This is a genomic window from Intestinimonas sp. UBA1698 (genome assembly GCF_002320075.1).
GTDB classification, from domain to species: Bacteria; Bacillota; Clostridia; order Oscillospirales; family Oscillospiraceae; genus Intestinimonas; species Intestinimonas massiliensis.
The window spans coordinates 1-47901 of record NZ_DCJO01000017.1 but is presented as its reverse complement, the minus strand read 5'-3'; the positions used below and the strand labels follow the sequence as shown (position 1 = coordinate 47901).

At 64.0% G+C, this 47901-nt stretch carries 44 protein-coding genes and 2 tRNA genes; 32 read left to right on the top strand and 14 right to left on the bottom strand.

The features are described 5' to 3' along the window. Positions 1–117: 117 nt before the first annotated feature. Positions 118–1377 (bottom strand): diaminopimelate decarboxylase, encoded by a 1260-nt coding sequence (locus B3H64_RS03935; RefSeq protein ID WP_286733145.1) that lies wholly within the window; start codon positions 1375–1377, stop codon positions 118–120. A gap of 390 nt (positions 1378–1767) precedes the next feature. Here B3H64_RS03935 and B3H64_RS03930 point away from each other — a divergent pair, with 390 nt between their 5' ends. Continuing rightward, positions 1768–3153 (top strand): uracil-xanthine permease family protein, encoded by a 1386-nt coding sequence (locus tag B3H64_RS03930; protein ID WP_050619184.1) that lies wholly within the window; start codon positions 1768–1770, stop codon positions 3151–3153. 293 nt (positions 3154–3446) lie between these two features. Here the strand turns inward: B3H64_RS03930 and B3H64_RS03925 are convergent, their stop codons facing one another. Beyond that, the gene (locus B3H64_RS03925; RefSeq protein WP_238072863.1) at positions 3447–3824 is read right to left on the bottom strand and encodes a hypothetical protein; all 378 of its coding nucleotides are present in this window, start codon (positions 3822–3824) and stop codon (positions 3447–3449) included. A 229-nt stretch (positions 3825–4053) separates the two neighbouring features. On the opposite strand from B3H64_RS03925, the gene B3H64_RS03920 reads away from it, so the two are divergent. After that, positions 4054–4626: an ECF transporter S component gene (locus B3H64_RS03920; protein WP_238072864.1), complete on the top strand. Its 573-nt coding sequence runs from the start codon at positions 4054–4056 to the stop codon at positions 4624–4626. A gap of 51 nt (positions 4627–4677) precedes the next feature. Here the strand turns inward: B3H64_RS03920 and B3H64_RS03915 are convergent, their stop codons facing one another. Next, positions 4678–5874: a pyridoxal phosphate-dependent aminotransferase gene (locus tag B3H64_RS03915; RefSeq protein ID WP_238072865.1), complete on the bottom strand. Its 1197-nt coding sequence runs from the start codon at positions 5872–5874 to the stop codon at positions 4678–4680. Between the two features lie 307 nt (positions 5875–6181). On the opposite strand from B3H64_RS03915, the gene B3H64_RS03910 reads away from it, so the two are divergent. Further along, positions 6182–6610 (top strand): Hsp20/alpha crystallin family protein, encoded by a 429-nt coding sequence (locus B3H64_RS03910; RefSeq protein WP_050619180.1) that lies wholly within the window; start codon positions 6182–6184, stop codon positions 6608–6610. 108 nt (positions 6611–6718) lie between these two features. Then, complete coding sequence (gene clpB / locus B3H64_RS03905; protein WP_286733135.1) at positions 6719–9328, top strand: ATP-dependent chaperone ClpB; 2610 nt, start codon at positions 6719–6721, stop codon at positions 9326–9328. Between the two features lie 189 nt (positions 9329–9517). Here clpB and B3H64_RS03900 read toward each other — a convergent pair whose 3' ends face one another. Then, a complete protein-coding gene (locus B3H64_RS03900) occupies positions 9518–10381 on the bottom strand; it encodes a DegV family protein (protein WP_256303094.1) in 864 nt (287 codons plus the stop codon). 122 nt (positions 10382–10503) lie between these two features. Between B3H64_RS03900 and B3H64_RS03895 the strand changes: the two genes are divergently transcribed. After that, a complete protein-coding gene (locus B3H64_RS03895) occupies positions 10504–11115 on the top strand; it encodes a TetR/AcrR family transcriptional regulator (RefSeq protein WP_238072867.1) in 612 nt (203 codons plus the stop codon). Between the two features lie 6 nt (positions 11116–11121). On the opposite strand, the gene B3H64_RS03890 is transcribed toward B3H64_RS03895, so the two are convergent. Then, positions 11122–12117: a tRNA nucleotidyltransferase gene (locus B3H64_RS03890; protein WP_286733130.1), complete on the bottom strand. Its 996-nt coding sequence runs from the start codon at positions 12115–12117 to the stop codon at positions 11122–11124. Between the two features lie 111 nt (positions 12118–12228). On the opposite strand from B3H64_RS03890, the gene murC reads away from it, so the two are divergent. Then, the gene (gene murC, locus B3H64_RS03885; protein ID WP_050619176.1) at positions 12229–13602 is read left to right on the top strand and encodes a UDP-N-acetylmuramate--L-alanine ligase; all 1374 of its coding nucleotides are present in this window, start codon (positions 12229–12231) and stop codon (positions 13600–13602) included. Between the two features lie 49 nt (positions 13603–13651). Here murC and B3H64_RS03880 read toward each other — a convergent pair whose 3' ends face one another. Together B3H64_RS03880 and B3H64_RS03875 are read right to left on the bottom strand one after the other, a co-directional pair. After that, positions 13652–14554, bottom strand: coding sequence for an NAD(P)/FAD-dependent oxidoreductase (locus tag B3H64_RS03880; protein ID WP_286733125.1), 903 nt, complete (start codon positions 14552–14554; stop codon positions 13652–13654). 344 nt (positions 14555–14898) lie between these two features. Next, positions 14899–14983: transfer RNA gene (locus B3H64_RS03875), tRNA-Leu, on the bottom strand. 188 nt (positions 14984–15171) lie between these two features. Between B3H64_RS03875 and B3H64_RS03870 the strand changes: the two genes are divergently transcribed. Further along, positions 15172–15259 (top strand) — tRNA-Leu (locus B3H64_RS03870). Positions 15260–15450: 191 nt separating this feature from the next. Here B3H64_RS03870 and B3H64_RS03865 read toward each other — a convergent pair. Together B3H64_RS03865 and B3H64_RS03860 are read right to left on the bottom strand one after the other, a co-directional pair. Then, positions 15451–17559, bottom strand: a complete 2109-nt coding sequence (locus B3H64_RS03865) for a sensor histidine kinase (protein ID WP_050619174.1) — start codon at positions 17557–17559, stop codon at positions 15451–15453. 24 nt (positions 17560–17583) lie between these two features. After that, positions 17584–18279: a response regulator transcription factor gene (locus B3H64_RS03860; RefSeq protein WP_050619173.1), complete on the bottom strand. Its 696-nt coding sequence runs from the start codon at positions 18277–18279 to the stop codon at positions 17584–17586. A 284-nt stretch (positions 18280–18563) separates the two neighbouring features. Between B3H64_RS03860 and B3H64_RS03855 the strand changes: the two genes are divergently transcribed. The 5 genes from B3H64_RS03855 (at position 18564) to B3H64_RS03835 (ending at position 22842) form a co-directional block, all read left to right on the top strand. Further along, a complete protein-coding gene (locus B3H64_RS03855) occupies positions 18564–19088 on the top strand; it encodes a 4'-phosphopantetheinyl transferase family protein (protein WP_050619172.1) in 525 nt (174 codons plus the stop codon). A gap of 100 nt (positions 19089–19188) precedes the next feature. After that, on the top strand, positions 19189–20280 hold the full coding sequence (locus B3H64_RS03850; protein ID WP_050619171.1) for an MGDG synthase family glycosyltransferase: 1092 nt from the start codon (positions 19189–19191) through the stop codon (positions 20278–20280). Beyond that, entirely contained in the window at positions 20277–21380 is a 1104-nt protein-coding gene (locus B3H64_RS03845) for a lysylphosphatidylglycerol synthase transmembrane domain-containing protein (protein WP_286733120.1), read from the top strand. The genes B3H64_RS03850 and B3H64_RS03845 overlap by 4 nt, the downstream gene beginning before the upstream one ends. Positions 21381–21518: 138 nt before the next feature. Further along, entirely contained in the window at positions 21519–21974 is a 456-nt protein-coding gene (locus tag B3H64_RS03840) for a DUF6323 family protein (protein ID WP_286733118.1), read from the top strand. Further along, positions 21961–22842, top strand: a complete 882-nt coding sequence (locus B3H64_RS03835) for a DUF6179 domain-containing protein (RefSeq protein ID WP_050619168.1) — start codon at positions 21961–21963, stop codon at positions 22840–22842. The genes B3H64_RS03840 and B3H64_RS03835 overlap by 14 nt, the downstream gene beginning before the upstream one ends. Positions 22843–22895: 53 nt before the next feature. On the opposite strand, the gene B3H64_RS03830 is transcribed toward B3H64_RS03835, so the two are convergent. Beyond that, positions 22896–23453, bottom strand: coding sequence for an FUSC family protein (locus B3H64_RS03830; protein ID WP_238072878.1), 558 nt, complete (start codon positions 23451–23453; stop codon positions 22896–22898). A gap of 187 nt (positions 23454–23640) precedes the next feature. Here B3H64_RS03830 and thyA point away from each other — a divergent pair, with 187 nt between their 5' ends. Both thyA and B3H64_RS03820 read left to right on the top strand, forming a co-directional pair. Continuing rightward, on the top strand, positions 23641–24471 hold the full coding sequence (thyA, locus tag B3H64_RS03825; protein ID WP_286733113.1) for a thymidylate synthase: 831 nt from the start codon (positions 23641–23643) through the stop codon (positions 24469–24471). Positions 24472–24883: 412 nt separating this feature from the next. Then, positions 24884–25375 (top strand): dihydrofolate reductase, encoded by a 492-nt coding sequence (locus B3H64_RS03820; RefSeq protein WP_286733111.1) that lies wholly within the window; start codon positions 24884–24886, stop codon positions 25373–25375. Between the two features lie 45 nt (positions 25376–25420). Here the strand turns inward: B3H64_RS03820 and B3H64_RS03815 are convergent, their stop codons facing one another. Then, positions 25421–25750, bottom strand: coding sequence for a hypothetical protein (locus tag B3H64_RS03815; RefSeq protein WP_286733110.1), 330 nt, complete (start codon positions 25748–25750; stop codon positions 25421–25423). Positions 25751–25860: 110 nt separating this feature from the next. On the opposite strand from B3H64_RS03815, the gene B3H64_RS03810 reads away from it, so the two are divergent. The 14 genes from B3H64_RS03810 to B3H64_RS03745 all read left to right on the top strand — a co-directional run bounded on the left by B3H64_RS03810 (position 25861) and on the right by B3H64_RS03745 (position 39088). Beyond that, positions 25861–26529: a Crp/Fnr family transcriptional regulator gene (locus B3H64_RS03810; RefSeq protein WP_050619163.1), complete on the top strand. Its 669-nt coding sequence runs from the start codon at positions 25861–25863 to the stop codon at positions 26527–26529. 26 nt (positions 26530–26555) lie between these two features. Next, entirely contained in the window at positions 26556–27602 is a 1047-nt protein-coding gene (locus tag B3H64_RS03805; RefSeq protein WP_286733109.1) for an ABC transporter substrate-binding protein, read from the top strand. Between the two features lie 39 nt (positions 27603–27641). Then, positions 27642–28394: an ABC transporter permease gene (locus B3H64_RS03800; RefSeq protein ID WP_050619161.1), complete on the top strand. Its 753-nt coding sequence runs from the start codon at positions 27642–27644 to the stop codon at positions 28392–28394. After that, positions 28391–28996 (top strand): ATP-binding cassette domain-containing protein, encoded by a 606-nt coding sequence (locus B3H64_RS03795; RefSeq protein WP_286733106.1) that lies wholly within the window; start codon positions 28391–28393, stop codon positions 28994–28996. The genes B3H64_RS03800 and B3H64_RS03795 overlap by 4 nt, the downstream gene beginning before the upstream one ends. Positions 28997–29125: 129 nt before the next feature. Continuing rightward, positions 29126–29581 carry a ribosome maturation factor RimP gene (gene rimP, locus B3H64_RS03790; RefSeq protein ID WP_286733103.1) on the top strand — a complete coding sequence of 152 codons (456 nt, stop codon included), beginning with the start codon at positions 29126–29128 and terminating at the stop codon, positions 29579–29581. Between the two features lie 18 nt (positions 29582–29599). Next, on the top strand, positions 29600–30769 hold the full coding sequence (gene nusA / locus B3H64_RS03785; RefSeq protein WP_286733100.1) for a transcription termination factor NusA: 1170 nt from the start codon (positions 29600–29602) through the stop codon (positions 30767–30769). Between the two features lie 39 nt (positions 30770–30808). Continuing rightward, the gene (gene rnpM, locus B3H64_RS03780) at positions 30809–31084 is read left to right on the top strand and encodes an RNase P modulator RnpM (protein WP_050619157.1); all 276 of its coding nucleotides are present in this window, start codon (positions 30809–30811) and stop codon (positions 31082–31084) included. Beyond that, complete coding sequence (locus B3H64_RS03775; protein ID WP_278894776.1) at positions 31077–31634, top strand: L7Ae/L30e/S12e/Gadd45 family ribosomal protein; 558 nt, start codon at positions 31077–31079, stop codon at positions 31632–31634. The genes rnpM and B3H64_RS03775 overlap by 8 nt, the downstream gene beginning before the upstream one ends. A gap of 279 nt (positions 31635–31913) precedes the next feature. After that, a complete protein-coding gene (infB, locus tag B3H64_RS03770) occupies positions 31914–34319 on the top strand; it encodes a translation initiation factor IF-2 (protein ID WP_414653449.1) in 2406 nt (801 codons plus the stop codon). A 216-nt stretch (positions 34320–34535) separates the two neighbouring features. Beyond that, positions 34536–34874 carry a 30S ribosome-binding factor RbfA gene (rbfA, locus tag B3H64_RS03765; RefSeq protein ID WP_050619155.1) on the top strand — a complete coding sequence of 113 codons (339 nt, stop codon included), beginning with the start codon at positions 34536–34538 and terminating at the stop codon, positions 34872–34874. Positions 34875–34909: 35 nt separating this feature from the next. Next, positions 34910–35863 carry a DHH family phosphoesterase gene (locus B3H64_RS03760; protein WP_256303113.1) on the top strand — a complete coding sequence of 318 codons (954 nt, stop codon included), beginning with the start codon at positions 34910–34912 and terminating at the stop codon, positions 35861–35863. Beyond that, entirely contained in the window at positions 35853–36737 is an 885-nt protein-coding gene (gene truB, locus B3H64_RS03755; protein ID WP_238072897.1) for a tRNA pseudouridine(55) synthase TruB, read from the top strand. The genes B3H64_RS03760 and truB overlap by 11 nt, the downstream gene beginning before the upstream one ends. Positions 36738–36774: 37 nt before the next feature. Next, complete coding sequence (gene ribF, locus B3H64_RS03750; RefSeq protein WP_286733089.1) at positions 36775–37683, top strand: riboflavin biosynthesis protein RibF; 909 nt, start codon at positions 36775–36777, stop codon at positions 37681–37683. Positions 37684–37732: 49 nt separating this feature from the next. Further along, the gene (locus B3H64_RS03745; protein WP_286733085.1) at positions 37733–39088 is read left to right on the top strand and encodes a DUF1576 domain-containing protein; all 1356 of its coding nucleotides are present in this window, start codon (positions 37733–37735) and stop codon (positions 39086–39088) included. A gap of 45 nt (positions 39089–39133) precedes the next feature. Here B3H64_RS03745 and B3H64_RS03740 read toward each other — a convergent pair whose 3' ends face one another. Next, positions 39134–41491: a SpoIIE family protein phosphatase gene (locus B3H64_RS03740; protein ID WP_286733083.1), complete on the bottom strand. Its 2358-nt coding sequence runs from the start codon at positions 41489–41491 to the stop codon at positions 39134–39136. Positions 41492–42090: 599 nt separating this feature from the next. Between B3H64_RS03740 and B3H64_RS03735 the strand changes: the two genes are divergently transcribed. Then, complete coding sequence (locus B3H64_RS03735) at positions 42091–42543, top strand: hotdog fold domain-containing protein (RefSeq protein WP_050619148.1); 453 nt, start codon at positions 42091–42093, stop codon at positions 42541–42543. A 144-nt stretch (positions 42544–42687) separates the two neighbouring features. Then, a complete protein-coding gene (locus tag B3H64_RS03730) occupies positions 42688–43614 on the top strand; it encodes a MerR family transcriptional regulator (RefSeq protein ID WP_238072901.1) in 927 nt (308 codons plus the stop codon). Positions 43615–43722: 108 nt separating this feature from the next. On the opposite strand, the gene B3H64_RS03725 is transcribed toward B3H64_RS03730, so the two are convergent. Continuing rightward, positions 43723–44565, bottom strand: a complete 843-nt coding sequence (locus B3H64_RS03725; RefSeq protein WP_286733076.1) for a DMT family transporter — start codon at positions 44563–44565, stop codon at positions 43723–43725. A 247-nt stretch (positions 44566–44812) separates the two neighbouring features. Further along, on the bottom strand, positions 44813–45706 hold the full coding sequence (locus B3H64_RS03720) for a MerR family transcriptional regulator (RefSeq protein WP_238072905.1): 894 nt from the start codon (positions 45704–45706) through the stop codon (positions 44813–44815). Positions 45707–46008: 302 nt separating this feature from the next. On the opposite strand from B3H64_RS03720, the gene brnQ reads away from it, so the two are divergent. After that, positions 46009–47373 (top strand): branched-chain amino acid transport system II carrier protein, encoded by a 1365-nt coding sequence (gene brnQ, locus B3H64_RS03715; protein WP_286733072.1) that lies wholly within the window; start codon positions 46009–46011, stop codon positions 47371–47373. Positions 47374–47403: 30 nt separating this feature from the next. Continuing rightward, positions 47404–47880, top strand: a complete 477-nt coding sequence (locus B3H64_RS03710) for a beta-alanyl-CoA:ammonia lyase (protein WP_278893513.1) — start codon at positions 47404–47406, stop codon at positions 47878–47880. The last annotated feature ends 21 nt before the right edge of the window (positions 47881–47901 follow it).

Genomic DNA, 47901 nt, shown 5'->3' with positions numbered 1-47901 from the left:
GACTTCTAATAGTTAATCTTTCTTTTGAAAGGAGGCTTCATTTCTTATGGCGGCGGGCGGCGCTGCCCTTCGGGGGAAGAGGGCTCCGGAGCAGCGCAGCCGGAGGGCCTGCGGCGGTCAGTCAAAGACCATGGTGGCAAAGTAATCCTCCGGGGTCTCGGCCCGGCGGATGAGCCGGACGCCGCCGTCCGCCTGGAGGAGCAGCTCAGCGGAGCGCAGCTTGCCGTTGTAGTTGTAGCCCATGGAGAAGCCGTGGGCGCCAGTGTCGTGGAGGACCAGCAGGTCTCCCCGGTCGATCCGGGGCAGCAGCCGGTCAATGGCAAATTTGTCGTTGTTCTCGCACAGGGAGCCCACCACGTCGTACTTGTGGTCGCAGGGGGCGTCCTCCTTGCCCATGACGGTGATGTGGTGATAGGCGCCGTACATGGCGGGGCGCATCAGGTTGGCGGCGCAGGCGTCCACGCCGATATACTCCTTATAGGTGTGCTTTTCGCGGATGGCGGTGGTGACCAGACAGCCGTTGGGGCCCAGCAGATAGCGGCCCAGCTCGGTGAAAATGGCCACGTCTCCCATCCCGGCGGGGACCAGGATGGACTCGTACTGGTCCCGCACCCCCGCGCCGATGGCCATGATGTCGTTTTCCGGCTGGTCGGGGCGGTAGGGAATGCCTACGCCGCCGGACAGGTTGATGAAAGCCACGTCGGCTCCGGTCTCCCGCTCCAGGTCCACGGCGAGCTGAAAGAGAATGCCCGCCAGGGCGGGGTAGTAGTCGTTGGACAGGGTGTTGGAGGCCAAAAAGGCGTGGATGCCGAAGCGCTTGGCCCCCATGGCCTTCAGCTTCCGGAAGCCTTCGAAGAGCTGCTCCCGGGTGAAGCCGTACTTGGAGTCGCCGGGGGTGTCCATAACCTGGAAGCCCTCCTTGGAGGCGCCCAACTGGAATACGCCGCCGGGGTTGAACCGGCAGGAGATGGTTTCGGGGATATAGCCGATGGCGTCCTGGAGGCCGTCGATGAGAGTGAAGTCGTCCAGGTTGATGGTGGCCCCCAGCTTGGCGGCCAGTTGGAACTCCTCCGCCGGAGTCTCGTTGGAGGAGAACATGATCTCCCCGCCGGTGAACCCGCAGCGGTCGGAGAGCATCAGCTCGGTGAGGGAGGAGCAGTCGACGCCGCAGCCCTCCTCCCGGAGGAGCTTCAAAATGGCGGGGGTGGGGGTGGCCTTGACGGCAAAATACTCCCGGAAGCCGGGGTTCCAGGCAAAGGCCGCCTGCAGCTTCCGGGCGGTTTCCCGGATGCCCTTCTCGTCGTAGAGGTGGAAGGGGGTGGGGTAGCGGGCGGTGATGGCCCGGAGCTGATCCGGAGTGACAAAGGGCTGTTTCAAGGCAGATCCGTCCTTTCCTGCAAAACAGAGTGGATAAAAATGAATAAAAATTACCTATAGTCTACCCAGTCTCGGAAAAAAAGTCAATCAACACAACCGCCAAGCCGGAGGGAACTGGGGACGGCCCCTTTTGTGCGGCCTGGAGGGCCCGGAGCCAAAAGCACAAAAAAGAAAAATTCCCTCTTGCATTGGGCTGTGGGTTCTGGTATCATAAAACGAAATGTGGGGAAGGAGAGGATGCTTGTGTTCGGGCTGCTGACGAACGACCGACTGCTGCGGGAGGCGGATTCCTCCCTTTCTCCTTGTTTTTGTTGACAATCACGTGGTGATTGTCTTTTTTTTGCCCAAATGCGGGCCAGACGCAAGAGAGAAGAGAGAAGGAGAGACGACATGAACACCAATGAACCCATCCGCGACGCCCGGCAGCTCGGCCTGCCCAAGATGCTGATCCTGGGCCTGCAGCACATGTTCGCCATGTTCGGCGCCACCGTGCTGGTCCCCATCCTGGTCCAGAGCTACGGCCTGCCTCTGTCCATCCAGACCACCCTGTTTTTCGCCGGGATCGGCACCTTGTTCTTCCATGTCTGTACCAAGCTGAAGGTCCCCGCTTTCCTGGGGTCCTCCTTTGCCTACCTGGGCGGCTTCCAGGCCATGGCCAAGCTGGACGCCGGGCGGTACGCCGCTATGGAGGCGGGCGAGAAGCTCCAGTATGCCTGCGGCGGTATCGTGGTGGCCGGCCTGCTGTATGTGGTGCTGGCCGCCGTCATCAAGGCTGTGGGCGTCAAAAAGGTCATGCGCTTCCTGCCGCCGGTGGTCACCGGGCCCATGATCATCCTCATCGGCCTGTCCCTGGCCCCCTCTGCCGTCACCAACGCCTCCTCCTGCTGGTGGCTGGCCATTCTGTCCATCGCCGTCATCGTGGTCGCCAACATCTGGGGCAGGGGCATGATCAAGATCATCCCCATCCTGCTGGGCGTGGTGATCCCCTACCTGGTGGCCCTCGCCGCCAACGCCATGGGCGCCACCGCCGTCAACGCCGCCGGCGAGCTGGTCCCCCTCATGGACTTCTCCGCCGTGACCAAGGCCCAGCTCCTGGGCTTCCAGCCCTTTGTCACCGAATTCAGCGGCAGCGTGGCCAAATTTGACCTGACCGCCATCCTGGTCATGGCCCCCATCGCCATCGCCGCCATGATGGAGCATATCGGGGACATGTCCGCCATCTCCGCCACCGTGGGCGAAAATTTCATCGAGAATCCCGGCCTCCACCGCACCCTCATCGGCGACGGCATCGCCACCTCCCTGGCCGGCCTGTTCGGCGGCCCGGCCAACACCACCTACGGCGAGAACACCGGCGTGCTGGTCCTCTCCCGGGTCTACGACCCCAAGGTGGTCCGGCTGGCGGCGCTCTATGCCGTGGTGCTGTCCTTCTCCCCCGCCTTTGCCGCCCTGGTCAACTCCATCCCCACCGCCATCATCGGCGGCGTGTCCTTCATCCTGTACGGCATGATCTCCGCCATCGGCGTGCGCAATGTGGTGGAGAACCGGGTGGACTTTACCAACTCCCGCAACCTGATCATCGCTGCCGTCATCCTGGTATGCGGTCTGGGCTTCTCCGGCGGCATTACCTTTGCGGTGGGCGAGGCCCACATCACTCTGACCGCGCTGGCCATCGCCGCCATTGCGGGCATCGCCCTCAACGCCGTCCTCCCTGGAAAGGACTACGAGTTCGGGACCGATGTTACGGAGGGCCGTTCCGCCGACATGGGCCGGTACTGAGCGGATACAAAAAACGGGGGAGGACCATCGGCCCTCCCCCGTCTCAGCTTGTCGAAAAAGGCCTTTGGCCTTTTTCGACAGAGAGATGCATGACGGACAGGACTCGATTCTTGCAGAAAAGTCGCCCTGTCCGTCATGAGAGGTGTCATTTCCGACGCGCATGTCGCCGAAAATGACGGAGCTTCCTTTCCTTCCGCCGTCTGCGGACGACGGAACTCTGCGAGGCTCTTCTCCAGGAGGTTTTTTCGACAGCCTGAAACGGGGGAGGGCCATCGGCCCTCCCCCGTCTCTTTTTATTGAATGTATACCGTAATGGGCCGGGCGGAGAGCCTCCCGTCCCGGCTCTCCACCCACACATTCCCCAGGCCGGGGCGGCAGGCGTGCAGCGCCCCGGTGGCGTGAATCACGGCGACGCCGTCGTCGAAGTCGGCATGCCAGCACAGCTCTAGCTGCTCCAGAGCCTTGGCGGAGGCGGGACTGCCGTCGACGGTGGTCCCCTCCACCGGGAGATGCACCGTGTCTCCCACTTCCAAATAGAGGCTCTCGGCGGGGATGCGGAGGGTTTGGACCGCCGGAGTCCCCAGAGACCAAGCCGCTGACAGGCCTACGGCCAGAAAGGACCAGGTGATCAGCGCCGCCGTCACGATCTTTTTCAGCCTTTGCAGTTCCATTGCTCTCCGCGCCCCCTCCCGGTCAGCGATTCATATTGTTTTTATTGTAGCACACCCCGCCGGTCCTGTCCACTGTGGCCCAAACTGACCTTATCAAATTTTCTGAATCTGGCATTTGAACTATAGTCAGTTTCTGCTATAATGAGGTCCGATGAAGAAACCCAACCGGGTTTCTTTCCACGGAACATGCAGAGAGAAACGCAACCAAACGATCAAGGGAGTGTGCATTATGAAACAGCGTTTTACCACCCGGAAGCTGGCCTTCCTGGGGATGATGACCGCGTTGGTCTTTGCCAGCAACTATGCCCGCATCATCATGCCCATCGCCATCGGAGGCCGGACCTCCTTCACCCTGGCCAACATCGTCTGCTGCCTGTCGGGCCTGCTGCTGGGCCCCATCGGCGGCTTGGCCTCCGGCCTGGGCTCCGCCCTCTATGACCTGACCAACCCCCTCTACGCCGCCGAGTGCTGGATCACCTTTCTCACCAAGGGTCTAATGGGTACGGTGGCGGGCCTGGTGGTGGCCCGGTATGTCAACGACGAGAAGCTGGCCTACCCCAGATGCCTGCTGGGGGCCGTGCTGGGTTGCGTGGCCTACTACATCCTCTACTTCTTCAAGAGCGTGGCCTACGACGGCGTCCTGGTGGAGGGGCTCCAGCCCATGGTGGCCCTGGCCGCCCTGCCTCTGAAGTTCCCCGCCTCCATCTTCAACGCCGCGGTGGCCATCATCGCCGCCCCGCCCCTGTGCATCGCCCTGCGGGCGGCGCTGCGCCGCAGCGGACTGAGCCTGAAAACCGCCTGAGACGGAGGAACAGAGCCGGACAGCTTGCTGTCCGGCTCTGTTTTTCTTATTTTATGACAGTCCGTATTCCTTGGCCAGCCGTTCAAAGACGGGTAGGGCCCTTTGGACCGTTTCGGTGGAGGTGCAGAAGGCGATGCGGCACCAGCCGGGGCAGGCGAAGTCGTCGGTGGGGGGGAAGAGCAGGTCGTACTCCCGGGCCCGCTGGCAGAAGGCGGCGGCGTCGGGCTCGGGAGACTGGAGCAGCAGGTAGAAGGTGCCGCCGGGCTCCACGCAGGTGTAGCCCATGCCGGTCAGGCCGTGGTAGAGCAGGTCCCGGTTGGTCTGGTAGACGGTGAGGTCAGCGGTGAGCCCGTCGCAGGCGGCGGCCACCCGCTGGAACAGGCTGGGGGCGTTGACGTAGCCCAGCACCCGGCCGGCCCCGCAGACGGCGGCATAGAGCGCGTCGTGCTCCGCGGCGGCGGGGGGGACCAGGATATAGCCGATGCGCTCACCGGGCAGGGATAGGGACTTGGAATAGGAATAGCACACCAGAGTGTCGTCGTAGAAATCGGGCAGCCAGGGGGTGGAGAAGCCGGCAAAGACGATCTCACGGTAGGGCTCGTCGGAGATGAGGTAGATGGGGTGGCCGTAAGCGGCGGCCTTGCGCCGGAGGATGGCGGCGATGGCCCGGAGGGTGTCGGCGGAGTAGACCACGCCGGAGGGGTTGTTGGGGGAGTTGACCACCACGCCCTTGGTACGGGGGCCGACGGCGGACTCGAAGGCGGTCAGGTCGGGCTGGAAGGTGGCGTAGTCCGGGGGGACCACCACCGGCTTGCCGCCGTTGCCGGAGACGAAGTAGGTATATTCGGTGAAGAAGGGGGCGAAGAGGACGAACTCGTCGCCGGGGCAGGCCAGGGCCCGGAAGCAGCAGCACAGAGCCGCCGCCGCCCCCACCGTCAGGTACAGGTCGCCGGGCCCGTAGCTCCCGCCGAAGCGGCGGGACAGGGAGTCCGCCAGGGCCTGCCGGACGGACCAATCGCCCTGGGCGGTGGTATAGCCGTGGATGGAGGCCCCCTCGGGCGAGTCCAGGATGGCCCGGATGGTGTCGTTCACCTGGGCCGGAGGGGCCACGGAGGGATTGCCCAGAGAGAAATCCAGCACGTTCTCCGCCCCGACCTCCCGGGCGCGGAGCAGTCCATATTCCCGGATTTCCCGCATGATGTTTCGTTTGGTGCCCATCTGCACCAGGTCCTGCGGCAGATTGCTCATTGCTGTGACCTCCGTGTCCTGAAAAGATTGACCACATTGTAGCACGGCAAAGCAAAAAAGAAAAGAGGTAATCCGAACTTAGCACTCTTACGTATAGAGTGCTAAGTTTACAATCTGGACATAATTTATTGTATATTTGTTCACAGAATCACACTATACTAAGCTCAGAAATAAAGAGAAGGGAATGGCCCGGAGGCGGGTTTGATTCCCGGAAAGAGGATGGTCGCCATGAAAAACGTCAGGTTTTAGCACAAGAATCATTTGATTGCTAACATCGTCTTTTGTATTGTGAAAGGAGTTTTCCATTATGTTTGGTATGGTTCCGTTTGAGCGTCACGAGGACAATTTCTTTGATGTGTTCGACAACTTTGAGCGTAAGTTCTTCGGCAACAGCAGCGCCAATCTTCCCGCCTTCCGCACCGACATCAAGGATGCGGACGACAAGTTCGTTTTAGAAGCCGAGCTGCCCGGCTTTGACAAGGAGGACATCTCCCTGGATGTGAAGGACGGCATCCTGACCATCTCCGCCCAGCACAAGGAGGAGAAGGAGGACAAGGACGAGAAAGGCCAGTATATCCGCCGGGAGCGCCGGTACGGCTCTTTCCGCCGCAGCTTCGACGTCACGGGCATCGACGAAAACGGCATCACCGCCGCCTACAGCAACGGCATCCTGACCCTGAACCTGCCCAAGACCGTCCCCGCCGTGCCGGAGACCCGCAGGATCGCCATTGAGTAACCCCCCAGCGTTGACAGTCCGTTCCCCAGAGCGTGGGGCGCCGGCCCGCGGCCGGCGCCCCATTTTTTATCCCAAATTTTTCGCCCCACGAAAGGAGCGTACAGACCTATGAATCTGAATCAATTTACACAGAAATCCCTGGAGGCCGTCCAGTCCGCCCAGACCATCGCGCAGGAGTACGGCAACCAGCAGATCGAGCAGGCCCATCTGCTCTACGCCCTGCTGAAGCAGGAAAACGGCCTGATCCCCCAGCTTCTGGGTAATCTGGGCCTGACGGTGCCCAGCTTTGAGGCCGCCGTCCGGGCTGAGGTGGAGAAGCTCCCCCGGGTGAGCGTGGGCGGCCGGGAGGCGGGAAAAATCTACATTGCCCCGGATGTGGACAAGGCCCTCAGCACCGCTGAGTCCATCGCCGGGTCCATGAAGGACGAGTACGTGTCGGTAGAGCACCTGTTCCTGGCCCTGCTGGATACCGCCAACTCCTCCCTGAAGGACCTGTACCGCACCTACAACATCACCCGGGAGGGGGTGCTGAAGGCCCTCACCGCCGTCCGGGGCAACCAGAGGGTGACCTCCGACAACCCGGAGGAGACCTACGACGCCCTGAAGAAGTATGGCTCCGACCTGGTGGAGCGGGCCCGGCAGAACAAGCTGGACCCGGTCATCGGCCGGGACGACGAGATCCGAAACGTCATCCGCATCCTGAGCCGGAAGTCCAAGAACAACCCCGTGCTCATCGGCGAGCCCGGCGTGGGCAAGACCGCCATCGCCGAGGGCCTGGCCCAGCGGATCGTCAAGGGGGACGTGCCCGCAAGCCTGAAGGACAAGACCATCTTCGCCCTGGATATGGGCTCCCTCGTCGCCGGGGCCAAATACCGCGGCGAATTCGAGGAGCGGCTGAAGGCCGTGCTGAGTGAGGTCAGGAAGTCCGAGGGGCGGATTCTTCTCTTCATCGACGAGCTGCACACCATCGTGGGCGCCGGCAAGACCGAGGGCGCCATGGACGCGGGCAATCTCCTCAAGCCCATGCTGGCCCGGGGCGAGCTCCACTGCATCGGCGCCACCACCCTCAACGAGTACCGCCAGTATATCGAAAAGGACGCCGCTCTGGAGCGGCGGTTCCAGCCCGTCATGGTCAGCGAGCCCACGGTGGAGGACACCGTGGCCATCCTCCGGGGCTTAAAGGAGCGCTACGAGGTGTTCCACGGTGTGAAGATCACCGACGGGGCCATCATCGCCGCCGCCACCCTGTCCAACCGCTATATCACCGACCGCTTCCTGCCCGACAAGGCCATCGACCTGGTGGACGAGGCCTGCGCCATGATCCGCACCGAGATCGACTCCATGCCCACCGAGCTGGACGTCATCCAGCGGAAGATCATCCAGCTCCAGATCGAGGAGGCCGCCCTTAAGAAGGAGGACGACGCCCTGTCCCGGGAGCACCTGGCCGAGCTCCAGAAGGAGCTGGCCGAGCTGCGGGACGAGTTCAACGCCAAAAAGGCCCAGTGGGAGAACGAGAAAAACGCCATCGGCAAGGTCCAGAAGCTCCGGGAGGAGCTGGAGCAGGCCAACGCCGATCTGGAGAAGGCCCAGCGGGAGTACGACCTGAACAAGGCCGCCGAGCTGCAGTACGGCCGCATCCCGGAGCTGAAAAAGGAACTGGAGGCCGAGGAGCAGATCGCCCAGGCGGGCAAGGAGCGCTCCCTGCTGCGGGACAAGGTCACCGAGGAGGAGATCGCCCGCATCATCGAGCGGTGGACCGGCATCCCGGTGAGCCGACTTATGGAGGGCGAGCGGGAGAAGCTGCTCCACCTGGAGGATATCCTCCACCAGCGGGTGGTGGGTCAGGACGAGGCCGTGCGCCTGGTGGCCGAGTCCATCCTGCGCTCCCGGGCCGGCATCGCGGACCCTGACCGGCCCATCGGCTCCTTCCTGTTCCTGGGCCCCACCGGCGTGGGCAAGACCGAGCTGGCTAAGACCCTGGCCGAGGCCCTGTTCGACAGTGAGAAGAATCTGGTGCGCATCGACATGTCCGAGTACATGGAGAAATTCTCCGTGTCCCGTCTGATCGGCGCCCCTCCCGGATACGTGGGCTATGAGGAGGGCGGCCAGCTCACCGAGGCCGTGCGCCGCCATCCCTACTGCGTGGTCCTCTTCGACGAGGTGGAGAAGGCCCACCCCGACGTGTTCAACATCCTGCTCCAGGTCCTGGACGACGGCCGCATTACCGACAGCCAGGGCCGGACGGTGGACTTTAAAAACACCATCATCATCCTGACCTCCAACCTGGGCTCCCAGTTCCTGCTGGACGGCATCGGGCCCGACGGCGCGATCACCGAGGAGGCCCGGAACCAGGTCGGCGAGCTGCTCAAGCGGTCCTTCCGGCCAGAGTTCCTGAACCGGCTGGACGAGATCGTGTTCTACAAGCCCCTGACCAAGGACAACGTCACCCACATCATCGACCTGATGGCGGCCGAGCTGAACCGGCGTCTGAGCGACAAGCAGCTCACCGTGAACCTGACCGACCGGGCCAAGGAGCACATCATCGACAGCGCCTACGATCCCATCTACGGCGCCCGGCCCCTGCGCCGGTATCTCCAGCACACGGTGGAGACCCTCATCAGCCGGAAGATCATCGCCGGCGAGGTGGAGCAGGGCGACACCCTGGCCGTGGACTGCCGGGACGGCGCGCTCACGGTCAGCGCCGTCCGGGTAGAGTGAGTACGGCGGACGGACCTGAAAAACGAAGAAAACCCCGGAGCGGACCGCCGTCCGCTCCGGGGTTTTTGCGCCGGAAGGAAAATTTCCGGAACATCTCGCCCGCGGTCCGCGGGCGATGTGCAGCTTACCATGGCGGGTTCCCTGGTGCCAGCGATTGCGGGCGGAAGGCCGCACCGCGCTTTGGGCCATTCAGTCCAGTACCTGTACCGCGGCGCCCAGCACGCCGGAGCCGATGTAGACGCTGAGGGTGCCGTCGATCTCGCCCTCCCACACGTGGTCGTAGTGGGGCAGGGCGGCCTTCAGCTTCTCCTTGAGCTGGGCCATCTCCTCGGGGGCCCCGCCGTTGGCCACGGCCAGGTTGTACTTTTTGTGGCTGCCGCAGGATTTGACCACCAGGTCGATGAGCTTATCCTGAACCTGTCTGCGCCCTCGGACCTTGGCGATGGACTGGAGCTGCCCGTCGGGGGCGAAGGTGATGAGGGGCTTGATCTGGAGCATGGTGCCCGCCATGGCGGTGACCTTGCCGATGCGACCGCCCTTGAGCAGGTACTCCAGGGTGTCCACCGAGAAGAAGGGGAAGGTGCTCTGGATGAGATAGGGTACCCGCTTGTGGGTCAGCTCCCGCCAGGAGGCGCCGGAGCGCAGGTCCTCGGCAAGCTGGAGCAGGGTCATGCCCATACCCAGGGCCCCGCTCACCGAGTCGTAGACCTTAATTTCCAGATCGCGGCGCTCCTCGGCCAGCAGCCGGGTCATATTATAGGTGCCGGACAGGCCGCTGGAGAGCATGACGGCGATGACCCCGTCGTACCCCTCCGCGGCGATGCGGTCGAAGGCGCCGGTGATGTCCTCCCCGGCGGGGAGAGAGGTCTTGGGCAGCTCGCCGGAGCGGAGCCTGGCGTAGATGTCGGCGGGGTGGATGTCCACTCCGTCCCGGTATTCCCCATCGGCGCAGCGGATGTGCAGGGGCACCACATGGATGTGGTTTTCCTCCGCCAGTCGGGGGGAGAGATCGGCGCAGGAATCGGTCAGCAGCGCGATTTTGCGGGGAGCCATATGAGCATCACTTCTCCATCTCTTGACAGGGGAAAGCCCTTGTCTTATAATAGTCACATAACATCGTTATGTAATTATAGGGCATGGAGGGGCGAATGTCAACCGCCCGGAAAGGAAAAAACATGAGCTATGCACAACGGCGCCAGGCCCAGGCCCGCCAGACCGAGCGGAACATTCTCCAGGCGGCTCTGACCCTCATGCGGGAACGGGGCTTTGACAAGGTGTCCATCCGGGACATCTGCAAGCAGGCGGGTATCACCACCGGGGCCTTTTACCACCACTTCCCCTCCAAGGAATCCCTGCTCAACAAGGGCTTTGCCCCCCTGGATGACTATATGGAGGCGGCCCTCCGCGGCCATGAGGCGGACGAGCCGGCGGAGCGCCTGGGGCACATCCTGTCGGCCTATGCCCGGTTCATGGAGGAGGAGGGCGGCGAGCTGACGGGGCGCTACTATGTGCGCCGGATCACCGACCCCACTACGCAGTCCATGGATTCTTCCCGGTACACGCTGCGAGCCATGGTAGAGTGCTTCCGCCAGGCCCAGCGGGAGGGCATCCTGGCCTCGGGACGCAGCCCGGAGTGGGTGGCCGACTTCTGCTACCGGCACTTCCGGGGCGTAGTGATCGACTGGGTATTGCACAACTATTCTTATCCATTGTTGCCTAAAATGGAGGAGGACTATCAGCTTTTTACCGGGTTTTTTCAGAAAACGGCGGCAAAAGAACGGACCTGACCGACGTCAGGTCCGTTCTTTTGCCAAGGAGAGCAGGGACTCCCGCTGGTTGTCCCCCGGGTGGGCCCGCACGTGCTCCAGCAGGGCCCAGCGGGCCCGGCCGATGTCCCCGCCCCGCAGGCCCAGGTCGTACAGGTCCCGGCCGGTGACGGCCAGGGCGGCCAGCTCCCGGTCCTCCGGATGGAGTACCGCCCGGCGCAGAGCCCGCTCCACCGGCAGCCGGGTAATGTCCAGCCCCGTGGCGGCACAGAAGGCGCCCCAACGGTGGGCGGGCGTGGCGGGCAGGGCCGCCAGAGCCGACAGCTCCACCTGCCGGGCGGGGGCCCCGAAGCGCGCCAGCATCCCCAGCTCCACCGGCAGGGCGGCCAGACTAGGGTGGGGAGAGAGGAGGGTCTTCTCCAGCTCGGCGCGGATGCGTTCGCCGGAGACCCGCTCCAGCAGGGGGGCACAGGAGGCCAGGGCGGCGGCAGTCCGCGCCTCCAGGGAAAAACCGAGCTGGGCGGCGAAGCGCACCGCCCGCAGCATCCGCAGGGCGTCCTCGGTAAAGCGGCGCTCCGGCTCTCCCACACAGCGGATGAGGCGGCGGGCCAGGTCAGCCCGGCCGCCGAAGGGGTCGAGCACCGATCCGTCCGGGGCCAGGGCCATGGCGTTGATGGTGAAATCCCGGCGGGCCAGGTCCTCCCGGAGCCCCACGCCAAAGGTGACGCGGTCCGGGTGCCGCCCGTCGGAGTAGCCGCTTTCCCCGCGGAAGGTGGTGACCTCCAGGGCCATGCCGCCCAGCAGCACCGTGACGGTGCCGTGCTTCAGGCCGGTGGGCACGGTGCGTTCAAACAGGGCCGTCACGGCCTCGGGCCGGGCGGAGGTGGCGATGTCCCAGTCGCCGGGGGCGCGGCCCAGCAACAGGTCCCGGACGCACCCCCCCACCGGGCAGGCCTCATACCCCGCCCGGCGCAGCGTGCCGCAGCACGCCGCCACCGGGGCCGGCCAGTTGGGCAGGTCCATCCCGTTTTCCCCCTCTCGCTGGTATCTTTTACTTGCCTAACGTCTATAATGGAGATATAATATTTTGATTTCCCCCGCATTATAATCTCAAACAAAGGGTGTGTAAACCCCATGACGGTTTTGAACATTGACGATTACATCAAGCCCGGCCGCCGGGCCCACCTGGTGGGCGTCGGCGGCGTATCCATGTCCCCGCTGGCGGAAGTCCTCCACGGTGCGGGCATGGTCATCACCGGCTCCGATATGCACGACAGCGCCACAGTGGAGCATCTGCGCTCCCTGGGTATCCACGTCACCGTAGGCCACCGGGCGGAGAACGTGGCGGGGGCCGAGCTGGTCATCCGCACCGCCGCCGTCCACGACGTCAACCCCGAGATCGCCGCTGCCCGGGAGGCGGGCATCCCCGTCTTTGAGCGGGCCCAGGCCTGGGGCTCCATCATGAAGCACTATCGCAACGCCCTGTGCATCTCGGGCACCCACGGAAAGACTACCACCACCTCCATGTGCACCCACATCATCATGGCCGCCGGACTGGACCCCACGGTGATGATCGGAGGCACTCTGCCCCTGCTGGGGGCGGGACACCGGGTGGGTCGGGGGGAGACCATCATCCTGGAGTCCTGCGAGTACTGCAACTCCTTTTTGTCCTTCTTCCCCACGGTGGCGGTCATCCTGAACATCGAGGCGGACCACCTGGACTTTTTCAAGGATCTGGAGGATGTGGAGCACTCCTTCCGGCGCTTTGCCGACCGGGTGCCCGAGGGCGGGCGCATCATCGCCAACCGGGACGACGCCAACACCATGCGCACCCTGGAGGGGGAGAGCCGCCCCGTCACCACCTTTGGCCTGGAGGCGGGGGACGTCCACGCGGCAGGTCTGATCTGGGAAAGGGGCCTGCCCGCCTTCGACGTGGTGTACCGGGGGGAGACCTTTGCCCATGTATCCCTGCGGGTGCCGGGGGTTCACAATGTGAAAAACGCCCTGGCCGCCGCCGCCGCGTCCATCGCCCTGGGGGTCCCCGCCCGGGCGGTGGAGGAGGGGCTGAACGCCTTTCGGGGGGCGGGCCGCCGCCTGGAGCACAAGGGCAGCTTCCATGGGGCGGAGGTCTTTGACGACTACGCCCACCACCCCGGCGAGCTGAAGGCCCTGCTGGATACCGCCCGCACCCTGGGGTACGAGCGGGTGATCTGCGCCTTCCAGCCCCACACCTATACCCGCACCGCCGCCCTGTTCGACGACTTTGCGGAGGTGCTGAAAAAGCCGGACGTGACCCTCCTGGCGGAGATCTTTGCCGCCCGGGAGACCAACGACATCGGCATCTCCTCCCGGGACCTGGCGGAGCAGATCCCCGGCGCGGAATATTATGCCACGCTGCCCGAGGTGACCGCCCGGCTGCGGGAGCTGGCCCGGCCCGGAGACCTGATCCTCACCGTGGGGGCCGGAGACATCTACACCGCGGGAGAGGCTCTGGTCCGGGGCGAATGAAGGGAAAAATGCGGGGCCCTCAAGGTGTTGAGGGCCCCGCGTTTTTGGGTTACCGGAGGCCCAGGTACTGCCCCGCCCGGCTGGCGGCGGCGGCCCCGTCGGCGGCGGCGGTGACCAACTGCCGCAGGTCCTTGGTGCGGGTATCCCCGGCGGCGAACACGCCGGGCACGTTGGTGGCGCAGTCCTCGCCGGAACGGATATAGCCGCCCTGGTCCAGCTCCACCGGAGGGGAGAAGGGGGCGTTGTCGGGAATGAGGCCCACGGCCGCGAATACCCCCGCCACCGGCAGGGTGGTCTCACCCTCCGGCCCGGCCAGGCGCAGAGCCTCCACCTGGTGCTCGCCCCGAATCTCCAGCACCCGGTGCTCCATCAGAAACTTGATATTGTCCTTGCCCGCCAAAGCGTCGATGAGGTGCCGTTCCGCCCGGAACTGGTTCCGGCGGTGGATGAGCCATACCGTGGGACAGAGAGCGGAGAGATAGACGGCGTCCTCCAGCGCGGTGTTGCCGCCGCCGATCACGGCTACATCCCGGCCCCGGAAAAAGCCGCCGTCGCAGGTGGCGCAGTAGGAAACGCCGCTGCCCGCCAGCCGCTCCTCGCCGGGAACGTCCAGCTTCCGGCGGCGGACGCCGTTGGCCAGGATGACCGCCCGGCCCTGAAAGGCTTGCTCCCCGGCCAGCACTGTCTTGACCGCGCCCTCGTCCCGCAGGCCGGTGACGGCGGCGAAGGCGACCTCCGCCCCCAGGTCCTGGACCTGCTGGTACAGGTTCATGGCGAAGTCGGCTCCGCCGATGGCGGGTGTGCCCGGCCAGTTTTCCACGTTGGGAGTAGTGGCGGCCTGGCCGCCGGGGACGCCTCCCTCCAGGATGAGGACGGTGTGGCCCGCCCTCCGGGCATAGAGCGCGGCCGTTAGGCCGGCCGGCCCCGCGCCCACAATGATGATGTCGTACATAAAAATACCTCCGATGTGATACAGGATTCCCTTGTGTGGGTCTACTATATCACACCGGAGGCGTTTCATACAGCTTAATTTTGTATCCCCCGGGATTGGAGGCGTGCGTTGTTTTACCTGGATTGGCAGATCATCCGCGGAGACGCCATTGGCGCCTGCCGCCGGATGGATGGCAAACTGCCCCTGCCTTCCGATCAAATTATGCGGCAGTGGCCGCACGAATCAACCGCTTGGAGGTTTATTCCGTAGACATTATTTAGAGGCTGGGGAGAAAGCATATAGGAACGACAAAACGGAAAGACCCCGAAAACCTTGCAAACACAAGGCTTCCAGGGTCCTGCTGATGGTGCGGCTGACGGGACTTGAACCCGTACGTCGTGAAACACACGCCCCTCAAACGTGCCTGTCTACCAGTTCCAGCACAGCCGCATAAACAGCCTTTTAGAAAAAGACTGCCTGATTATTATAGCGGCCTCTTCTCTTTTTGTCAACCTGATTTTTTCTGGATGCACTGCCGCTCCCCATTTTCTTTTTTTGCAAAAAAGTCGAAGAAGGTATTGACATCCGGATAAGCACATGGTATTATAATTTTCGCGCTGAACAGGGCGCAGCGGTGTGCGCGAGTGGTGGAATTGGCAGACTCGCTAGATTCAGGTTCTAGTGTGCATTACGCACGTGCGGGTTCAAGTCCCGCCTCGCGCACCAAAACGAGAGGTCTTATAGCCTTTGAAAGGGGCTGTAAGACCTCTCGTTTTTTGCATTGTGATTTTTGGAGGGAACGGCAGACGGCCCTGCCTTTGGCGGCGGTTCAGGGTTGGCTGCTGGTAAAAGGAGAGGGGGCAGGCTGGAACATCAGCCTGCCCCCCTCCACAATGCCCTGCGGCGCAGTCCTTTCGCTACTCTGCCCCGGGCTGGGGGAGAGACTCCCGGTACTCGGGGAAGGTCACCACGGCCTTGAACAGGTCCCCGTCGATATCCAGGCGGAAGGCGCCGCCCTGGAGCTCGGTGAGACTGCGGGCAATGGACAGCCCCAGGCCGGAGCCCTCGGTGGTCCGGGAGACGTCGCCCCGGACGAACCGCTCCATGAGCTGGTCCGGCGGGATGTTGAGAGGATTCCTGGAGATATTCTTCACCGACAGAGCGACGCTGCCGTCCCAGGCTTTCACATCCAGATAGACCCGAGTGCCCGGCATGGCGTACTTGCAGCAGTTGCCCAGCAGGTTGTCGATGACCCGCCACAGATGCCGCCCATCGGCCTCCACGCAGAGCTCGTGGTCGGGACTGGTGAGGATGGGGGTGAGGCCGGCGGCCCGGAACTTCTCTTCGTACTCCCCCAGCGCCTGGTCCAGGAGTTGGGTAAAGCCCAGCCTTTCCCGGACCACCGACAGGGTCCCCGCGGACGCCTTGGAGGCCTCCACCAGGTCTTCGGTGAGCTTCTTGAGCCGCTGGCTCTTGCGCTCTAGCACCTCGATATACTCCTGGGCCTTGGGGTTGGGGATGTCCTCCTTTTTCAGCAGGTCCACGTAGTTGATGATAGAGGTAAGGGGAGTTTTAAGATCGTGGGAGACGTTGGTGATGAGCTCGGTCTTGAACCGCTCCGACTTCATGCGTTCGTCCACGGCGGTGTTGATGGCGCTGCCCAGGTCATTGAGCTGCCCGGCGTGCTCTTTCAGGTCGGGGAACATTTTGTCCGTGCTGATGCGGCAGTCGGGGTCCCCCCCCACGATGCGTCCAGTGCCCTCCCGGATGGCACGCCACTGGCGGACCCAGCGGCACAGGCACCACAGCACGAAGCCCTGCCACACCGGCACCAGCACTACGGTGGGAATGGTGACCACGGTGATGAGCACATAGAGCAGAAAGGTGAGCACAGGACGCCTGGTGACGTGCCAGTTGGCGGCCACGGGCTGGAAAAACCGGCCCAGCCAGGCGCAGAGACGCCCGATCAGGGTGTTGTGCAGCAGGGTCCGGGCCTTGATGCGCACGGCCAGGGTGTGGAGCAGGGCCAGGACCAGCGCGTCGATGAGGACGGTGAAGAAGCCCAGCCCCACATAGGCGGCGGGGCGGTCGGAGCCCTGATTGAAGCTCCAGGCCACCGAGTCCCCCGCCCCCAGCAGCAGGATTAGGATGAGGAAGCTGGCTCCCAGATAGAGGTCGAAGGGGACCCGGTCCTGCCAGTCGAGGTACAGTCCCTCCTGCTCCCGGCGCCAGCCGGCCCCCCGGCAGAAACGGAAGAGCAGCCACGCCGAAAGCAGCGTGGTGACGGCGGCCGCGGCGGCGATGGCGGGCAGGTAGGTTTGGGATTCCTGATAGTCCCGGGCGTCCTCCACGAAGGCGTCCTCCACGGTGAAGGGCCAGCGGACCCCCTCCTGCAGGGTGACGGAGGCGGTCTGGACCCGGCTGTCCCGGTCGGAGTGGTACTCCAGCCAGTCCTCCCCGTCGGAGAGCCAGCCGTACCGATTGTACCAGCCCGGCGTCTCCGCCGGGTCGCAGCGGACGAAGGCGTCCTCCGTCCCGCCGGTGCAGGCCATCAGGATGTTGCGGCCCGTGTCGGACTCATAGATGACGTAGTCGCTGCCGCGCAGATCCTCGCCCTGGGTGAGGGTATTCTCGCTGAGCTGGACGGCGGCGGCGGAATCCATGCTCTCTCCGTCGGGCAGGTTGGAGTAGAGCAGCGTGCCGCTCTGGTCGTGGATCTCAAAGCGGTAGTTGGTGGCGGCGGGGGAGAGGTTTTTCTTCAACTGCTCCAGCCGCTGCTGGTCGGCGTAGTTGAGCGCGCCGTCCCACCGCTGCTTCAGGCACAGCCGTTCCAGCTCCTCTGCCTGGTGGGAGTAGCGCTGCAGGGGGCCGTAGACGCTGTAGCTGCTGATATAGTCCCCCCCGGACCAGAGGTCGTCCCACCGGGACATGGTGAACAGACCGGTCCAGAAGGCGGCGGCGGTGACCGCCAGACAGAGAAGGGCCCGCAGGGTGCGGCGCAGGGGACCGGCGCGCTTTTTGTTCATCGGATCACTCCCTTGTGCGAGGAATCATTGCTTTTCCATCTTGTACCCCAGACCCCACACCACCTTGACGTACCGGGGGTTGGCGGGGTCGATCTCGATCTTTTCCCGCAGGTGGCGGATGTGGACGGCCACGGTGTTTTCCGAGCCCAGAGAGGGATCGTTCCACACCAGCTCATAGATCTGGCCGGTGGAGAAGACCCGGCCGGGGTTTTTCATCAGCAGGAGGAGGATGTTGTATTCGATGGGGGTGAGGTTGACCGGCTCGCCGTCCACGCTCACCGACTTGGCCCCGTCGTCCAGCACGATGCCGCCGTTGCGGAAGAGCAGCGCGTCGTCCTCCTTCGGGCGGCCACCCAGGGTGGTGTACCGCCGGAGCTGAGACTTGACCCGGGCCAGGACCTCGATGGGGTTGAAGGGCTTGGTGACATAGTCGTCCGCCCCGATGTTGAGACCCAGCACCTTGTCGGAGTCCTCGCTCTTGGCGGTGAGCAGGATGATGGGGATATTTGTGCTCTCCCGCAGCTTGGCGGTGGCCCGGATGCCGTCCAGGCGCGGCATCATCACGTCCATGAGGATCAGGTGGATGTCGTGCTCCTCCACCAGCTTCAGGGCCTCCAGACCGTCGTAGGCGTGGTAGGTCTTGTAGCCCTCGCTGGTGAGGTAGATGTCCAGGGCGGAGACGATATCCCGGTCGTCGTCGCAGATGAGAATGTGATACAACGCGCTCACTCCTTATGTGGTATCATAACAACAGAGTTTTAAGCCCCAAGAGGGGAATTGATTAAGAACTGCTTAAGGCGTACAGGAACATTTTACCCCATGACCCACCTAAAAAGCAAATGGATGGGCCTTCCATTCCAGGCTGGGCCGGGAGAGACTGCGGCTCATGGGCGGGGTTCTCCGAAAATTTACCGGGAAGATACCGGCAGACCGTTGTTTTTCCCGGGGAAATAGGGTTAAATATAGGAAAAGGAAGCCATAATCAGAAGAAAGGGGGCGGCAGTGTGCTGCGGCTCTATCTCTCCCGCACGGCGGACGGAAAAATAGACGCCTGGGCGCTGCTGGAGCGCGCCCTGGCGGACCGAGGCCTGGAGCAGATGCCGGCTGTGGAGCGGGCGCCCGGGGGAAAGCCCTATTTCCCGGACCGGCCGGAGCTCTGCTTCAGCCTGAGTCACAGCGGGCCCTGGGCCCTGTGCGCGCTGGGGGACGGCCCGGTGGGGGCGGACGTGGAGGCGGTGCGGCCCCGGCGGGAGGCCCTGCTGCGGGCGCTGTCGGCGCAGGAGCTGGCCTGGTTCCGGGGGCGGGGAAGCCGCTGGGAGGATTTCTACACCCTGTGGACCCTGAAGGAGGCCCTGGCCAAGCAGGACGGCCGGGGCCTGGACCGGCGGCCGGAGCATCTGCGGGTGCCGCTGCTGGAGCCGGGGATGTCCGCCGGGCTGGACGGCCTGGGGTTCCAGAGTTTCGGCGGCCCTGGCTGGCGGGCGGCGGTGTGCGGGCCGGAGCCGGTGGATGGCTTTCAGAGGGTCTGAAGCGGGCTGCACAGAAATCTTAATGCAATGTTAAGGATTGCCCCCCGATTTTCTAAAGAAAAGGCCGATATACTGGATAACATAGAAAGGGGGAACAGCCATGAACATTCTGATCCTGACGGGAAAATTCGGCATGGGACATTGGTCTGCCTCCCAGTCCCTGCGGCAGCGTCTGCTGCGCGCCTTCCCCGACGCGCGGGTGGAGGTGGAGGACTTTTTTGCCTATGCCATGCCCGACGCATCCGACGCGCTGTATAAGGGGTTTTCCCTGCTGGTGACCCTGGGCAGCGGCCTTTACAACACCTATTATAAATGTACGGAGAACATCACCATTAAGACCAAGCCGCCCTTTGAGAGCTACTTTCAAGACAAACTGCTGGAGCTGCTGGCCCAGCGGCGGCCCGACGCGGTGGTGTGCACCCACCCCACCTGCGCCCAACTGATGGCCGACTACAAGCGGGAGACCGGCGCGGCGGTGCCCCTGGTCACCTGCGTCACCGACCTGACCTCCCACTCGGAGTGGCTCAACGAGGGCACCGACTGCTACCTGGTGGGGGCCCCCGACATCCGGGACGCCCTGGTGGAAAAGGGCGTGGAGCCGGAGAGGATTCTGGTCACCGGCATCCCGGTGAAGCCGGAGTTCCAGGCCCCGCCCCGGCGAGGCGGCGAGCGGGAGCGGCGGCTGCTCATTATGGGCGGCGGCCTGGGCCTGCTGCCCCGAAAGGACAGCTTTTACGAGGCGCTGGACGCCCTGCCTGGCGTCCGGACGACCCTCATCACCGGGGGCAACCAGAAGCTATACGACCGGCTCCACGGCAGATACGGGCACATCGAGGTGCTGGGCTTTACCGACAAGGTGTACGAGTACATGGCCCGGGCCGACCTGCTGCTGTCCAAGCCCGGCGGCATCACCCTGTTTGAGACCATCACCTCCGAGTTGCCCATCCTGGCCTGGGAGCCTTTTTTGCAGCAGGAGATTAACAACGCCCGGTTCATCACCCGGTATCAGATCGGCCGGACGGCATCCAAGGAGCCGGAGGCCTGCATCGAGGCCATCAAGCGGCTGCTGTACGACGACCGGGCGCTGGAACGCATGAGCCGCAATATGCGCGCGCTGAAGGGCCGGCTGGAGGGAGACGCTCTGGCCCGCCGGCTCTCCGCGCTGATTCAGTCCGAGGGGGTATGCGCGTGAATGACCGGAAAAGCCGGCTGAGCCTGCTGCTGATGCTGGCCCTCATCGGGGGCACCGCCTGGTTCCTCCTCAGCCGCCAGCCCCTGTCCAGCCTCGGGGCGGCGCTGCGGCAGGTCAGGCTCTGGTGTGTGCCCGGCGGCCTGGGGCTGATGACGGCCTTCGTGGGCTGCGAGGCCATGTGCTCCCGCCTGATCCTGGGCCGGCTGGGCCATAAGGTCACCTACCGCCAATGCCTGGGCTACTCCTTCGCCGGTTTCTATGTCAGCTCCATCACCCCTTCCTCCACCGGGGGACAGCCCGCCCAGATCTACTATATGTCCAAGGACGGGGTGCCCGCCGCCCACGGCTCGCTCAACATGATGCTCATCGCCGTGTGCTACCAGGTGGTGACCCTGCTCTACGCGGCGGCGGCCTTCTTCGGCCTGTCCCGGACCCACCAGGGCCTGGGGACAGGGGTGGGGCTGCTCCTGCTGTACGGCGGCGCGGTGCTGGCGGTCCTCACCGCCGGGATGCTTTGCATGATGCTCCTCCCCAACGCCGCCGCGCGGCTGACGGGGGGCGTGCTGGGTCTGCTGGTGCGGCTGCGGCTGGTCCGCCGGGAGGCCGAGCTGCGGGAGAAGCTGGAGCGGCAGATGGCGGAATACCGCCGGGGGGCGGAGTGCCTGAAGCGCAATCTGCCCCTGCTGCCCGCCCTGCTGGCGCTGACCGCCCTCCAGCTCACTGCCCTGTATGCCGTGCCCTATCTGGTGTACCGGGGCTTTGGCCTCCGGGAGGCATCCTTCCTCCAGATCGTGGGCACCCAGGCCCTGGTGAATCTGGCGGTGGGCTCCCTGCCTCTGCCGGGGGCGGTGGGGGCCTCCGAGGGGGTGGCCCTGACGGCCTTTACCCACTTCTTCGGTCCCGCCCTGGTGGCGCCGGCGGTCCTGGTCTCCCGGGGCATCAGCTTTTACGCCTTCCTCCTCATCAGCGGCGGTGTCACCCTGACCGTCCATCTGCGCGCCCGCCGGAGGGGACTGGAACCCTCTCCCAGTCCCCTCCGGACCCAGCGGGAGCGGCCCCGGGGGTCTCTGCCCAGACCGGCGGTGCCCCCCATGATCTGAATAAAAACGCGGGAGAAAGTTTGGCCTTGCCAAACTTTCTCCCGCGCTTTCTGCTCTTATATTACCACAAAACCGGACAAAAGTCCAGTCTTGTACTTGCGCCGCCCAGGGTGTAAGAAGAATAGGAGGTGATGAAGCATGGAGGACTGTTTTTCTCTGGCGGCCCTGCCCCTCCGGCGGACGGACGGGGCGGCGGGCCTGCGGGCGTGCAGCCGGGTGACGGAACGGGCGGGTCTGACCCTGTCAGAGGGAGAGATCACCCGCCTGTTGGAGCGGCGCGCCGCCGCCCTGCGGGACACCGGCCGGGTGGAATTTGGGGAGGGAATCCTCCCCAAGCTGATCTACGCCTTTTACGACTCCCCCTGGCTGGCCCCCGACAATTATGCCGACACTCTGGCGGAGCTCCAGGACCTCTTCTACTATTATAAGAATGAGTCCCTGGGGCGGCTCACCGATGACGCACTCCTGGCGGCCATGCGTAAGGCCTTCGACGGCCCGGCGCAGGGGAGTCTGGAGTATCTGGGCGGCACCGCTCTGGACCGGCTGTGCCGGGAGCTGCGGGGCGGGGAGGGGGATGCCGATGACGACGGCTGAGCTGACCTGCGCCGGATGGTCGGCGGCGGAGCTGCTGACGCTTCAGGAGCGGCTGGCCGGACTGCTGGCGGACCAGTGCCGCCGCTATGCCGCGGGGGACAGCTCCCTGCCCCGGGAGACCGCCGCCGAGCTGCTGTGCTCCCTGCGGTATGTGCTGGGTCTGGAGGGGCGGGAGCGGCCCGCCGACCCCCGGCCTCTGCTCCGGGAACCCCTGGAGGAGGCCTTCCGCCGGGAGCAGGCCGCGCTGGAGAAGCGGACGGCACAGGCTAGGCGGCTGTGGCAGGCGGCCTGTATTGCCCGGCCCCGGATCGAGAACCGCTCCTTGACCGATACGCTGGCAGGCATCGGAGCCTTCTGGCGCCGGTATGACCGCCGCTTTTTCGCCCATGAGGTGCCCGGCGACATTGACTATCAACTCTGCCTCCCAGCGCCGGAGAGGCTGCTGGGGGTGGACTACCTGATTTCCTGGCTGTCCCGCCTGCTGGCGGAGAGCCGGTTTCTGAACTGCTTTGACCGGCGTGCGGTGGTCCGGGTGCTGGAGGGCTCCTGCCCGGACTACCGGGGCCTGCATATCAACCTGTTCGAGCCGGTGGCCGTCAACGCTCTGGGGCGCACCCTGCTGGGGCTGGACCCGCTGGACCTGGCTCTGCCGTCGGAGGGGCGGGCACGGCTGGCCGGACGGCTGCGGGCCCTGCCCGCAGAGGCGGGGGAAAGGGAGCTCCGCGCTGCCGGGCGCACCCTCAGCGGCGGACTGGCTCTGGACCGGGGGACGGCATGGTACGTGGAGGCCGCCGCCGCCCGGCTGTGGCCCCGGGTCCGCGCCGCCCTGCCGCACAACGATTTGGAGGGAATCTTTTTGTCCCTGTAGGACCGGAAAACGCCGCGGAAGCCTTTGCTTCCGCGGCGTTTGTATGAGAAAGTTCAGCTCTCACCGCTCTGGACCCGACCGGAGCTGCCCCGCAGCTTTTCCAGCCAGGGCTCCAGCCGCTCCCGGGGGAGCAGGTAGTTGATGAGCATGGAGAAGATGACGCCCACGCCGGTGTCCACCATGCGGTTGAGGGCGTAGCTGACGTAGGTGTCCACCGGGGTGTTGAAGAGGATGATGCACAACACCACACTGCCCGGCTGCACCGCTGTGGGCCACTGGAACATTTGGGCCAGCACGATGAGCACCACCACACCCAGGGCCAGCAGGGGGACCAGGAGGACCCGCGTTTCCCCGGAGGGGTTGAGGACCCGGTAGAGCCAGAACAGGGCCATACCCAAAAAGCCGCCGATGACGGTGCCGATGAGACGGTTGCCCCCCTGCTTCCAGGAGTCGCCCATGTCGCTGCCCATGCCGTAGACGGCGCCGATGCAGGCAAAGGTGGGGTTCCGGCCGATGAGAAAGTAGAGGGCGGCGCACAGGGCGGCGGAAAAGGCCGTCTTGAGGTTGCGCAGGCCCACGCCGGGCAGCTGAAACTTGGGCTTCTCCTCCATGGTGACCTCCGACGGAATATTTAGTATCCGAATAAGTCGCAAGCGAAAAAATGGGACAACAATAGTATATTATAGGGGATTTTACGGGAAAGTCCATATTCTAAAACCCACAAAAAGGACTTCACGGCGAGGCAAAAATGTGCTATGATGGTGAACAAATCGCCCACAGCGGGACAGGAGGCGCATTATGAGCCGGGCAGATCAGCTTTTTATCGAAAATTGCCGGGATATCCTGGCCCACGGCGTGTGGGACACCGACCAGAACGTCCGCCCCCGGTGGGAGGACGGGACGCCGGCCCACACGGTGAAGAAATTCGGCATCGTCAACCGCTACGACCTGCGGGAGGAGTTCCCCATCCAGACCATCCGCAGGATGGCCTTCAAAAGCGCCCTGGACGAGCTGCTCTGGATCTGGCAGAAAAAGTCCAGTAGCATCCACGACCTGAACAGCCATATCTGGGACGCCTGGGCCGACGAGAGCGGCTCCATCGGCAAGGCCTACGGCTATCAGCTCGGGGTGAAGCACCGCTATCCCGAGGGGGAGTTCGACCAGGTGGACCGGGTGCTCTACGACCTAAAGCACAACCCGGCCTCCCGGCGCATCCTCACCAGCCTCTACAACCACCACGACCTGAGCGAGATGGCCCTCTACCCCTGCGCCTGGTCGGTGACCTTCAATGTCAGCGGCCGGACCCTCAACGCCGTGCTCAACCAGCGCTCCCAGGACATGCTCACCGCCAACGGCTGGAATGTGATGCAGTACGCCGCCCTGGTCCACATGCTCGCCCAGGTCTCCGGCCTGGAGGCGGGAGAGCTGGTCCACGTCATTGCCGACGCCCACATCTATGACCGGCATGTGCCCATTGTGGAGGAGATCATCGCCCGGGAGCCCTATCCCGCCCCCGCGCTGGTGCTGGACCCCGCTGTTACCGACTTCTACGCCTTCACCCGGGACGATCTGAAGCTGGAGGGCTACCGGGCCCAAACGCTGGAGGAAAAGATTCCCGTGGCGGTGTAAAAGTAGAAAAACCGGTCAGGCCGGAGGACAAAAAAACGGAGTTCTAGGCCAAAAACAGACAAAAAATTGTTGACACTCACCAATATCTGTGGTATCTTGTAGGCAAGACCTCATTGGTGCTACCAATACCGGCAAAGCCGACCCGAGGCAGACGCGTCGGCTTTGCCAACCGAGGACCAGACGGCGAGGACAGGGGGGAGACCGCCCGTCCCCGCGCCCGATGGGAAGGCCCGGCTACGCCGGCGCCGACCGACCGGAGCGGGGGATGCCGGGGGGAGCCTCCGGCTCCTGCCTCCCCGTCTGGCACCATTCGGCGGCGCACCCGGGTCGGGACCGCGCGCAAGGACAGCTTCCCGGACGGAAGGTGTGTTTGCGCATGGTTCCGGGGCCTGCAGCGGAAGGAGAGAGGACCGTGCAGCTCATCGCAGCCGTAGACCGGAACTGGGCCATTGGCAGGGACGGGGACCAACTGGCCTACCTCACGGCGGACCTCAAGCGCTTCAAAGCCCTGACCACCGCCCATACGGTGATCCTGGGCCGCAGGACCCTGGCGACGTTCCCCGGCGGGCGGCCCCTGCCCGGACGAAGGAACTTGGTGCTCTCCGGGAAGCCGGACTTCCGCCCCCAGGGGGCGGAGGTCTTTTCCAGCCTGGAGACCCTGCTGGCGGTCGCCCCCGCCGATGCGTTCGTCATTGGCGGAGGCAGCGTCTATTGGGCTCTGCTGCCCTGGTGCGACCGGGCCTACGTGACCAAGATCGACGCCGTTTTCCCCGGGGCGGACACCTGGTTCCCGGACCTGGACGCCCGGGAGGACTGGACGGTGGAGGCGGAGGAGCCGCCCCTGGAGGAGGGGGGCCTACCCTTTCGCTACGTGACCTATCGGAGGATCGGAAGCTCATCATAAACCGCATGACGCCCCGGCTTCACGGCCGGGGCGTCATGCGGCTTTTCAGGGGCAGGACGGCGGGGCCTGCGGCGGGCGGCCCAGACCCAGGGCCAGCAGTGCGTTGACCGTGCCCAGCAGCTCGCACAGCAGCCCGTTCTGCCATTGCAGCAGACAGGCCACCTCGGACTCTTCGGTGCAGGTGGCCGTGGGGATGGGGTGACTGTAGCGGCACATGGGCATATCCTCCAGCCGCGCCCGGCGGGCGGCGGCCTCCTCCGCCGGGGAGAGCGACGGGGCGGAGGAGACGCGGCCTCCGGCGCGGACATCCCCGCCGGGCAGCGGGCCCGGCACCGACCACACCGGCGGGCGGTCCTTGGAACAATTCTTAGGCATCGGCGTTACCTCCATTTCCAAAATATCCTATGCAGATGCCTTGACATTGGTTATCAAAAAGACTAAACTCTTAAAGTGTCTCAAATGAGACAAAACGGAGGAAAGCGACGATGCGGCCAGAATGGAATCCCCGGGAGCTGGAGCTGCTGGCCGGGACCTTCCTGTTCCAGGGACTGGAGTGGGAGACGGTCCGGCGGGCCGTCCAGGACCCCCTGTGTACCCGGGAGAACTACCAGCGGGGGGACGTGATTTACAGCCCTGGGCATTTTCGGCGCAGCCTGGGGGTGCTGCTGGAGGGCAGGGCCCGGGTCACCAAGGGGGAGCTGGTGGTCAGCACCCTGGAGCGGGGTGATCTGTTCGGGGCGGCCGCCCTCTACAACCAGCGGACCCGCTATGAGACCACCATCACTGCCCTGGAGGATTGCGCCGTGGCCTTTTTCCCCCAGGAGCTGGTGAGTCGGCTCATGGCCGAATCCCCCGCGGCGTGCGCCAACTACATCCGCTATCTCTCCGAGCGCATCCATTTCCTGAACCGGAAGATCGAGGGGCTCACCGGGCCCGGGGCCGTGGGCAAGCTGGCCCGCTATCTGCTCAGCGAGGGTAGCGAAGGGAGGGCGGTGACGTGCACCGCCACTGAGCTGGCCCAGCGGCTGGACGTGAGCCGGGCCTCTCTCTACCGGGCCTTTGAGGTCCTGGAGGGCGCGGGGGCCATCCGGCGGACGGGAAAGCTGGTCCAGACCGCCGACCGGGAGGCCCTGCTCCGGCAAAGTCAGGCGTAAAAGCCGAAATCAAGGAGGAAACCCACATGAAAAGAAGCAAGATTCTTGCCCTGGGCCTGGCGCTGGCCCTGACCGCCGGCCTGCTGGCCGGCTGCACCGGCGGGAGCGGGAGTCAGTCCCCTTCCCCCACCCCCAGCCAGACCGTGACGCCCACCCCCACCCCGTCTGAGACCGCTCCGGCGGAGAAGCAGACCGTTAACCTGGCTGTTCTCAAGGGACCCAGCGGCGTGGGCGCTGCCAAGCTCCTGGCCGACAGCGACGCCGGGGAGACCGCCAACGACTATGCCTACAGCATTATGGCCGACAACACCGAGATTGTGGCCGGACTGTCCAGCGGCAGCCTGGACATCGCCGCCGTGGCCTCCAACGTGGCCGCCAACCTCTACAACAAGACCAACGGCGGCATCCAGATCGCCGCCGTCAGCGGCCTGGGGGTCCTCTACATTCTGGAGAACGGGAACACCGTCCAGTCCATGGCCGACCTAAAGGGCCAGACCCTCTACGCCACCGGCCAGGGCGCCAACCCCGAGTACGTGCTCAACTACCTGCTCACCGAGAACGGGGTGGACCCCGCCGAGGTGGACATCCAGTGGAAGACCGCCGACGAGGTCTCCGCCCTCATGGTCTCCGGCGAGGCCAGGCTGTGCATGATGCCCGTCCCCGCCGCCACCGCCATTCAGATGAGCAACCCCGACGTGCGGGAGGCTCTGGACCTGTCCGCCGAGTGGGACGGCCTCAACAACGGCAGCCACCTGACCATGACCTGCATCGCCGTGCGCACGGCCTTCGCTCAGGAGCACCCTGAGGCGGTGGAAAACTTCCTGGCGGACTACGCCGCCTCGGTGGAGTACGTCAAGGGAGACCCCGCCGCCGCCTCTGAGCTGGTGGCCCAGTACGGGATCACTCCCAAGGCCAAGAGCGCCGAGCTGGCCATCCCCAAGTGCTCTCTGGTGTGTATCACCGGGAAGGTGGACATGGCCGACGCCATCCAGGGGTATTTTGAGGTGCTCTCCGCCGCCAACCCCGACGCCCTCGGAGGGAGCATCCCCGACGACGGCTTCTATTTCGAATAAAGGCGCGGGGACCGGCGCGCAGGGGAAGGAGGTACCGCCATGAGACGCATTGGAAGGGTCCTTCTCCCAGTGCTCTTCTGGCTGGGGGTGTGGCAGCTTGCCGCCGCCGCCGTGGGGCAGGAGCTGCTGCTGCCGGGCCCGGCGGCGGTGGGCCGCCGCCTGCTGGAGCTGGCGGCCGGCGCCGTATTCTGGCAGACGGCCCTGGCCTCTCTGCTGCGCATCTTCGGCGGACTGCTGCTGGGGGTGGCGCTGGGCGCCCTGCTGGCCGGGCTCACCGCCTGGGTCCCCCTGCTGGACTGGGTGCTCACCCCCGCCGTCAAGGTGGTCCGGGCCACCCCCGTGGCCTCCTTCATCCTGCTGGTCTACCTGTGGGTGGAGCGGGGCCGGGTGCCGGGGCTCATCTCCGCCCTCATGGTGCTGCCGGTGGTGTGGGGCAACGTCACCCGGGGCATCGCCGAGACCGACCCCCAGCTTTTGGAGCTCGCCCGGGCCTACGGCTTCGGGCGGGGCAGGACCCTGCGGCGGATCTACATCCCCTCCGTGCTGCCCTACTTCGCCAGCGGCTGCCGTACCGCCCTGGGCCTGGCCTGGAAGGCGGGGGTGGCCGCCGAGGTGCTCTGCCAGCCCCAGAACGCCATCGGCACGCAGATCTACAACACCAAATACTATCTGGAGACCCCCTCCCTCTTCGCCTGGACCCTGGTGGTCATCGCCCTGAGCTTTCTGCTGGAATGGGCGGTGGGCGGACTGCTCCGGCGGGCGGAGGGGCTGGAAGGGGGAAGGCGGCCATGATCCGCATCGAGGACCTGAGCGTCGCCTTCGGCGGCAAACAAGTGCTGGACGGCTTCTCGCTGGAGCTGCCGGATACGGGCGTCACCGCCCTGTCCGGCCCCTCGGGGTGCGGCAAGACCACCCTGCTGCGGGTGCTCTCCGGGCTCCAGAGGCCGGAGAGCGGCCGGGTGCTGGGGCTGGCGCCGGAGGAGACCGCCCTGCTCTTCCAGGAAAACCGCCTGCTGCCCTGGCGGACGGTGGAGCAGCAGCTCACCGACGTGCTGCCCCGCCTCCGCCGGGACGAGGCGGCCCGGCTGCTGGCGCTGGCCGGCCTGACCGGGGAGCAAGAACACCTCCCCGCCGCTCTGTCCGGCGGCATGGCCCGGCGGCTGGCCCTGGTCCGGGCCCTGGCGCTGGGGCGGAGATACCTCCTGCTGGACGAGCCCTTCACCGGCGTAGACGCCCCCCGGGCCGAGGCCCTGATGGCGGCGGTGCGGGCCGCCGGGACCCCCGTTCTTCTCGCCGCCCACGAGGGGCACACCCTGTCCCTGGCAGACACCGTGGTCTATTTGGACGGCCCGCCCCTCAAAGTGCTGCAAATTCGTGGAAAACCCTTGCAATGAGGACACTTTTGTGATATACTGCGCATACTACCAGTGTACGTATCCGTGAAGAGTGGGGCACGCCCCGCTCTTTCTTATTGAAAAAAACGGATCTGTAAAATTATGGGATATCTTACCGGAGGGAATGGAATGCCGAAAGTGACCGAGATCGCCGCCGGGCTGGCCGCCCCCATCGTGGAGGCCTGCGGCTGCACGCTCTGGGATGTGGAATATGTGAAAGAGGCGGGGGAGTGGTACCTCCGGGTCTACATCGACCGGGAGGGCGGCGTGTCCATCAACGACTGCGAGGCCGTGTCACGCCCCCTGTCCGACGCGCTGGACGAGGCTGACCCCATCGAGGGGTCCTACACCCTGGAGGTCTCCTCCGCCGGGGCGGACCGGGTCCTCAAGAAGCCGGAGCACTTCGCCCGCTTCCGGGGCGAGCCGGTGGACGTGCGGCTTTACCGGGCCCGGGAAGGGCGCAAGGAGCTCACCGGGACCCTGAAGGGATACGACGACGGGGACGTGACGGTGGAGCTCGACGGGACGGACACCCTTCTGGAGAAAAAAGATGTGGCGCAGGTAAGACTGCATGTGACCTTTTGAGTAAGGAGATAGACGATTATGCCGAGAAAAAACGCGAAGGCCGCCAGCAGCGAGAGCGACGGCAAGGAATTTTTTGCCGCCATTGCCCAGATCGAAAAGGAGAAGGGCATCCCCTCGGGGTATATGATGGAGAAGATCACCCAGGCCCTGGCCTCCGCCTACAAGCGGGACCATGAGGGCGCCGGGGACAACATCGAGGTCCGGGCCGACCCCGAAAAGGGCGATGTACGCATGTACATCAAAAAGGACGTGGTGGAGACGGTGGACAATCCCGCCGTCGAGATCTCCCTGGAGGAGGCCCGGGAAAAGCTGCCCCACGCCCAGCTCGGCGACGTGGTCCGCATCGAGGTCAAGACCAAGAATTTCGGCCGCATCGCCGCCCAGACCGCCCGTCAGGTTATCATTCAGGGCATCCGCGAGGCCGAGCGGGGCATGGTCTACGATGAGTTCAACTCCAAGGAGCACGAGATCCTCACCGGCATCGTCACTCGCATCGACCCCCGCTCCGGCGCCGCCTCCCTGCGCATCGGCTCCGGCAGCGAGATCACCGAGGCCTTCCTCGCCCCCGGCGAGCAGGTCCGCGGCGAGGCCATCCGGGAGGGCGACCGCCTCAAGGTCTATGTGGTGGAGGTCCGCCGGTCCACCCGCGGGCCCCAGGTCCTCATCTCCCGCACCCATCCCGGCCTGGTCAAGCGCCTGTTCGAGCTGGAGATCCCCGAGATCTACGATGGCACCGTGGAGGTCAAGTCCATCGCCCGGGAGGCCGGCAGCCGCACCAAGATCGCCGTCTGGTCCGCCGACGAGAACGTGGACCCCATCGGCGCCTGCGTCGGCCCCGGCGGCCAGCGGGTGGGCAACATCGTCGAGGAGCTCCACGGCGAAAAGGTGGACATTATCAAGTACAGCGACGACTCCGCCGCCTATGTGGCCGCCGCGCTGTCCCCCGCCGACGTGGTCAGCGTGGACCTCTTCCCAGACGGCAAGAGCTGCCGGGTCATCGTGCCCGACGACCAGCTCTCTCTGGCCATCGGCAAGGAGGGCCAGAACGCCCGCCTGGCCGCCAAGCTCACCGGCTTCAAGATCGATATCAAGCCCGTTTCCGACCCCGGCGAGCTCCCTGAGCCCGAGGAGGATATGGTGGTCATGGACGAGGAGGAGCCCGCCGAACTCCCCGTGGACGAGGAATAAGTGCAGATTCCCAGAATGGAAAGGGAGAGGTGACGGCTTATGCCGAAAAAGATCCCCATGCGCCAGTGCGTGGGCTGCCGGGAGATGAAGTCCAAACGGGAGCTCATCCGGGTGGTCCGCTCCCCCGAGGGAGAGGTCTCCCTGGATTTCAAGGGCAAAAAGCCCGGCCGGGGGGCCTACCTCTGTCCGGCGCCGGACTGCCTGGCCCGGGCCAAAAAGTCCAGGGCCCTGGAGCGGGCCTTTTCCACGCCCCTGCCCGAGGAGGTCTATGCCGCCCTGGAGGGGCAGATGCAGGAGGGAGAGCCGAATGGATAACACGCTGCACCTCCTGGGCATCGCCAAAAAGGCGGGCCGCCTGGAGGTCGGGGAAGAGCCCGTCGGGGCCGCCGCCCGGGCCCGCCAGGCCAGGGTCATCCTGCTGGCCTGCGACGCCGCCGCCAACACCGCCCGCCGGGCGGGCCACTTCGGCGAGGCGGGCAATGTACTGTGGCTCACCGTGCCCTACACCAAGGCCGAGTTGGGCGGCGCCGTGGGACGGGCGTCCTGCGCCATGCTGGCCCTCACCGACGCGGGCCTGGCCGCCTCCCTGGTGAAGAAACTGGCCGCCGCCGATCCGGAACGGTATGGCCCCGCCTATGAGCAACTGGGCAAAAAGGCGGAGAAGGTCCTCCGCCGCCAGCAGGAGCAGCGCCGGCACGAGAAGAACCTGAGGCTGGGAAAGCGCAAACCCTGGGTTGCGCCCACGAAGGACGGAAAGGCCCTGAGTGGGGCGGAGGCCAGGCTGGCCGCCCAAAAGCCCGGGGAGAAGCATCCGGGCAGGCCCAAAGTCCCCAAGAAGGGTCCCGGAGACCGGGACAAGGCATGATGCCGCTTCGCCTCCAACCCCCGCCGGGCGGAGAGGGGCGCGCGGGGAACGGGATTCCCACGGGAAGCGGCCGGAGCGCAGGCGGCGCATGGTCCATGGAGCATGTCCGCTTCTGAAGGAGGGCGTCAAGTGACGTGAAAAACAGTAAATGAGACCGCTGGAGCGGTGTGTGAACCATCAAACTTGAGCGGATCGCTTCAATACGTAAGGGCGAAAGCCCCCGGCTTTCGCATTTCCGTATTGGAGTGATCCCCGCCACGACCAATGGAGGGATTTTATTTGAGTAGTTTAATCAAGTACCGCGTGCACGAGGTGGCCAAGGACTTTAACCTGGGCACCAAGGAGATCACTGACATCCTGACGAAATACGCCAAGACCCCCAAGAACCACATGCAGGTGCTGGAGGACGGCGAGCTGGCCATCCTCTTTGACTATCTGACCCAACACCACCCGGTGGACAGCATCGAGAGCATCTACGCCGACGTCTACCGGGAGCCCAAGCCGGCCCAGAAGCCCGCCGCTCCCGCGCCCCAGAAGCAGGCGGCTCCCCAGGGGAGGCCCCAGCAGCCGGCCCGTCCGGCCGGCCAGGGCCAGCGGCCTGCGCAGGGCCAGCCGGCCAACAACCGGCCCGCCGCCCAGCAGCCCCAGGGCCAGCCGGCAGGGCAGAGCACCCAGCCGTCCGCCGGCCGTCCCGCCACCCGCGTGCCAGAAAAAAAGGTGGTGGATACCCGCAAGGGCGGCAACGTGAACCTGGAGAAGTACGACGAGCGGCTGGAGAAGCTGGCCGCCGGCAAGACCAACCAGATGCAGGGCGGCAAGCAGAAGTTCCAGGGCCGGAACCAGCGCCGGGGCGGCGGCTTCCAGGGCAGCAAGCGCCGGCAGGAGGAGCAGGAAAAGATGCGCCGCCTCCAGGCCGAGATCGCCAAGAAGCACCCCCTGGTGGTCAAGATCCCCGACGAGATCGGCGTGGGCGAGTTGGCCTCCCGCATGAAAAAGACCGGCGCCGAGGTGGTCAAGTGCCTCATCAAAAACGGCGTTATGGCCTCTCTCAGCGACATCATCGACTTCGACACCGCCTCCATCATTGCCGAGGAGCTGGGCTGCAAGGTGGAGAAGGAGGTCATCGTCACCATTGAGGAGAAGCTCATCGACACCGCCGAGGACAAGGCCGAGGACCTGGAGCCCCGCGCCCCCGTGGTGGTGGTCATGGGCCATGTGGACCACGGCAAGACCTCCCTGCTGGACTATATCCGCAACGCCAATGTGGTCTCGGGCGAGGCCGGCGGCATCACCCAGCACATCGGCGCCTACCAGGTCCAGGTGAAGGGCCAGCCCATCACCTTCCTGGACACCCCCGGCCACGAAGCCTTTACCGCCATGCGCGCCCGGGGCGCCATGGTCACCGATATCGCCATCCTGGTGGTGGCCGCCGACGACGGCATCATGCCCCAGACCGTGGAGTCCATCAACCACGCCAAGGCCGCCGGCATTCCCATCATCGTGGCCATCAACAAGATGGATAAGCCCGAGGCCAACCCCGAGCGCATCAAGGAACAGCTCACCGCCTATGAACTGGTGCCCGAGGAGTGGGGCGGCGAGACCGTCATCTGCCCCATCTCCGCCAAGACCGGCCAGGGCATCCAGGAGCTGCTGGAGATGGTCATCCTCACCGCCGAGATGAAGGAGCTCAAGGCCAACCCCAACCGCACCGCCCACGGCGCCGTCATCGAGGCCAAGCTGGACAAGGGCCGCGGGCCTGTGGCCACCCTGCTGGTCCAGAACGGCACCCTGCACCAGGGCGACGTCATCATCGCCGGCACCGCCGTGGGCCGCGTCCGGGCCATGACCAACGCCCAGGGCGAGCGGGTGGAGACGGCCGGACCCTCCGTGCCCGTGGAGATCATCGGTATGGGCGAGGTGCCCGGCGCCGGCGACGACTTCCACGCCGTGGCCGACGAGCGCATGGCCCGGGAACTGGTGGAGCAGCGCAAGCACGAGCAGAAGGTCCAGGCCGCCGGGCCCCAGAACCAGAAGGTCTCCCTGGAGGACCTGTTCAGCCAGATCAAGCAGGGCGAGATGAAGGACCTGAACATCATCGTCAAGGCCGACGTCCAGGGCTCCGCCGAGGCCGTCAAGTCCTCCCTGGAGAAGCTCTCCAACGAGGAGGTCCGGGTACGGGTCATCCACTGCGCCGTGGGCGCCGTCAGCGAGTCGGACGTCATGCTGGCCGCCACCTCCAACGCCATCATCGTGGGCTTCAACGTCCGTCCCGACAACAACGCCAAGGATATCGCCGCCCGGGACCACGTGGATATGCGCATGTACCGGGTCATTTACGACTGCATCAACGAGATTGAGACCGCCATGAAGGGCATGCTGGCGCCCAAGTTCAAGGAAGTGGAGCTGGGTCAGGCCGAGGTCCGCAACGTGTTCCGGATCACCGGCGTGGGCATGGTGGCCGGCTGCTATGTGACCAACGGCAAGATGCAGCGCAACGCCCAGATGCGCCTGCTGCGGGACAACATCGTGATCTACGACGGCGCCATCGCCTCCCTGCAGCGCTTTAAGGACAGCGTGAAGGAGGTGGCCGCAGGCTATGAGTGCGGCATCACCTTTGAAAAGTTCCAGGATATCAAGGAAGGCGACGTCATCGAGGCCTTTCTCATGGAGCAGATCCTGCCCTAACGGGCTCCGGGGGCGTCCAACCCCTCCGGACCTGCGCCGCCGCGCCGGGTGACCCCGGCACGGCGGCCCGATACCCCCGGTTTCGGCCCCGTTTGGGCCGGGTCGAGGTGTTTTTGCGGAAAGTGGATTTCCCAAAAGCAGATTTGATTTTGATCGCCTTCGGCGATACAGGGGGGTGCCGCGGCATCCCCCTGTGTTTATTTGAGGAGAACTTTTATGGCAAGTAATCGCATTGGACGCATCAATGAAGAGATCCAGCGGGAGCTGTCCGCCCTGATCCGCACCGTCAAGGACCCCCGGGTCAAGGGCCTCATCTCCATCACCGCCGTGGACACCACCCCCGACCTCAAGTACGCCAAGGTCTATGTCAGCGTGCTGGACAAGGGCGACGTGCACGAGGTGGTCAAGGGCCTCAAATCCGCCGCGGGCTACCTGCGGCGGGAGCTGGGCCGGGCCCTCCAGCTCCGGTACACCCCGGAGCTCACCTTTACCCCCGACGACTCCATCGCCGAGGGGGCCCGCATTCTGGAGATCATCCACGACCTGGAGAAATAAAGCGCCGCAGGCAGGCGCGTGAGGGGAACATAAGCATGAACTATCAAGAGGCAGCCGCCTGGCTGAACCAGCGAGATCACGTCCTCATCCTGACCCACCGCCGCCCCGACGGGGACACGGTGGGGTGCGCGGCGGGGCTCTGCGCCGCCCTGCGGGGCCTGGGAAAAACCGCCTGGGTCCTACCCAACGAGGACGCCACCGACCTGTTTGCCCCCTATCTGGAGCCCTATCTGGCCCCCGACGAGGCGGAGCCGGACGTGGTGGTGTCGGTGGACATCGCCGGGCGGGGACTGTTCACCCCCCGGGGGGAGCGATGGCTGGAGCGGGGCATTGACTTTGCCTTTGACCACCACCCCTCCTACGAGGGCTTTGCCAAGGAAAGCTGCGTGGACCCGTCTAGGGCTGCCTGCGGCGAGCTGATGTACGACGTGGTGCGGGAGCTGGGCCAGCTCCGGCCGGAGACGGCCCTGCCCCTCTATGTGGCCGTGTCCACCGACACCGGCTGCTTCATGTACGGCAACACCACGCCCGCCACCCACCGGGTAGCCGCCGCCCTCATGGAGACGGGCATTGACTATCAGGCCGCCAACAAGCGCCACTTCCGCACCAAGAGCTACAAGCGTTTCCGCCTGGAGGCCCTCATCGTGGCCAACATGGACCTCCACGACGGGGGAAAGCTGGCGGTCACCGCCATCTCCCTGGAGGACATGGCCAGGCTGGGTGCCGATGAGCGGGACGCCGAGGACATCGCCGCTTTCCTGGGACAACTGGAGGGGGTGGAGACTTCCGTCACCATCCGGGAGCTCCAGCCCGGGGAGTGCAAGCTCTCCGTCCGCACCGTGGACGGCGGGCTCAACGCCACCCGGGTCTGCTCCCTGCTGGGGGGCGGCGGACATGCCGCCGCAGCGGGATGCACCGTTTGGGGCGGCGTGGACGACGCTAAGCGGGAGATCTTAAAGGCCATCCGGACGGTGCAGCATGGCGGCTAACGGTATTCTTGTCATCGACAAGCCCTCCGAGTGGACCAGCATGGACGTCTGCGCCAAGCTGCGGGGGGCCTTCCACGAAAAGCGCATCGGCCACGCCGGGACCCTGGACCCCATGGCCACAGGGGTGCTCCCCGTCTTTGTGGGCCGGGCCACCCGGGCGGTGGAGTTCGCCAGCGAGTCCAATAAGGAATATATTGCGGATATAAAACTAGGAGTCATCACCGATACCCAGGATCAGACCGGGACGGTGCTGGAGACCAGACCGGTCACCGCCGGTCGGACAGAGGTGGAGGCCGCTCTGGCCCCCTTTCGGGGGGAGATCCTCCAGGTGCCACCCATGTACTCCGCCGTCAAGGTGGGGGGGAAGAAGCTCTACGAGCTGGCCCGGAAGGGCAAGGAGGTGGAGCGCAGGGCCCGGCCCGTGACCATTCACGCCCTGGAGCTGCTGGAGGGGGGCGACCCGGAGGCCGGGGAGTACCGGCTGCGGGTGCTCTGCTCCAAGGGGACCTACATCCGCACCTTGTGTCACGACTTGGGACAGGCCCTGGGCTGCGGCGCGGCGCTGGCCGGGCTGCGGCGGACCCAGGCCGCTGGGTTTGGGCTGGACCGGGCCGTCCGGCTGGAGGATGTGCTGGCCGCGGCGGACCGGGGAGAGGCGGAGCGGCTGCTCCTCCCGGTGGACGCCTACTTTGGCGGCTATCCCGCCCTCACCGTAGACGAAGCGGGGGAGAAGCGGGTTCGCAACGGCGGGTCCGTCCGGGCCGCCGGGGGGGACGGCACCTACCGGGTCTACGGGCCGGGCGGGGCGTTTCTCATGCTGGGCCGGCTGGAGCGGGGGACCTTAAAGACCATCAAGAGCTTTTATGAGGTCTGAACCCGCAGATATCTGCAACAGAAACGAGGGAACGACCTTGAACGATACCAAACGAGTCATCGCCCTGGGCTTTTTTGACGGGGTACACACCGGCCACGGCGCTCTGCTGAGCCGGGTGCGGGAGAAGGCCGCCGCGCTGGAGGCGGTCCCCACCGCTTTTACATTCGACGCCCATCCGGGCAGCCGCATCACCGGGGCGGTCACGCCGCTGATCAACTCGGCGGCCGACCGGGCCGACCTGATGCGCCGCCTGTACGGCATTCGGGAGATTATCGTGGCCCACTTCGACAGCATGATGCGGATGCCCTGGGAGGACTTCATCACGGAATACCTGGTGAAGGAGCAGGGGGCTGTCCATGTGGTGGCCGGCCACGATTTCCATTTCGGCTACAAGGGGGAGGGCAATCCCCGGCGCCTGGCAGAGAAATGCGCCGCGCTGGGGGTGGGCTGCGACATCATCCCTAAGATCGAAAAGGAGGGGATCACCATCTCCTCCACCTACATCCGCACCCTCATCGCCCAGGGCGAGATGGAGCGGGCCGACGCATTTTTGGGCCACCCCCACGTGCTTACCGACCGGGTGGCCCACGGCAAGAAGCTGGGCTCCACCCTGGGCTTCCCCACGGTGAATCTCCACTTTCCCCCCGGCGTGCTGGTGCCGGCCTACGGGGTGTACGCCACCCGGGTGTGGTTTGAGAACGGGGACAGCCGCCCGGCGGTGACCAACATCGGCATGCGCCCCACCGTGGACGACGGGGACGCCGTCAGCGTGGAGGGCTATATTTTGGATTTCCAAGGCGACCTGTACGGGCAGACCATCCGCATGGAATTCTTCCGGCGCCTGCGGGGGGAGCGAAAGTTCCCTTCCCTGGACGCCCTGCGGGAAGAGGTCATGCGCAACGCCCAGCAGACGCGAGATTACTTTGCCCCATTCAAGGCGCAATAAAAAGGCGCCGGACTCTGGCATCCCACAGGTAAGAGGGGGGACCCGCTCCATGCGATACCAGAAAATGTATAAATTCATCCTGCTGTTTATCGCTGCTGAGCTGCTGACGGCGGTGATTCTGGACCATCCGGCCAACATCCTGCCGGGACTGGTCAAAATCATCACGATGCAGGATGTGCTCATCACCGACTATGTCCAGATCGCCGGACCGGGGGCCGCCTTGGTCAACTCCGCCCTGGTGACTCTGGTCAGCACCGTCATCCTCTATCTCTGCAAAGACCCCCTCAACGGCTTCACCATTGCCCTCATCGGCCTGATGTCCGGCTTTTCCCTCTTCGGCAAGAACATTGCCAACATCTGGCCCATCATCCTGGGCACCTGGACCTATGCCAGGCGCCGGGGGGAGCCCTTTGGTCAGCACGTCAATGTGGCCCTTATGGCCACCGCCCTGTCGCCCCTCATCAGCTACATGGCTCTGGGCAGCCAGCACGCCAACCTCCTGGTGGGCGTCCTCATGGGCATGGTCATCGGAGGTGTGCTGCCCTCTCTGTCGGCCTATACCTACAAGGTCCAGAACGGCATGAACCTCTATAACATGGGCTTTGCCTGCGGCATGCTGGCTATGATGATCGTCCCCATCCTCACCGCCGCTGGAGACTCCCCCGAGAAGGTCATGTACTGGGCCACCGGCTACAACACGAAATTCACCGCGGCCCTGTGCATCCTGTGCGGCGTTCTCATTTTTTCAGGATTGTTCCTGTGCGGCAAGCCCGCCTGGGCCGCATGGGCCGGCTACCGCCGCCTGCTCCTTACCTCCGGCCGTGCCCCCAGCGACTACCTGCGTATGTTCGGCGCTGCCCCCGTCCTCATCAACATGGGGGTCAACGGCCTGGTGGCCACCGCGTACATCCTGCTCATCGGGGGCGACCTGAACGGCGCCACCCTGGGCGGCATCCTCACCGTCATCGGATTTTCCGCCTACGGCAAGCACGCCGCCAACATCCTGCCCGTCATGTGCGGCGTCTCCCTCGGCGGCACCTTCCTCCACTACAATGTCAACTCTCCTGCCCTTCAGCTCGCCGGCCTCTTCGGCACCACCCTGGCCCCCATCGCCGGGGTCTTTGGCTGGCCCTACGGCGTGCTGGCCGGGTTCCTCCACTCCGCCGTGGTGCTCCAGGCCGGTGTGGTCCACATGGGGGTGAACCTCTACAACAACGGCTTTTCCGGCGGCCTGGTGGCCATCGTGCTCTATCCCACCATCACCGCCGTCGCCCGCCGCCGCAATCCGGACCTGCAGCAGCGGGACGAGGCCCGTATCTTCCAGGAGGACTCTCCGGAGCCCACCGAGCGGGACCAGCCCCCCGACCCCGAACGGGAGCCCGGCCCGCCCCAGGAATTTATTTGAATCAAGGACCGCCCTGGATGCACGCATCCGGGGCGGTCCTTAATTCTAGAGCTTTCGGCGCTCCAGCCGCACCACCAGGGCGGTGCGGTCGTCGGAGCCAGGCGCCTCCTGGGCGTCGATAAGGGAGCGGGCCAGATCCTTGGGACTCTCCCCGCCGAAGGCTGACACTGTCTCCCGCAGCCACAGGTCCGGCCGTCCGCCGGTCACCCCGTCGCTGACCAGCACCACCGTGTCCCCCGCCTCCAGGTCCAGCCGGGTCACGTCGGGGGATACCCCGTCCCCGTCCACCAGGCCCGCGGGCAACGCGCTGCCGGACAGCTTGCTCACCGTGTCCCCCTTGCGGACATAGGTGGGGGCGGCGCCGAATTTGTAGAGGGCCGACTGGCCGGTAAACAGGTCGATCTGGAGCAGATCCACCGTGGTGAAGCCCCCCTCTTCTTCGCCCCGCAGGGCCAGGGCGGAATTCAGGGTGCGCAGGGCGGCCTCCGCCTCCACCCCCGCCTTCAAAAAACGCTCCAGCAGCCGGATGGCCGTGCTGCTCTCCCGACTGGCCTCCGGCCCGCTGCCCATGCCGTCGCACAGCAGGATATACAAAAGCCCCGCGTCGGTGCGGAACCAGGCCCCCGCGTCGCCGCTCACCGTCTCGCCGTCCTTCTGCCGGGCGGCCACCCCCGCCACCGCCATCAGAGGCTCGGCCTGGGTGAACACCACCTTGTCCAGCGCCCCGCCGCCGGTATACTCGGGCTCCCGCAGGGGAAGGCCCAGCAGGGCGGAAAGGGCCTTGCGCTCCTTGGGCTCCGTCAGGGCGGACAGGTCGGGGCCCTCCAGCTCGGCCCGCAGGTGCCCCGCCTCGTCGTAGTAGACGCTGGCGTTTCCCTCCAGGCCCAAGGCGGTGAGGTGGCCCCGCAGCTTCTTTTCCCGGGCCGGGTCGGGGACCAGCTCGGCGGACAGCTCCGCCGCCGCACTTCCCAGGACATGGGCCAGCTCGGCGTACTGGCGGCACACCGCCCCCCGGCTCTCCTGGAGCCGGGCCTGGTACTGGCGGCGGGCGAGCAGGGCGGTGAGCTCCTCGTTGGCAGCGGAGAGGAACTGGGGAAAGTGCAGACAGCGGCTGGTGAAATGGAGGGGAAAATCCGAAGCCTGGCCCCGGCCCCGGTCCACCATGGCGGGCAGGGCGTCATTGAGAGCGTTGAAGGTGGAGACATAGTCCCGCTGCCAGCAAGCGTCCCGCAGCGCGCAGCGGCGGCACACCCGGCCCGCCGCCCGGTCGAAGATGGCGGCGGTGTTGCCGTCGTTGGGACCGGGCCGGCGGAAGGAGCTGCGCAGGGTGACGTAGAGCTCCTGAAAGGCCCCGGAGGTCTCCAGGAGCTTGCTGCGCACATAGGCCATGGCCCGGTCCGCCGTGTCGGACGACCCCTCGCGGGTCAGCAGGGCCCCCACCCGGCGGGTGAGCTTGTCCGGCAGCAGCAGGAAGAGCACCGAGGCGGCGAACACTTCGTACAGCAGGGCCAGGCGGAGGCCCGCCTCCCAGCTCCACAGCACCGTGACGGCGTTGGTCAGGATATAGGCCACGGCGGCCAAGAGCCGGCCCTGCCGGCAGAACATGCCCGTCACCAGCCCCGACAGGCCGAAGGAGACGGTGCAGGCTCCAGGAGCCCCCACGGCGATATCCATGCACAGCCCGGCGGCCACCCCGGCGGCAGCCCCGATCTCCAGCCCCCCCTGGGAGGCGATCACCATTACGCCCAGGGCGGCGGCGATGCGGCCCAGGGAGATCAGGTCCCCCAGAATGGTGAACTGGGCCAGGGAGATGAGGACGGTGCCCGCCAGGATCATCAGGCTGATGACCTGCCGGGAGGAGAGGCTCCCCTCCTCCCGCCTGCCCGTCCAGGGGGAGAAGGCCACCCGGTAGAAGTAACAGGCCGCCCCGGTGAGCAGCAGCTCGGTGCCGAAAAAGATGACCTGGGGGGCGTCCCACCGGCTGTCCGCCAGGTAGACGAAGCCGGTGGCGCCGTTGAGAAGGGAGGACACCAGGGGCATGAACCACACCCGCTTGTAGAGCCGGATATCGTAGAAGGCAAAGGACACCGAAAAGATGAGAATCGCCGCCGCCACGTAGCGCAGTCCCGCCGTGAGCCCCAGAAAAGACAGGTAGCCGAAGGCCGCCCCCACCAGGGCGCAGAAGCCGTCCAGCCCCGAACCGGAGCAGCCCACCAGCGCCAGACCGAAGGGGGCCCAGCCGCCGAAAATCTCCGCACCGGCCAGCATGGCCCCCAGCAGGAAGCGGATGGCGCACTCCGCTCCCCGGACCAGCGCCGGCGCCCGCAGCACCAGCCGTCCCGTCCGGGCCAGGTCCTCCCGGGCCCGGGCCGCTTTCATTTTCAATCCTCCGTTTGCCGCCATGGTCTGTCTCCTCCTATGTATCCCGAAAGGTAGTAGAGACAGTATAATCCAATAAATGGAAATATATAGTCGGAATGTGGCTGACCGGATGGATGGAAAAGGAAAAACGTGGAAAGGCGGCGGGCTATTTCAGCAGGACCGTATGGGGGGCCGGGGCCGGGTCCAGGAGGACGCACTCCGGCGGCATGAAGCAAGAGCCACGCAGGACCAAGACAGCCTCGGCGGCCATGGCCGCTGCACCCAGGGCCCTGCTCCGGGACGGAAGGGACGTGAGAACGGAAAACGGGTCACATGGGAAGTCCGCAAAAAAACCCTGCCATAAAATCATGGAAAGACACAAGATACAGGGGCAGAATTGGCCGTCCATTTGGCTGAATGTACCTATTTTGCGGGCAAAGGCGGCAAGAATCGGGAAAATGAAAACCCTCCCCCATACGGAACCTTTTTGACTTTTGGGTCCGTTTTGCGGAAAACTTTTTTTCGTCTTCCGGTTGACCATCCATTTAGGGTATCTCCTAAAATAAGTGACAGGTTGAGAAAAGGAAAACAAACCTTTCCAGGCGCAAAAAACTCACATAATTAAAAGGAGGATCTTAACAATGGTTGGTAAGAAAGTCGTACATCATCTGATGATGAGCTCTAAGGACTGTCACTATGTGGGCGGGCTGGTGAACGGCGCCCGTATCGTGAATCAGTGGGGCGACGTCGGCACCGAGCTGATGGTCTATGTGGACGGCGACATCTCCCTGTTCCTGGGCTATGAGGACATCAAGTTCACGGCCCCCGTCTACGAGGGCGACTTCATGGAGTACACCGGCGAGATCATCGAGGTAGGCAACCAGTCTTACAAGTGCAAGTTTGAGGCCTGGAAGGTCGCCACCATGCTGGACCGCACCGGCGCCGACATGACCGGCATCGCGCACACGGCCGCCACCGCCTGCGAGCCTCCCATTCTGTGCGGCACCGCCACCGGCAGCCTGTTCATCGCCAAAAAGGACCAGCGCGGACCCACCGAGTCCTCTTACAGCAACCGAAAGCATCGCGGCGAGTAAGTTTCATAAAAAGAAAGAGCGGACCGCGGTCCGCTCTTTCTTTTTATACGGACAGCGTCCGGCATAAAAAAGCCGTTGTGTGCATGGAACGATTGTGCTATACTGGAAAAACAAGGAAATTAAACGTCGAAAGGACGAGACGGTATGGCAGAGGAAAAAAATCAATACTCCATTGGTAAGGTGTCCACGTTGTGCAACGTCCCTGTCAGGACCCTGCGGTATTATGATAAGATCGGCCTTTTGGTCCCGAGTCACCGGAAGGACGACAATCATTACCGCTACTACTCCCAGGAGCAGCTGCTGACGCTGTTCATCATCCGGAAATTAAAGCTGCTGGGCATTCCGCTGAAGGAGGTCCGGGAGATCGTCTGCGGACAGGATACGGCGGCAATGACCCGAAGCATCCAGGCGCGGCTGGAGGAGATCGGCCAGACCATCGAGACGCTGAACGGTCAGTACGAGGAGGGACAGACCCTGCTCAACCGTCTGGCCAGGGGGCAGACTGTACTGTCGGCGGGGCGGGAGAGCTGGAGCACGGAGGAGATACAGGTGGAGGACATCCCAGCCTGCGAGGTGCTGTTTACCCGGCGGATCAAGAAGAACTATAAAAACAGCGACGTGTCGGTAGACCGATGGTTTGAACTGTTCAAGATGGTATCCAAGCACAATCTGCGGGTAAAAGGGCCGGTGATCCTGACCTATCACAACAAACCGCTGGAGCAGTTTTTTAAGGTGGACTGCGACCTGGAGATCAGCATCGAGGTAAACGAACGCCAGGACTTGCCCATTTTCAAGCAGTTCGGCGGCTTCCGGGCGGTGACCGCCCTGCATATCGGCCGAAACGAAGAGATCATCCAGAGCCATGTCAAGACGATCAAATGGCTTTCCGAGCATGGCTATGAGGTGGCCGGCCCCATCTCGGAGGAATACATCGTCTCCCCGGTGGATGTCAACAAGGAAGAAGAACATATCACCAAAATTATTATTCCGGTCCAGGAGACGGAGCGCAGAGAGGAGAAGCAGGGGAAGAAACGGCCGCCCCAAAGGCCGATGGAGGAGAACGCCATCTAAACCAAGAGAAGCCGGAGCTGGCGGGGCGACGGCTTCTCTTGCTTTTGCGGATGGAACGAATGTTGGGGGTCAAGGGCCTGCCGCCATGCAGCGGGCCGCTTCTGCGTCTTAGGGCTGCGGGGAGCGAATGAGCAGGAGGGAACGGATGGTGATGGCAGCCAGCACAATGCCGCCGCCGCAAAGAGAGACAGCGCCGGGTCGTTCGCCCACGGCCAGGAACACCCAAACGGGATTGAGAATAGGGTCGATAATAGGCAGCATCACGGTTTGCAGGGCGGTCAGACTCTTGGAGGCTTCGGTGAAAAGCCGGTAACCCACCGTGACCACGATACCGGCGATCACAAGAACAGCGATGTCACGGGGGGAGGGAAGTTGAGACTGAAAGGACCGGACAGTGAAGGGAATGCCGATAAGAAAGGCGAGAAAGCCGCCCAGGAAGATGGATTGCTCAGGGTGTCCGCCTTTTTGGAAGCGTAGAAAGATGGAGAGAAGGGCGAAGGAGATGCCATTGCCCAGCGCAATGACGTTTCCAAGAATACTGCCGCCGCCCATTTTATCCAGAAAGAAAAGGCACATGCCGCCCAGCACCACGGCTAGACACACCCAGTCCGAGCGGCGGACCCGCTCGTTGAGGATCATCCAGGAGAAAAAGGCCACATAGATCGGGGCGGTGTACTGCATCATCACGGCGGTGGCCGAGGTGGTGAGTTTGGTGGAAAGGATGATGCAGTAAGTAAAGGCCGTATAGGAAAGTGCGCCGCCCAACATAGGCCAGGACCACGGAAGTTTTTGGCGGCGTATGAAAAACAGCATAGTCAGTGAGGCCGCAAAGCTTCGCATGCAGACGATGGCTAGCACATCCATTTCAATCAGTTTGATAAAGACGCCCGCCAGACTCCACAAGAAGGCAGTGAGCAGCATCATGAGCATGGCTTTCTTTGTTTGATTCACAATTGTACCTCCTGACCTGAAGAATCCACTGCTATTATAACGGGTCCAGTTGCAAGAGGGTCAATGGGATGTCGATGGATTGCAACCGTCCCGCCGTGCAATTTTCAAAAAACACTCCAGCAAATGGAAGGGTTCCGGACTCGACAGGCTAGAGGGGTAAAAAAAGAAGAAGATTGCCCTGAGAAGACGTTACAGCCTTCCCGGGGCAATCTGTCGGACAAACGGAGAGCGTGGTGAAGAACCCGGGTCAGGCGGCAGGGCGCCGGATGGGGATGAGGATCTGAACGATATGCTGTCCCTCGTCCTTTACCTCCAGGGGAGAGATGATGAACCGTTCCGCGGGGGGGCCCAGCACCTCGCAGCCGTGCTGGTTAATCCACTGCAGAAGGGTGATGTAGCTCCGGACGATATCGCTGTATTTCCCGACGTGATAGACGGTGGCTGCATAGGTGCCGCCCCAACTGCGCACATTCTCAATCTCGGGCAATACGGCGTTCTGCCCAATGAGCACACCGAATTCCACATCACAGTCCTTCATCAGGAACTGCCCCAGCAGCTCCCCATAAAAGGTGACAATGATAGGGCTCTCCAGTGGAATGCCCAGGGCGGTGCATTGCTCCAGAATGTCAATCCAACGGGAGAAGGAGACGTCCGCATTGCGGTACTGCTTCATAAGCTGGCGGGAGTAAAGCAACTGTCCTTCGGGTATGTACTCGACTTGAATGGGGGTGGAGTGCCGGGACAGGTCCGGCCCTACCTCCGAGCGATGCTGCGCCATGATCTCGCGGCCCAGCCGGACCCGGCCCAACAGAGAGGAGATGGTCTGCTGCTTGGCCTGAAGCATGCGGATCTCCTCGTTGAGCTCTGCCTGCTTAGCAGTCATCATGCTCTCGATAAAGTCCAGACTGGTATCCTCGATCAGGCTTTGAACCTCCTTGAGATTAAAACCGAGGGCACGCAGACGGCGAATCACCAGCAGCGTGTTCATTTGTTCCTTGCTGTAATAGCGGTAATTGCTCTCCTCACAGCGGTACGTGGGCTTGAGCAGACCGATTTCATCGTAATACCGCAGCGTTTTTACAGGGGTGTTGCACAGTCCGGCAACCTTTCCGATAGAGTAGCAGTCGTCTTCGGGAACCACAGAAATCCCTCCTTGCGGTCGGTCGAAGTATTACGGGGAAGCACAAAGCCTCTTTACATAATTTATAATATATAATATCCATATTTTCTGAGTGTTTCAACAACAAATTTTCCAATAAATTAATATTCCTAAGATAAAAATCCACAAAAGAACCCTACTGCAACAGGAGACTTCTGGAAATAGTTTGGGAACTCACCATTTATTTTTACGTAAAAAAGAGTTGACTTTCCATCTGCTGTAACGGCTAGCATACGAATTGTTCGCGGACATCCACAAAAAGGCAAACAAGGGAGGAATGTTATTTGAACAGTCTGAACAAACGCGGAGATCTGAACCCCGTAGCCCTGTTTATGACCGGCGGAGCCCTGTTTTCCATGCATTTTGGCGCATCCAGTATGGTGTGGCCCATGAACTGGGGCAAAGAGAGCGGAAGCTCCTGGCCGCTGGCCTTCATCGGAGCCTTCATCACTGCCATCCTGCTGGTGCTGGTCGCCTATGTCGCGCTGGCAAAATCCAACCAATCCTACAGTCAAATGACCGGCCGGCTCGTTGGGAACCGCTTTGGAGCGTTCTTTACCTGCCTGACCATCGTGGTGCTGGGGCCCCTCTACGCCATCCCCCGTATGAGCGCGGCTTCCTGGGATTCCATCGTCCAGGCATTTGGGCTCAACCCCACTTCCAAGCTGCCCCTCATCATCTTCACCATCCTATTCTATATTGTGACCTACTTCTTCCTGGCCAACCCCGGAAAGGCCATGGACCGCATCTCCGCCATCCTGTTCCCCATTTTGCTGATCATTGTGGTGGCCGTGGTCGGAAAGGGGCTGCTGAGCCCCATTGCCGCGCCGGTGGCGAAGTCCTATGAGGGCAACGCCTTCGCTTACGGCTTCACCAACGGCTACGCCACCGCGGAGATCCTGTGTGCCCTCATCTTCGGCGTGGTGATCCTCAAAACCCTGGAGAACAAGGGCGTCGCCCAGGATCGCATGAGCAAGAACATGGTTCGCGTGGGCATTGTGGGGCTGGCCATGCTAAGCTGCACCCACCTAGCCCATATGATCATCGGGGCCAACACCGGCGGTACGCTGGATCTGAGCTACACGGCTCTTTACACCGCCGTGGCTGCCATCTTGTATGGCAAGGTGGGCGGGATCCTCTTCTCCATGGCGCTCTTCCTGGCCGCCCTGACCACCGCCATCGGCATGACCTCCGGCTGCGCTGAGTTTTTCGTGGAAGTGAGTCATGAAAGACTCAATTACAAGCAGTGGTCACTGATTATGGTAGTCCTGAGCATCATCTTCGGCAGCCTGGGCCTGACCAACATTCTCTCTCTGCTGGGCCCCATCCTGGACGGTATCTATCCCCCCGCTATCGTGCTGGTGCTCTACTACGCGCTGTGCCCCAACGCCATGTCCCCCCGGCAGACGCTGGCCGCACGCTGGGCGATGTATGCCTCAGTGATATTCGGCGCTCTGGATATGATATGGAAATACTTTGTAAAACTTGACGCCAATCCCGGCGGGATTTGCGATCTCTATCTGAAGCTCCCCTTTGCCGACGTGTCCCTGGCTTGGGTGCCCTTTACCATCCTGGCTTTCATCATTGGTTGGTTTGCCTACCGGGAAAAACAGACGGATCCCCCTCTGAAAAGCGCAGCGGACGCATAAATTGACCATTTTTAAGGAGGAACAAGCATCATGGCAAGAAAGGTATCTTATCTGAGCTACAACATGACCACGGCGGACGCCAATAATCCGGACGGACTGGTGCCATTTGGCCGTCAATTCGACTTCATCGGCGACGTGGAGACCGAGCAGATGATTCTCAACGACGGCGACGAGTCTCTGTGCCTAGGCTATCACGACGTAGAAATCTACGAGGATATATTTGTAGGGGACATGATGGAATATAAGGCCACCATGACCCATGTGGGCGGCACTTCACGCGACTGCCGCATCGAAGTGTATAAGCTGGCCACCCCCGCCGCCCGCGCCGGCCGGACCGACTGCAACCCCGGCGATATGGTCTGGTTTGACAAGCCGGTGCTCTGCACCGAGGGCAACGTCCGCCTGGTGGTGAAGAAGCACCTGCAGCGCGGCGAGCAGCCCGACGGCCTGGTGGAGAATCCCTGGCGTCCTCTGGAGGACTTCCCCGAAGACGACTGCGAGATGTAGACGTAACGTTATATCAGAAAG

Coding starts and splice junctions, on each gene's coding strand:
- rnpM (WP_050619157.1), top strand. CDS start 30,809: ATGCCGAAAAAGATCCCCATGCGCCAGTGCGTGGGCTGCCGGGAGATG.
- B3H64_RS03775 (WP_278894776.1), top strand. CDS start 31,077: ATGGATAACACGCTGCACCTCCTGGGCATCGCCAAAAAGGCGGGCCGC.
- rbfA (WP_050619155.1), top strand. CDS start 34,536: ATGGCAAGTAATCGCATTGGACGCATCAATGAAGAGATCCAGCGGGAG.
- B3H64_RS03920 (WP_238072864.1), top strand. CDS start 4,054: ATGAAACAGCGTTTTACCACCCGGAAGCTGGCCTTCCTGGGGATGATG.
- B3H64_RS03930 (WP_050619184.1), top strand. CDS start 1,768: ATGAACACCAATGAACCCATCCGCGACGCCCGGCAGCTCGGCCTGCCC.
- truB (WP_238072897.1), top strand. CDS start 35,853: ATGGCGGCTAACGGTATTCTTGTCATCGACAAGCCCTCCGAGTGGACC.
- B3H64_RS03735 (WP_050619148.1), top strand. CDS start 42,091: ATGGTTGGTAAGAAAGTCGTACATCATCTGATGATGAGCTCTAAGGAC.
- B3H64_RS03880 (WP_286733125.1), bottom strand. CDS start 14,554: ATGTACGACATCATCATTGTGGGCGCGGGGCCGGCCGGCCTAACGGCC.
- B3H64_RS03830 (WP_238072878.1), bottom strand. CDS start 23,453: ATGGAGGAGAAGCCCAAGTTTCAGCTGCCCGGCGTGGGCCTGCGCAAC.
- B3H64_RS03810 (WP_050619163.1), top strand. CDS start 25,861: ATGCGGCCAGAATGGAATCCCCGGGAGCTGGAGCTGCTGGCCGGGACC.
- B3H64_RS03890 (WP_286733130.1), bottom strand. CDS start 12,117: ATGGACCTGCCCAACTGGCCGGCCCCGGTGGCGGCGTGCTGCGGCACG.
- B3H64_RS03795 (WP_286733106.1), top strand. CDS start 28,391: ATGATCCGCATCGAGGACCTGAGCGTCGCCTTCGGCGGCAAACAAGTG.
- B3H64_RS03835 (WP_050619168.1), top strand. CDS start 21,961: ATGACGACGGCTGAGCTGACCTGCGCCGGATGGTCGGCGGCGGAGCTG.
- B3H64_RS03900 (WP_256303094.1), bottom strand. CDS start 10,381: ATGGCTCCCCGCAAAATCGCGCTGCTGACCGATTCCTGCGCCGATCTC.
- nusA (WP_286733100.1), top strand. CDS start 29,600: ATGCCGAGAAAAAACGCGAAGGCCGCCAGCAGCGAGAGCGACGGCAAG.
- murC (WP_050619176.1), top strand. CDS start 12,229: ATGACGGTTTTGAACATTGACGATTACATCAAGCCCGGCCGCCGGGCC.
- rimP (WP_286733103.1), top strand. CDS start 29,126: ATGCCGAAAGTGACCGAGATCGCCGCCGGGCTGGCCGCCCCCATCGTG.
- B3H64_RS03910 (WP_050619180.1), top strand. CDS start 6,182: ATGTTTGGTATGGTTCCGTTTGAGCGTCACGAGGACAATTTCTTTGAT.
- B3H64_RS03815 (WP_286733110.1), bottom strand. CDS start 25,750: ATGCCTAAGAATTGTTCCAAGGACCGCCCGCCGGTGTGGTCGGTGCCG.
- B3H64_RS03740 (WP_286733083.1), bottom strand. CDS start 41,491: ATGGCGGCAAACGGAGGATTGAAAATGAAAGCGGCCCGGGCCCGGGAG.
- clpB (WP_286733135.1), top strand. CDS start 6,719: ATGAATCTGAATCAATTTACACAGAAATCCCTGGAGGCCGTCCAGTCC.
- B3H64_RS03915 (WP_238072865.1), bottom strand. CDS start 5,874: ATGAGCAATCTGCCGCAGGACCTGGTGCAGATGGGCACCAAACGAAAC.
- thyA (WP_286733113.1), top strand. CDS start 23,641: ATGAGCCGGGCAGATCAGCTTTTTATCGAAAATTGCCGGGATATCCTG.
- B3H64_RS03865 (WP_050619174.1), bottom strand. CDS start 17,559: ATGAACAAAAAGCGCGCCGGTCCCCTGCGCCGCACCCTGCGGGCCCTT.
- B3H64_RS03840 (WP_286733118.1), top strand. CDS start 21,519: ATGGAGGACTGTTTTTCTCTGGCGGCCCTGCCCCTCCGGCGGACGGAC.
- B3H64_RS03730 (WP_238072901.1), top strand. CDS start 42,688: ATGGCAGAGGAAAAAAATCAATACTCCATTGGTAAGGTGTCCACGTTG.
- B3H64_RS03710 (WP_278893513.1), top strand. CDS start 47,404: ATGGCAAGAAAGGTATCTTATCTGAGCTACAACATGACCACGGCGGAC.
- B3H64_RS03745 (WP_286733085.1), top strand. CDS start 37,733: ATGCGATACCAGAAAATGTATAAATTCATCCTGCTGTTTATCGCTGCT.
- B3H64_RS03800 (WP_050619161.1), top strand. CDS start 27,642: ATGAGACGCATTGGAAGGGTCCTTCTCCCAGTGCTCTTCTGGCTGGGG.
- B3H64_RS03895 (WP_238072867.1), top strand. CDS start 10,504: ATGAGCTATGCACAACGGCGCCAGGCCCAGGCCCGCCAGACCGAGCGG.
- B3H64_RS03805 (WP_286733109.1), top strand. CDS start 26,556: ATGAAAAGAAGCAAGATTCTTGCCCTGGGCCTGGCGCTGGCCCTGACC.
- B3H64_RS03925 (WP_238072863.1), bottom strand. CDS start 3,824: ATGGAACTGCAAAGGCTGAAAAAGATCGTGACGGCGGCGCTGATCACC.
- B3H64_RS03760 (WP_256303113.1), top strand. CDS start 34,910: ATGAACTATCAAGAGGCAGCCGCCTGGCTGAACCAGCGAGATCACGTC.
- B3H64_RS03850 (WP_050619171.1), top strand. CDS start 19,189: ATGAACATTCTGATCCTGACGGGAAAATTCGGCATGGGACATTGGTCT.